A 57,671-nucleotide genomic window follows, 5' to 3' on the forward strand; every position below is an offset into this window, starting at 1 on the left:
GCCAGACGCTGGGACGCGCCATGGAGCAGCACTGCGCGCCTGGCAGTGCCCGCCCGGTAATCCGCACGGACAACGGCCCTCAGTTCGTCAGCCACCTGTTTGGCGACATGTGTGAAAGCTGGGAGATGACCCATGAACGCATTCCGCCTCGAACGCCGGATTTAAACGCGTTTATTGAATCGTTCCACAGCAATATCGACCGGGATTTGTTCCGCAAAGAGGCCTTCGACACGTTCGAAGAGGCTTATGAAGCGGTGGACCGGTACATGGACTTTTACAACAACCGCAGAATGCATACGAGTCTACGCAACATGCCGCCAGCTACCTTTGCGGAGTGGGTGCTGACTCTAGAAGACCGCTCCCGCTTCTTCTGGCCGAGAGAAAAAGCGAAATAAAGAGCAAGGTTACGGCAAGTACCGATTGTATACGGAGGACTCCGGGATAAGGGGGTCGCACCGAATGTATGTGGAAAACAACATACAATGTGCAGTTACGAGGGTGAGCGGGGCGAATGTATGTGGAAAACAACATACAATGTGCAGCTGCGAGGGTGGGCAGGTAAATTGTAACTCTATATTACTACCTTTATCTTGCATTCGTTGCCCAAAAGTGGGACACTAATTTTAGGTACAAATTAACGCGGCAAAGAATGCCCCGCTCCCTTCCATTGAGAAGGAGGCGGGGTTTTGTGCGTTCTGAGATTAATTTCAATGCTAAGTGGGGGGACTGACATGGGCTTTGCTGGAGAGCATGAACAATGGTTAAGCAATCATCTCAAACGAAGAAAGGGGGAGCGGCTAGATGCGCTGAAGCGGGGGCATGGCTACGGGAACCGCTTATTCGTCGAAAGCGTATGGTGGCCGCTTGCCGGACATTTTCACGGACTGCATCCAGAATACGAAGTAAAGGACTGGCGCGGCAGATCCTATTTTGTCGATTTACTATGGAAGGTTGGATCATCGCGCATTGCGTTTGAGATTATGGATTATGGGTCGCATGGCACGGACCGGAGCAAATACCGGATGGACCTGAATCGGGGTCTATTCCTGCAATCACAAGATTGCATGGTGCTCTACATCTCTCTAGACGAGATGAAAGATAATCCGTCTTTTATCCTATCCGCATTACGGAACCTTTTGTTTCCTTATTTGTCGGCCGAACCTGCAAATCTGAGTACAGAAAAAGCTTATTCCAGAATTGAACGGGATTTAATGCGGTTAGCTATCCGTTACAATCGTGTTCTTCGTCCGGGGAATGCTGCGAGAGAGCTTGAACTCCAAACCGCGACAGTCATTAAGTACAGCCGTATATTGGTGGATAAAGGTAAATTCCGCCCTGTAGCTCGTGGAGTATCTAAACGGATTAATTACTATGAGTATATAGGTTCGCTGCAAAGTCCCGATCTGATTTAAGGTCAGTTTCCACCAGCGTGGAGCGAATGTATGCCGAAAACAACATACAATGTGCAGCTGCGAGGGGAGCGGGGAGAATGTATGTGGAAAACAACATACAATATGCAATTGCAGGGGTGAACAGGGAGAATGTATGTGGAAAACAACATACAATGTGCAGCTGCGAGGGTGAGCGGGGCGAATGTATGTGGAAAACAACATACAATGTGCAGCTGCGGGGGTGAGCGGGCCAAATGTATGCCGTATCTGCGGGGCGTGCGGATCAACTGTGTGCAAAATGGATGCAGCCTCAGCAGCTTATTGCAAACAAAAAGCCTTAAGTCCACAGCACAGAGTGCTTCGTGTGACTTAAGGCTTCTTACGATAGTTACTTTAAGTTTAGCAGACGCCGGGAGGGTGAGGATGATCACCGGAATAGGTCCACAGTTGTTCCAGCTAACCCTTTAACCAGCTAACCTGCTTAACCCTCGCCGCTCGTCCTACTTCCGCGGAGGCAGCGGGCCCAGGTACTGATAGTACTGGCATTCGATCCGGCCGTTGTAGAGCTTGCGGCGCTTGTCCGCCTTGCGGCCGTAGTATTGCTCGAATTCTTTGTACGGACTGATGGCGAAGAAGGACCAGGTTGGCAGGTAGAGCATCATCTCGCCGAATTGGCGGGTCAGCTTCTCCACTTCCTTGTCATTGCTGATGCGCTCGCCGTAAGGCGGATTAGTAATGATGCAGCCGTATTCGCCTTCCGGCCGGGCCTTGGCAGCGGCCATGTGCTTGAAGGTGATCTCGCCGGACAGTCCGGCGCTCTTCGCCGCCGCTTCCGCGATCTCAATCGCCGCCGGATCGATATCCGTTCCGGTCAGCTGCAACGGGTAATCATCGCGCACGGCGTCGAAGGCTTCCTCGCGGGCTTCCTCCCACAGACGCTGGGGAATCTCCGGCCAGTGCTCGGACGGGAAGGAGCGGCGCAGACCCGGCGCGATATTCCAGGCAATCATAGCAGCCTCGATCAGAATCGTGCCCGACCCGCAGCACGGATCGAACAGTGGGCGTTGGCCGTTCCAGCGGCTGAGCTGGATCAGCGCCGCCGCCATCGTCTCCTTCAGCGGCGCTTCGGTGGCGTGGCGGCGGTAGCCGCGCTTGTGCAGCGCCGGGCCGGTCGTATCCAGTGTGATCAGCGCGATATCATTCAGCAGAATGACTTCAATGACATACCGGGGTCCGTTCTCCGGGAACCATTCGGTACGGTACGACTGCTTCAGCTTCTCGACAATCGCTTTCTTGACAATGCCCTGGCAGGCCGGGACGCTGGTTAATTGTGATTTGTGCGAGCGGCCCTCAACCGGGAATTCGCCGTTCTCCGGAATCCAGTCCTCCCAGCTGATGGCTTTGACGCCTTCAAACAGCTCATCGAAGGTCTTGGCCGGGAACTGGCCCATCTTGACCAGGACCCGGTCCGAGGTGCGCAGCCATAGATTGCAACGGCAGATATCGATATAATCCCCGCTGAACAGGACTCTTCCGTTCTCAATGGTGGTCTCATAACCCAGCCCGTTTAATTCTCTGGCGACTACAGCCTCCAGCCCCATAGGGGCGGTGGCGATCAATTGCAATTTACCCAAATGCGCTCAACTCCGTTTAACTTGTGGTTACAACCTTATAGCCAGTACAATGGGAGAAGCCTGTTCCCGCCATGCACCGCTGAATCGTTGGAATGTTCAGTTCTCAGTATAGGGGAATGCAGGGCTCTGCACAATGCCCGTCCGCAAGACACACGATGATATCTGAAGGAGAATCAAGAATGCAGAACCAGGAAGACTACAGCGAACAGCTATATATGGAAGATGAATTATTATTACAGGTAAAAGCCGCTATCACCGAGGGCGGAATGCCTGAGGTGTCGATTGCCCCGGGCTACGGCAGGCTGCTGACGATGCTGGTGACCCTCTCCCGCTCGGCCCGCCTGCTGGAGATCGGAGCCCTTGGCGGGTATAGCGGAATCTGCCTGTGCCGGGGCTTGACGCAGGAGGGCAGCCTCACTTCGCTGGAGCTACGCGCCGAATATGCAGCATTGGCAGAGCGGCATCTGCAGCAGGCCGGCTTCGGTGACCGGGTGGAATACAAGATTGGCCCCGCGCTGGACAGCCTGAAGCTGCTGGAAGCACAGGGCCAAAGGTATGATTTCTTCTTCATCGACGCCGACAAGGAGAACTATCCGAATTATCTGGACTATGCGATCCGGCTGGCTTCGCCGGGAGCAATCATTGCCGGGGATAACATCTTCCTGCGCGGCCGTACCCTGAATCCGGAGAAAAACGGTCCGGCAGTCCAGGCGATGCGCCGCTTCAATGAGTTGATCGCAAGCGACCCCCGCCTGACCAGCACCCTGCTGCCTGCCTACGACGGTCTGGCGCTGGCGATGGTGAAATAGCATTGCCCGCATTTGCACCCGCACTCGCCCGTTAACGGAAGAGCCGGGGCTCGGTCTTCTTAAATAATTTGACCCGCACCCAGACTGTGTTGATCAGCAGGAAGGCTCCGGAGATAATGAACAGTCCTTCGATTCCGATATACCCGGAGAGGAATCCCCCGATCAGAGCGCCAAGCATATTGCCGAGCGCAAGCGTGCTGCTGTTGAAGCCGAAGGCCCGGCTCTCCTTGCCGTCCGGCGTATAAGAACGGATCAGGGCGTTGACGCTGGGCAGCAGGCCGCCCATGAAGACGCCCATCATGAAGCGGACCAGGATCAGCTGCCAGACGCTGGTGACGAAGGCCTGGGGAATCAGGAACAGCGCAGCACCGATTAGCGCATAGGTCAAAATCCGGTGCGCCCCGACCTTATCGCTGAGCTTGCCGAGCAGCGGCGAGGCCAGCATATTCGACATACCGGTCACGGCGCTGACCATTCCGGCCCAGAAGGCCAGGTCTACTGTTGTGCCGTGCAACTTTTCTACATAGAGCGGCAGCAGCGACATGGGGCTGACCATGGCGAACTGCAGCAGGAAGGTCACACCGAACAAGGCGGGAAGCTGCGGCACCTTCGCCAGCTCCTTGAGGCCTTCAAGCACGGATACCTGGGGTACCTGTGCTGCCTCTACCCGGTCGAATTTCTCTTTGACCAGGAATAAGGCCAGCAGGGAGGCAAGGAACAGAAGCGCGCCGACTACATAGAAAATAGGACGGAAACCGATCCAGTCCGCCAGTAAGCCGCCCAGGAGCGGCCCGAGAATCGTTCCGGCTACCGCGCCGGACTGCATCAGGCCCATTGCGAAGCCCATCTTCGGTTTCGGGGTGGTGCCCGAGACCAGTGCGACAGAGGCGGGATTGAAGCCGGAGATGGTTCCGTTCAGTAGCCGGAGCAGCAGGAGCTGCATCGGGGACTGCGCGAAGCCCATCAGCACAATAACGACCGCCATGCCGAAGCTGGAGCGCAGCAGCATAATTTTGCGTCCGTATTTGTCGGCCAGCTTGCCCCACAGCGGCTGAAAGATAAACGAGGTCAGGAAATTAGCGGCAAAAATGAGTCCGGCCCACATCCCGATGGCGCGGTCGCCGGTCACGCCAAGATCCTTTGCGAGATAGAGGGACAGGAACGGGGTAATCATAGTCATCCCGGCATTTACCAGGAATTGGCCAAACCAAAGCACCATGAGGTTGATTTTCCAGGTCTCCCAGTTTTTCAAAGTGCTTTCACTTCCTTTCTGAAATTTCTTGCAACATCATTCACGAAAAGTCGACATTATATCAGTATATCATAGTTTTTCATTGGGTTAATACAACACTTGTCATAGTTATGTCATTGGATTGTCATTCCCTGAGGGGGCGGGGAGTTGTTAGCCGCTTTCAAAAGGGGCATAATAATGATATGTGTTTAATCACAGCATTCTATTAAATCTAATGGAGATCTTATCATGACCTACAACGACACTTTTATCCGTGCCTGCAGACGTCAGGACACGGCGTACACCCCTGTATGGTACATGCGGCAGGCCGGCCGGTATGATCCCGACTACCGTACCATCAAAGAGAAATACTCGCTGCTGGAAATTTGCCGACAGCCGGAGCTTGCTGCCGAAGTAACCCTGATGCCTGTGCGCAAGCTGGGCGTGGATGCGGCGATTTTGTATTCTGATATTATGAATCCGGTGGCTTCACTGGGCGTAGAGTTCGACATCGTGAAGAACATCGGGCCGGTGATCGAGAATCCGATCCGTTCCGCTAGGGATGTAGACCTGCTGAAGCCCATTGATGTGGAGGGCGACCTGAGCCACATTCTGGAGACCATCGCCATCCTGGACAAGGAGCTGGACGTTCCGCTGATCACTTTTGCCGGAGCCCCGTTCACGATTGCCAGCTATCTGATTGAAGGCCGTCCGTCCAAGAACTATCACCGCACCAAAGAGATGATGTTCAGCCAGCCGCAGGTGTGGGAGAAGCTGATGGACAAGCTGGGCGATATGGTGATTGCCTATTTGCGCGCCCATGTCCGCAGCGGAGGCAAGGCCTTCCAATTATTCGACAGCTGGGTCGGTGCACTCGCGCCGCGTGATTTCGAGCAGTATGTGCTGCCGACAATTACCCGGATTTTCGCCGAGCTGGCTGATCTGGACGTTCCGAAGATTTATTTCCCGGGGGTCAGCTCCGGGGAGCTGCTCCCCTGCCTGACCAGGCTGCAGGCCGATGTCATCGGGCTGGACTGGCGGGTAAGCATCACCGAAGGCCGGCGCAGAACCGGCGGCAGCTTTGCGGTCCAGGGCAATCTGGACCCTTATCTTCTGACTGCACCGGCGGATGTACTGCAGGCACGGGCCAAGGAGATTATCGATGAGGGCATTCAGCAGCCGGGGTATATTTTCAATCTGGGCCATGGATTATTCCCGGAGGCTTCATTGGATACGTTAAAGGAATTAACCGATTATGTGCATGAATATTCAGCAGCCGCCATCAAACAGGCCACAGCGCCGCTGACTTAGTCCAAACAGTGAAAAGGGGGATGGAAACGTGACCACCAAAATCGGAGTACTTGTGATGTCGTACGGCACGCCTGAGAGTCTTGAGGATATCGAGGCTTATTATACGCATATCCGGCGGGGACATGCGCCCTCACCGGAGCAGCTCAAGGAGCTGACGGACCGCTACAAGGCGATTGTCGGCGGGGTGTTCCCGCTGAGAGAGAATACAGACCGGCAAGTGGAAGCTCTGCAGGCCAAGCTGAACAGCGGGCAGATCCGCTATGTCTGTTACCAGGGGCTGAAGCATGCCAGACCGTTCATTGAGGATGGGGTGGAGGCGATGGTCCGTGACGGAATTACGCAGGCGGTCGGCATTGTGCTGGCCCCGCATTACTCGGTCATGAGCGTAGGCACCTATATTAAGCGTGCCAAGGAGAAGGCTGAGGCCTGCGGCATCCAAATGGAATTCGTGGAGAGCTATCACCTGCATCCTGAATTGATCGATGTGCTTAGCCGGAGAGTGACAGCCAAGCTTGATGAATTCGAGGAGACAGGTGCTGTGCGCGATGAGGTGCGGGTGCTGTTCAGTGCGCACAGCCTGCCTGAGCGCATTCTGTCTATGGGTGATCCGTACCGGGACCAGCTGCTGGAGACTTCAAAAGCGATTGCCGCTCAGACCGGCGTGGAGTCCTGGCAGTTCACCTGGCAGAGTGCCGGCCGTACGGCGGAGCCGTGGCTCGGTCCCGACATTCTGGATACGCTGCGGGAGCTGGCCGAGAGCCAGGTGAAGTATGTGCTGTCCGCTCCGATCGGCTTCGTCTCCGATCATCTGGAGGTGCTGTACGATCTGGATATTGAAGCCCAGGCGCTGGCCTCAGAGCTGGATATGCGGCTCCTGCGGATTGATTCACTGAACAGTGATCCGGCTTATATGTCGGTGCTCGCCGATGTGGTCCGCAAGAAGGCCCAGGAGCTGAAGGTGAATCAGCCATGACGGGTTCCCCCCGCAGAATAGCCGTGATCGGCGGCGGCCTCAGCGGTCTCACCGCGGCGCACTATGTCCGTAAATTGTACGGTGAAGCCGGCCTTCAGCCTGAGATTACCCTGATCGAGAAGGACAAGGTGCTTGGCGGCAAGATTGAGACGCTGCGCAAGGAAGGCTTCGTTATCGAGAAGGGGCCCGATTCCTTCCTGGCCCGCAAGACAGCGATGAGCGATCTGGCCAGGGAATTGGGACTTGGCGATGAGCTGGTGACAACGAATCCGAATGCCAAGAAAACCTACATTCTGCAGCGCGGCAAGCTCCACCCGATGCCAGCCGGCCTGGTGCTCGGCATTCCTACGGAGCTGAAGCCGTTCCTGCAGAGCGGACTCGTGTCCTTCAGCGGCAAGCTGCGGGCGATGATGGATTTCATGATTCCGCCGCGCCGCAGTAAGGAGGATGAATCGCTTGGTGATCTGATTGAGCGCCGGCTGGGCACTGAAGTGCTGGAGAATATGACGGAGCCGCTGCTTGCCGGTATCTATGCAGGCGATATGCGCAAAATCAGCCTTCAGGCGACCTTTCCGCAGTTCGGTGAAGTTGAGCGCAAATATGGCAGCCTGATCCGCGGAATGACGACAGGCCGGAAGCCGGCGGAGACCCATACGGGGACGAAGAAGAGTGCCTTCTTAACTCTCCGGGGCGGCCTGCAGAGTCTGATAGAGGCTCTGATTGAAGAGCTGCAGGATATCCGCCAGATTACCGGAACAGGAGCGGCATCCATCCGTGTCAGGGAAAAAGTCTCCTCCACCGCTGCCCGCTATGAGATTGAGCTGGAGAACGGGGAGCGGCTGGAGGCGGATGACATCTATATCACCGTTCAGAATTTCGCTGCCGCCGGACTGCTTCGTCCCCATGTCGATGTATTGGCGCTGGACGCGGTGAACTATGTATCCGTGGCTAATGTGGTCATGGCTTTCGACAAGAAGGATATCGATACCGAGTATGACGGTTCAGGCTTCCTGGTCCCGCGTAAGGAGGGGCGCAACATCACCGCCTGCACCTGGACCTCAACGAAGTGGCTGCACACCAGCCCTGAGGATAAGGTCCTTCTGCGCTGCTATGTCGGACGCTCAGGCGATGAGCAGAATGTGGACCTGCCGGATGAAGCGCTGGCCGGCCTGGTGCGCAAAGACCTGAAGGAGATCATGGGAATCGGTGCTGCACCGCTGTTCACCGAGATTACCCGGCTGCGGTCGTCCATGCCGCAATATCCGGTAGGACATCCGGCCCGGATCGCCGCTCTGCGCAGCGAGCTGGCACAGAGGCTGCCCGGGGTCTATGCCTTTGGCGCAGGCTATGACGGCATCGGAATGCCGGACTGCATCAGGCAGGCGAAGCTTACCGTAGAGGCTGCTGCGTCCGCGCTGAAGCAGCAGCCGGAAGCGGCGGCGGCAACGGTATAATCCGAACGGCAAACGGTGAAGCGGAGCAGGAGCGCTTCGCCGTTTTGGTATACCCGGAGGTCATACGGGTACCTTGGAGCCGCACATGACAGATATGCTATAATAGAAACACTTTATGGGTAAAGGAGATTACTTGGACTCATGTATCCGCCGAGATCAGGCAGTAGACAAGGCAAGAAACATAGCAGCAGGCGGCGGCGCAGAAGGGCATGGGCATGGCTTAACGCAGCCTTACTGCTGATGATTACCGCAGCACTCGCCTATTCGTTTATGGATGATAGAGATCAGAAGAACGCGGCTCCTCCGCCCGCAGCGACCGAAGCTCCGCCTTCGCCGGAAGCGGATGCCGGCGCTGTACCAGATGCGGAGCAATCGCCCGGAGCAGAGGCTTCGGAAGCGCCGGAGCCGGCGACACCAGAGCCTGCTCCAGCTGAGACTCCGGCGGCCCAGCCTACACCGGAAGCAACAATGGAAGCCGCTGCTGCTCCGGCTTCAACGGAACAGGCAACAGTAACGCCTGCAGCAGAGGCTACAGCCACACCGGCCGCAGCGGGCAACACCGGCGGACTGGTCTCCGGCTTACCGGAGAACACCACCGGCAAGACGGTGAAGCTGAGCTTCGCCGGAGACATTATCTTCAGCGGCAAAGCAGGCGCGCTGCTGGAGCAGAAGGGCTATGATTATTCTTACAGCGCACTGGACGGAATGTTCAAGAAGGACGATCTGACGATTGTGAATCTGGAGACTCCGATTACTACACGCGGGGTAGGCGCCAAGAACAAGCAGTTCGTATTCAAGGGCCCGCCTAAGGCACTGGACGCGCTCAAGGCCGCCGGAATCGATGCGGTCAACCTGGCGAACAACCACACGCTCGACCAGGGGGAAGAAGGGCTGCTGGATACCCTGAAGCACCTGAACGACCGGGGCATTCCGCATGTAGGGGCCGGGAAGAACAGCCAGGAGGCATATTCTGCGCAGTATTTTGAGCGTAAGGGAATGAAGATTGCCCTGCTGGGCTTCACCCGGGTGATGCCGGTGATTGAATGGAAGGCCGAAGCGGGTAAGCCGGGTCTGGCCTCGGTGTATGACAGTGCCGAAGCGCTCAAGGCGATTGCCGCAGCGAAGCAGAAGGCTGATCTTGTCGTCGTCGTCGTACATTGGGGACGGGAGCGGATGGAACAATATGACAAGACCCAGCAGGCGCTGGGCCGCAGCTTCATTGATGCCGGAGCCGATCTGGTGATGGGCGGCCATCCGCATGTCCTGCAGGGCATTGAGCCGTACCGAGGCAAATGGATTGCCTACAGCACAGGCAATTTCATTTTCACGCGCGGTTCCGTCCCGGCAACCTGGGAGACTGCGGTATTCCAGGCAGAATGCAGCAAGCAGGGGCAATGCTCGCTGACCCTGAAGCCGATGGATGCTGAGCTGGCCCAGCCGGTGCCGATGAATGAAGCAGACGCTCAGCTCCTGCTGCACCGGATGCAGTCTATCTCTTCAGGCCTGGTCCGGGTCCGCAATGACGGAACGGTTGTTCAAGCTGTGAAATAGCTGAGATGAAGGGATACCGGAGGCCAGAACACCTGAACAGATTCTTTTCTGCCGGAGGTGCTAAGGATGATGAACAATTTGTGTGTCGCCCACCGGGGTTTTTCAGGCAAAGCGCCTGAGAATACACTGGCTGCCGTCCGGATGGCGCTGGCCCTGCCTTATGTAAGCTGGATGGAGATTGATGTCCAGTTGACGAAGGACGGCGTGCCGGTGGTCATCCATGACTTCTCGCTGGACCGTACCACGAACGGGCACGGCAAGGTGAAGAATATGGATTTCGAACACATACGGCGGCTGGATGCGGGGAGCTGGAAAGGGCGTGCTTTTCGCGGAGAGCGGGTGCCTTCCCTGGAAGAGGTCCTCGCCCTGGCCTCGGGCCGGCTGCGGCTGAACATTGAACTGAAGACCAGAGGGGATATGTATCCCGGCCTGGAGAAGGCAGTCATTGATCTTATAAATGCCATGGGGATGCGCGACGATGTGGTGCTCACCTCGTTCGATGACGGGGTCCTGCAGCGGATCAAGGAGCTGGACCCCCGGTTCCGCACAGGACTGATCTACGATTCCAGGTCCGGCGATCCCGCGAGGAAGCTGCATGAGCTGGGCTGTTCCCTGCTATCCATCAGCGCGGGCCGTCTCAGGCCGGTGCTGGCGAAGACGCTGGCGGAGCAGGGTGTGAAGATTATGGCCTGGACGGTGGATAAAGGCAAGGAGATGCGCCGCCTGTCCGCCATGCATTCCGATATTATGATTTGTACGAACCGGCCGGATATCTGGGGCGAACTCTTTTTGAAGGCCTGATTAGACTGACTAATTCATAGGAAGAAAGAGAGCTGAAGATCAATGAGTGGCACTGTCAGAAATGTATATTGTGTGGGCCGCAATTACCGGTTACATGCAGAGGAGCTGGGCAATCAGGTGCCGGCGGAGCCGCTGATCTTCCTGAAGCCGTCCCATGCGGCCGTAGCGCTGGATAAAGCGATTATTCACCTGCCGAAGGATGCCGGTCTGATCCACTATGAAGGGGAGCTGGTACTGCGCATCGCGCGTGACTATGTGCCGGGAATGAGTGTGCAGGAGCTGGTGGATGTCATGGCGCTGGGCCTGGACTTCACGCTCCGTGATGTGCATAATGACCTGCAGCGCAAGGGCCTGCCCTGGACGCCCGCCAAGGGCTTCAAGAATGCGGCTCCGCTGACGCCTTATATCGCTCTGCCGGAGCAGGAGGAGCTGGAGGCGACCGATTTCACCGTCCTTAAGAACGGGGTGGAGGTTCAGCGGGGGAACGTGAAGAACATGATCTTCTCCCTGCAAAAAATCGTCGATTTCATCGCCGCCCGCTACGGGCTCGGCAAGGACGATCTGATCTTCACCGGGACGCCGGCAGGCGTAGGTCCGGTGGCCACCGGCGATTCGTTCGAGCTGTTCTGGGGCGGGAAGCTGCTGGGCACCTGCCTGATCGGTTAGGGCGGTGCTCTCTGGTCTGGAAGTGCTGCAATGGCTGATCGGCGGCTGCGGCGCGCTGCTGGTGGCGGGAGCTGCGTATTGGAAGCAGTCGCTCAGCCTCTCCGGGATGCTGGCCGCTGTCTTGATGGGTACGATCTACTTCGGGGCGGGGAATCTGTTCTGGTTCGGCATCCTGCTGGTGTTCTTCATCTCATCCTCCTTATTGTCGAAGCTCCACCATGAGAATAAGGCAGAGCTGGAGGCAACCTATGACAAAACCGGACGCCGGGACGCCGGCCAGGTCTTCGCCAACGGCGGGCTTGGGATGCTGATGGTCCTGCTGAATGCGGTGTACCCGCTGGAAATGTGGAGCTTCCTGTTCATCGGGGTCATGGCGACCGTGACCTCGGACACGTGGGCGACAGAGATCGGGACGCTGGCCAAGCGCCCGCCCCGGTCAGTCCTGACCGGGAAGGTACTGCAGGCGGGTACCTCCGGCGGTGTATCTCTCCCGGGCACACTTGCAGCAGCGGCAGGAGGCGCGCTGATCGGTGCAGCCTCCTGGGGGCTGCGGCTGGGCACAGGCATGGCCTCCCATCCGCTGGTCCTGCTCGTTTCCGCCGGACTGCTGGGCGGGCTGGCGGGAGCTTTTGCCGACTCGGTTCTCGGGGCCACGGTTCAGCGGATGAACCGCTGTACGGTCTGCGGCCGCGAGGTTGAGGCTTCCTCTCACTGCGGCAAGCCTACGGTATTCGCCAGAGGCTGGCGCTGGATGGACAATGATGCGGTGAATGCGGTAAGTTCTATAACAGGCGGCGCTGTGGCTCTGCTGGTGAGTTACATAGGATAAAGTCAGAGCGGATTGCTTCCGCCTGCGTTATAATATGGGGTACATTGTTAATTATTTGCGGGGAGGTGAACCGTTGAGCAGCGCATCTATAGACAAACATGAAGCGATTCTGGATGCCGCCTATGACCTTTTCGGATCGGGCGGTTTCTATGAAACGAAGATGTCCGAAGTAGCAGAAGGTGCCGGCATTGCCAAGGGGACGGTCTATTTATATTTCAAAAGCAAGGAAGAGCTCTTCATGGCCGTCACCCGCCGTGATTGTGAAGGCTTCCTGGAGCAGCTTGCACAGAAGCTGGCCACCTGCTCCGCTTTGACCGAGAAGCTCTCCGTCATTGCCCGGCATCATCTGTTCTATTATTATGAACGCAAGCAGCATACGAAGCTGTTCTTCCGTGCACCCAACAATAATCCGGAGCTGGTAGCCTATATGGCCGAGTTCATGGAAGCCTACATGCAGGCAGTGGTGAAGGTGCTGCTGGAGGGCGGAGCGACCGAGCCGGAGCTGATGGCACAGTCCTACATCGGGATACTGGACCGCCTGAAGATGGATATCCTGTTCAACCCCGAGTTTGCGGAGGAGGATGCGGATAAGCGGGCGAAGTTCGCAGCCCGGCTCTTCATGACCGGGGCCCTGGACAGCCTTCATCCGGAGCCGGACGGCCTTTCGTTCGAACCCTGAGACAACACAGCCCATCCGGCTGTGAAATATATGGCAAGCGAGGACAACTGATGAATATTATGACGGTGGAACATCTCTCCAAAAGCTACGGGGAGAAGACCCTGTTCCAAGATGCCTCCTTCGGCATGGATGACAGGGATAAGATTGGTGTAATCGGGGTCAACGGGACAGGCAAATCAACCTTCCTGAAGATTATCGCGGGGATCGAGACCGCTGACGCAGGGCAGATTGCCATCGGCAACGATGTGCGGGTGCAGTATCTGGCGCAGAATCCGCCTTATGAACCTGATAATACCGTATTGCAGCAGGTGTTCGCCGGAGACGACCCCGGACTTGCCGCGATGCGCGAGTATATGGAGATTCTGTCGCTGCTGGAGCAACATCCGGGGGATGCGGAGCTGGAGCGCCGGATGGTTACAATCGGCCATGCCATTGACGCCGCAGGCGCCTGGCAGCTGGAGAGTGAAGCGAAGACGGTGCTGACGAAGCTGGGCATTACCCGGTTCGATGCGAAGATGGAGAGCCTCTCCGGCGGACAGCGTAAGCGTGTAGCCCTGGCGGCCGCGCTGATTACGCCGTCAGAGCTGCTGATCCTGGATGAGCCTACGAACCATATTGATACAGATTCCGTAGCCTGGCTGGAGCAGTATCTGCAGAAGCGGCGCGGGGCGCTGCTGATGGTTACGCATGACCGGTATTTCCTGGAACGGGTAGCCGGTGTCATGCTGGAGCTGGACGGCGGGAATCTGTACCGTTATGAAGCCAACTATTCCCGCTTCCTGGAGCTGAAGGCCGACCGTGAAGAACGTGAGGCCTCGGAGGAGCAGAAGCGCAAGAACCTGCTGCGCACCGAGCTGGCCTGGATTCGCCGCGGGGCGAAGGCCCGTTCGACCAAGCAGAAGGCGCGGATCGACCGCTTCGAGAAGCTGAAGGCAAGCACGGGCGGAACTTCGTCCTCCTCGCTGGATATCTCTGCGGCCTCCACCAGACTGGGCCGCAAAATCATCGAGATCCACAATCTTACGAAATCTATGGACGGCCGGACCTTAATCAAGGACCTGTCTTATATTGCCGTGCCGCAGGACCGGGTAGGGATTGTCGGCAAGAACGGCAGCGGCAAGTCGACGCTCCTGAACCTGATTGCAGGCAAGCTTACGCCTGACAGCGGCCAGGTGGAGCTGGGCACGACCGTCAAGCTCGGCTACTTCACCCAGGAGCATCAGGATATGGATCCCAGCCTGCGGGCGATTGAATATGTGAAGGAAGAGGCGGAGATCATCCGGACGGCGGATGGCAGTGTCATTACTGCGGCGCAAATGCTTGAGCGCTTCCTGTTCCCGCCGGCGATGCAGTGGACGCCTATCTCTAAGCTCTCCGGCGGGGAGAAAAGACGCCTGTACCTGCTGCGTGTCCTCATGGGAGCACCGAATGTGCTGCTGCTGGACGAGCCGACGAATGATCTGGACATCGGCACGCTAGCTGTGCTGGAGGATTATCTGGACGAATTCCCCGGGGTTGTCTTCACCGTATCCCATGACCGCTACTTCCTGGACCGGACGGTGGATAAGCTGATTGCCTTCGAGGATGGGAGGATCCGGCTCCATGTCGGGGACTATACGGAGTATGAAGAGTGGCTGGCGAAGAACGTACAGCCGGCCGTGAACGGGAACTCCGGTAAGGCAGACAGCGGCTCTGGACGCACCGGTTCCGGTACTGCTGAAGGCGGGCAGGCGCCTGCAGCGGCTCCGCCGCGCGAGAAGCTGAAGTTCACCTTCAAGGAACAGCGCGAATATGAAGGAATCGACGAGGCGATTGAACAGGCGGAGCAGCATCTTGCTGACATCTCGTCACAGATGGAAGCGGCCTTTGCAGACTCTGGAAGGCTGCAGGAGCTGGTGGAGAAGCAGCGGCAGGGAGAGGCAGAGCTGGAACGGCTGATGGAGCGCTGGACCTATCTGAACGAGCTGGCGGAGAAGATCGCCGGGAAGTAGCAGCAAGAGCGAGAGAGAAGGAGCCGGTGATCAGTGAATCATTCAATAGAAGCTGCTGTGGAGCTGCGGTCCTCAGGACGCGCGGAAGAGGCCAAGACGATGCTGCTTCAGCTGTTGCCTGCAGATGGGGATAATGCGGAGCTGCATTATCAGCTGGCCTGGACACATGACGTGCTGGGCCTGGAGCGCGAGGCGGTGCCCTATTATGAGCAGAGCCTTGCTCTAGGGCTGCCGGATGATGAGCAGACGGCAGGGGCGATGCTGGGCCTGGGCAGTACCTACCGGACGCTGGGGCAGTATGCCGAGTCCCGTGAACTGCTGGAGCAGGGGGTTGTGGAATTCCCGCAGCGTGCGGAATTCAAGGCTTTTCTGGCCATGACCCTGCATAATCTGGGGGAACATGCTGAGGCGATGGAGCTGCTGCTGAAGCTGCTGGCCGAGACCTCCGCTGCTCCCGGCATCCAGGAGTATCATAAGGCGATTCTGTTCTATGCGGATAAGCTTGAGCAGGTATGGTCTTAGCCGAAGAATCAGCGAAAAAAAGTGCTGCACCCGCTCATGTAAATGGCTGGTGCAGCACTTTTTGTTGTATCCATATTGCGGCCAGGCTATGGGCAGCCCTTAGTTCGTGCCTACATAAGCTACCAGCAGCTTGGCTGTGTTCAGCACAGCCTCCTTGTGGGTACGCTCCATGGAGTGGGAGGCATGAACGCCCGGGCCGATCAGCGCGGCACGGATGTTGTTCCCGCCGCGCAGGGCGGCCGAGGCATCGGAGCCGTATTGCGGATAGATGTCCACCGCGAACGGAATCGCCAGCGCATTTGCCAGCTCGATCATCCGGCTGGTCATCGCATAATCATAAGGGCCGGAGGAATCCTTGGCGCAGATCGAGACATCGGTCTCCTTGCAGCTCAGGTCATCACCCATCGCGCCCATATCGACGGCGATCATCTCCTGGATTCCGCCGGGAATCCAGGCAGCGCCGTGTCCGACTTCTTCATAGTTGGAGATGAGCAGGGACAGGTTATGCAGCGGCTTCCAGCCTTCACGGCGGATGCTCTCCAGCAGTCCGAACAAGGCGGCTACGCTGGCTTTGTCATCCAGATGGCGGGATTTGATATATCCGCTTGGCGTGATTACAGGACGGGCATCGAACGAGATGAAGTCGCCGACGGCAATTCCCAGCTTAAGCACATCGTCTTTGGAGGAGACCCGCTCATCAATGCGGATTTCCATATTCTCTTCGGAGCGTTTGAACTCACGCGCATCGGCATAGACATGCACTGAAGGATGGGCGGACAGAATCGTACCGGTATAGGTTAAGCCGCTGCGCGTGTGGATCACGCAGTATTCATTCTCAATACTGTTCATGGTGAACCCGCCTACTGAAGTCAGGCGCAGGGTGCCATTAGGCTTAATGGAGCGTACCATCGCGCCAAGTGTATCCACATGGGCGCTGATGCCGATGGTCCGGGACGGGTCCAGGCCGGGCACGGTAAGGATTGCGCCGCCTTTCTCGTTCCAGCTTAAGGGGATATCCAGCGCCGCCGCTTCTTCGGCTACCAGCGCCATTACCTGGGCGGTGAAGCCGCTGGGACTCGGGGTGTTAAGCAGTTTTTGGAGCAGGGTAAGAATGTATTCTTCATTGGGATGAATCGTAAGCAAGGGGAGTTCCTCCTGTTCGTATTAAGGGTTATAGCCGGGATGATTCCTCCGTAGAGAGAGAATCGCTCTGCAGCGCTGATGTATCCATAACATTACCGGCATCATGGAGCTTGGCAAGTTCTGCCTTCAGGCTCTTGATCTCCTTCTGCAGCTTGTACTGGCGGTAAATCCCGTAAGAGCCGACTACCACGCCGCCAATCAGCGCGCAGCCCAGGATCACCAGAATCAGCGGGATGCTGACCACATCGAAGCCGAAATTGACCGGAACCGGATCAACGTTCATTACTGCGAATATTGCAGTTAACAGGGCAAAGATTAAACCTAATATTAGCGACCACTGAAACTTCATAACCATTCCTCCTCGGTTCGGTGTGACAAATTAAATCCCCTGCCCGGATAGGGCAAGGGATTACTGTTATCCTAAGCGCTCCGGCTTACTTGGTCAACTGCTCCATCTGCTCAATCACATTCTCGAAGACGCTCATCGCTTCACGGATCGGTTCAGGCGAAGACATATCAACACCGGCTTTGGCCAGGATATTGATTGAATAATCACTGCCGCCGCTCTTCAGGAAGCCCAGGTAACGGTCCACCGCCGGCTTGCCCTCCTCCAGAATCTGTTTGGAGAAGCTAGTCGCCGCCGAGAAGCCCGTAGCATATTTGTAGACATAGAAGCTGTTATAGAAGTGCGGAATCCGCGCCCATTCCATCTCAATGTCCTGATCAACCACCATATCCTTGCCGTAATACTTGACGTTCAGGTCGTAATAGATGGCAGAGAGATCCTGAGGTGTCAGCGCCTCGCCGTCTTCGGCACGCTGGTGGATAATCTTCTCGAATTCGGCGAACATCGTCTGCCGGAACACGGTAGTGCGGAACTGGTCAGCGTAATAGGTGAGCAGGTACATTTTCTCCTTAGGGTCCGTAGACTTCTTCAGGAGATAATCCATCAGCAGCGCCTCGTTGGTCGTGGAAGCAACCTCTGCCAGGAAAATAGTATATTGCGCATCCCGGTACTTCAGCGCCGTGTCCGAATAATAGGAATGCAGGGCATGACCCATCTCGTGGGCCAGTGTGAACATGCTGTTCAGATTGTCGTTATGATTCAGCAGCACGTAAGGGTGAGTACCGTAGGCTCCCCAGCTGTAAGCACCGGTGCGTTTGTTCTCGTTCTCATACACATCGATCCAGCCGTTGTCGTATCCTTGCTGTAGAACACTCAGGTAATCTTCGCCCAGCGGTTTAAGGCCTTCCTTGGTAATCTTCTTGGCTTCGTCAAAAGTGATGTCCAGCTTATACTCATCTACAAGCGGAGCGAACAGGTCATACATATGTAGCTCATCCACACCCATCAGCTTCTGGCGCAGCTTCATATAACGGTGCATCAGCGGCAGGCTCTCATGGATGGTATCGATCAGGTTCGTGTAGACTTCCTTCGGAATATTGTCGCCGTACAGGGACATCTCCAGCACGGACGGGTACTTGCGGACACGGGAATAGAATACGTTCTTGTTCACATTCGCACTCAGTGTGGCAGCGATAGTGTTCTTCTGCTTGGCGTAAGTGTCATAGACTGCCTTGAAGGCGTTCTTGCGCACCTCGCGGTCAGGACTTTCGAGGAATTGAATATAACTTCCGTGAGTCAGCTCGACTTCCTTGCCTTCTTCATTCTTGATCTTCGGGAACTTCAGGTCCGCATTGTTCAGCATGCTGAATACCGTCTGCGGGGCCTGGGCCAGCGTACCTACCTGTGCGAGCAGCGCTTCCTCGGCCTTAGACAGGACATGGGCCTTCTCGCGCTTCATCTCGGTCAGTGTGAAGGTATAATCGGACAGGGAAGGGTCGGCGATGAACTGGTCCAGCGTGGCGTCAGGCAGAGCCAGAATCTCAGGTGTTACAAAAGAAAGGGCTTCTCCGGCTTCCACGCCCAGCTTCTTGGCCTTCTGGGAGAGCGCCTGATACTTCGGAGCGGCGGTATCCTCATCTTGGCGCATATGCGCATATACATAGAGACGTTCAGTCAGAAGCGACAGCTTGTCGTCCAGCTCGAAGCACTTCTTGAGGGCATCGGCCGAATCCAGCGTACCCTGGAAGGCGGCAGCGCTGGCGATCAGCTCCTTCACTTCCTTATATTCAGCATCCCACTGCTCCTCTGTGGCAAACATATCTTCAAGCTTCCAGCGGTTCTCGGCGGGCACTTCACTTCTCTTCGGTAATTGTTCCATGGATATCCTCCTCGGTTGTTGGGATGCGGCAGGCCGGATCACGGCCTGCGGAGCTGCCGGCGGCAGAGTCCCCTGCAGCAGGCTTAACGTTAGCAGGAGCGGGAGAGATTTGGCGATAACGGACATAACGGCAGCCTCCTGTATTCATAGGTCCGCTTAGTATGTCCAGCCCATTCCTCTTTATGAAATTGTTGTGCCTATTACCTGCTAGGTCAAGCAAGCAGACTGTAAATAATGAAGACAAAAGCCAGCGCAATCATAATCACTGCGGTCAACGCCAGCGCGCGTTTGAATCGCGGGTGAATTCTGTCCTTGCTCATAATCAGTACAGCGCCCAGACAGAGAACAGCGATTATATAGATAACAAGACTCTCATTATTCATATCTGCCTACACCTGTTTGAAGGCGGCGATAATATTATGGTATTCTTCCTCGTTGTCCTTGTAGGACTCTTTATTGAAACGGTTGTTCACCCACTGCATCATGGCCGGACGGCTCATGAAGGTATGTGTCTCCTCGCCCCACTGATCGGATATTTCACGGAGGATAATGTACCGTCCCTGAACCTCGACCGTCATCATGTTCCACTTGTCTGTTTTGTATATTTCATGTTTTTTGATCATTTTCATTACCACCCTGGCGATTTTTGGCTTTTGGCTCAATGATAACGCACCGGAGAAGGGAAAAGCAAATGAAATCACGAATTCAGGGAAATGATGGATTGCTTTACAGGTATAGATAGAGTATAATGTAGATATTCGCCATATATGGCGGTATTTTTAGGAGGTTGTTCATTTGAAAGGTACAGTAAAATGGTTTAACGCAGAAAAAGGTTATGGTTTCCTTCAAGTAGAAGGCGGCGAAGATGTATTCGTTCACTTCTCAGCTATTCAGGGCGACGGCTTCAAGACATTGGATGAAGGCCAAGCGGTAGAATTCGATGTAACTGAAGGCAATCGCGGTCCACAAGCAGCGAACGTAGTTAAATTATAAGATTCGGCGCAGGCAGAGCTTCTGTCAGCCGCAATATATATATTTGATGCAGCACGCACTGGCATGAGTAGCATCAGGCAACTTAAGCAGCACAGTTCCTTCGGGGGCTGTGTTTTTTTATGGCTGGCGGCGGTGCAGGTGCTGGGGCGGATGTATACAGAAAACGGATGTGGTTGCGGGGAGTTAAACCCGTTGAAGTGATGTATAGCCAGTTGCTGCTTGCCCGGCCGGGTGAAGACCCGGCCTGGAGCAAACATGAGTAACTATAATGAAGTGCTGGATTTCTTCCGCAGCGGCCGGGCGTTTCCGCCTCCGCTATCCAGCAGATGCCGGAGCAGGAAGCCGGCGAATGCGAGGATGGAGAAGCCGGTGGCGACCACATAGAAGACAGCCCGTCCGGCATCCTGGTAGACCAGGCCGCCGAAGGTACCGCTGAGCAGGCCTGCCCCGCTGGACCAGACCACTGTAAAGATTGCCATGCCTGTGGCCCGGAGATGATCAGGGATCATCCGTGTGATGTAGCGCACCGCAGTAACATAATAGATGCCGAAGGAGATGCTGTGCATGGCCTGGATGGCCACTACCATTCCCGGCTCCTGGACAAGCGCCATGAACAGGAAGCGCAGCGTGAACATCAGGCTGGCAAAGGCGAGCAGCGGCAGCTCCTTGAACCTGTCGCCGTATTTGCTGAGCAGGAAGAAGACCGGGATCTCACTGAGCGCGGAGGCCAGCAGTGCCCAGCCTACAATCTCATCCCCCGCGTTCATCCCTTTGAGGCTGATGGTCAGGAAGGCTTCGTTCATCCGGTAGCCGATAGCCAGCAGGAAGACGGAGCCGAAGAACCACAGCACCTCCTTTTGCAGCAGAATCTGTCGTAATCCCGCTCCCTTCAGCGGCGGCTGGTCTGCGTCTGAAGCTTCAGCGTGATCCTGGTTACCGGCCTCAGAGGGTTCGCTGCGTTTTACATCCTTGAGTCCCGCTGTAATAAGCAGTGCGGTGATGACGATTACGATACATATCGCAATGCTATACTCCGGCCCCATCGCTCTGAGCACATAACCGATAGTCAGTGCAAAGAACGAATATCCCAAAGAGCCGAATACACGGATCGCAATGAAGTTCCGGCCGTGCCGCTGGGCGATCCGGATCGCCATCGTATCTGCAAGCGGAAATACAGGGTAATAGAAGAAATAGAAAACGGACAAAATAAGCAGCACGCCGGAAAAACTGGTGGCCTGGTACAGAATAATGGCGGTCACGAGCTGACCCCCGAGCAGCAGAGCAATAATCTTGCGTACCGTACCGAGCCGGTCGCTCATCATGCTCCAGAAGAGATTGGAGAGAATGGATATCAGCGGGCCTACGGAATAGAGCAGACCCATCTGCGGACTGCTGAACCCCAAATGCGCATAGAATAACGGGAAATAAGATACAACCAGCACACTTGTGCCGTACAGCGTAAACATAAAGGACCGCAGCCAGTTCTGGTCACTGTACTGGCCGCTGTTCTGTCCGGTGTTCATGAATTGCACTCCTTCGGATACAGCAATAATTGAATTTTAACCTTTATCAGGCCGAATGGGTAATAGTATAGCACAAAGGAAGAGGGCCGTGGGCCTGGTTAAATATCAATTTTCTGAATCTTTCAAGCTTTTGCGAAAGTGATTTTGTTGTTTGTACAAATACGCTCTGCATATTATAATAATGATGATTTGGATAAGGAGACAACAATGTGGAGGCACTGTCATTGAATGAACTTGAGCAAGGCCGTTACCTTAGTCCGCGCGGTCCGATTGGGCTGATGAGCCGGGTCTACAAGTACGTGCTGCCGGAAGTGCGAACATGTCTTGATTTCTGGCGCAGGGATGCAGCCGGGATACCTGATCCCGAGCTCCGCAAGCAAGCGCTTGCCAGCATTGAAACGAAGCAGTTTCATTGTGAGGGCGGCGGGATATATGCTGCCGGCAATTTGTCGATGAGACATATACTGATTCCGCTAATTGTTGCTTATCAGACGATCAGTGATTATTTGGACAACCTGTGTGACCGCAGTACTTCGCTTGACCCTGCCGATTTCCGGCTGTTGCATCAATCGATGCTTGATGCAATTACCCCCGGGGCAGAGCTTGTGAACTATTATGCCCTGCGCACCGAGCAGAATGACGGCGGATATCTGCACAGGCTGGTGCTTACCTGCCAGGAGATGACCGCCAAGCTTCCGGGATACGCTGCGGCCGCTGAAGAGATTCGCCATCTGGCCGTATTGTACACTGATCTTCAGGTCTACAAGCATATCCACCCGGACCTCAGGGAAGCTGCCCTGAAGGAATGGTGGGAGAAGGAGGGCCATCTGGCACCTCACCTTGAGTGGAATGAGTTTGCTGCCGCAACCGGTTCAACCCTTGGTGTATTCATGCTTTTTCTTGCTTCCTGTGATCCTAAGCTGAGCACCTCTGCAGCGGCTTCGATTCGTGCTGCTTACTTCCCGCATGTGTGCGGACTGCACATTATGCTGGATTATCTGATTGACCAGGACGAAGACCGGGCCGGAGGAGATCTCAACTTCTGCAATTATTATGAAGATACGGATTCGATGCTGAACCGGATCGCTTCCATCGTGGAGTGGGCCCGCAGGGATGTGCAGAATCTTCCTGAGACCTCAATGCATCGTATGGTCATCGAAGGGCTTCTGGCACTTTATTTATCCGATCCGAAGGTCAGGGAACAGCGGGAGGTCCGCCTGGTATCCCGACGGCTGATGAGAAGAAGTCCGCTGACCCGGCTGTTCTTCTTCGTCAACAGCCGGTGGATTCGCAAACACATGTATTAATTGGACTCAGATGCAGCCGGAGCTTGCTTCCTTCAGGCAGAGATCCGGCGCAATTTTAAGGAGGAACTTACAGAATGTCAAACGTCAAAAAAATTGCAGTACTCACCAGCGGAGGCGACTCCCAGGGCATGAACGCCGCAGTGCGTGCAGTAGTCCGCAGCGCAATCTACTTCGGGATTGAGGTATTCGGCATCCAGCGCGGGTATCAGGGGCTGCTGAACCGTGACATTTTCCCGATGGATCTGCGCAGTGTAGGTGATATCATCCAGCGCGGCGGTACGATTCTGCAATCGGCACGCTGTCTGGAGTTCGTGAAGCCTGAAGGCCAGCAGAAGGGGGCTGACATCCTCAATGAGCTGGGCATCGACGGCCTGGTGGTTATCGGCGGTGACGGTTCTTATCAAGGGGCCAACAAGCTCAGTAAGCTGGGAATCAAGACTATGGCTCTGCCGGGTACGATTGATAATGATATTTCGTTCACGGATTATACAATCGGCTTCGATACCGCTGTAGGGGTTGTAGTTGATGCCATCAACAAACTGCGGGACACCATGTCTTCCCATGAGCGTTCCTCTATCGTTGAGGTTATGGGACGCCATTGTGGTGATATCGCGCTTCATGCCGGCCTGGCTTCCGGAGCGGAGACCATCCTGGTACCTGAGATGCCATATGACCTGAATGAAGTGGCTGACCGGATGAAGGATAATTTCGCCCGCGGCAAGCGTCACAGTATCGTCATTGTGGCTGAAGGTGTAGGCAAGGGAGAGGACGTTGCCCAGGCCCTTAAGGACCGCCATGCTTCTCTGGATGCCCGTGTCACTGTGCTAGGTCATATTCAGCGCGGCGGTACGCCAACACCGGGTGACCGCAACCTGGCCAGCCGTCTGGGCGATTTCGCAGTGCGCAAGCTGATCGAAGGCGAATCGGATAAGGCCTGCGGAATCATCAAAGGTGAGCTCGTGCTTACGGATATTGATAAAGTCGTCAATACCAAGAAAGATTTCGACCTGGAGCTGTACGAACTGGCGTCCCGGTTGTCCCAGTAAGATTAACGGTATCATAGCGCTTCGGCATCATTACGGCGGACCTTCTCTTTGAACAGAGAGGTCCGCTTTTTTTGTCTTGACATATACCCCCACCCGTATATAATAATACCCGTAGGGGTATACAAGACGAGGAGGATAATACAGATGGGCAGAACTATAGTCATTATCGGCGGCGTTGCCGGAGGAGCTTCGGCGGCTGCACGCTTAAGAAGATTAAATGAAGAGGACCGGATTATTATTGTTGAACGCGGCGGGCATGTATCTTTTGCCAACTGCGGGCTGCCGTATTATATCGGAGAGACCATTGATTCACGGGAAAAGCTTTTTTTGCAGACACCGGCGGGAATAGAGGCGCGTTTCAACATTGAAGTGAATGTCTTTACGGAAGCGACGCAAATCGACCGCGAACGCAAGGAAGTCCATTGCCGCAATGTTACTACCGGGGAGGTCATGCAGCTTCCGTATGATATCGTTATCCTCTCCCCGGGGGCGAAGCCGGTTGTGCCCCCGATTCCGGGCCTGGCAGCGGCGGAGAATCTGTTCACGCTGCGGAACATCCCGGATACGGACCGGATCAAAGCTTATGTTGATACCCGTCACCCCGCACATGCCACCGTGATCGGTGCCGGCTTCATCGGGCTTGAAATGGCCGAGAATCTGCGCGAGCGGGGGCTTGCCGTCACCGTAATTGACCGGGGAGAGCAGATCTTAAGTCCGCTGGACCTGGAAATGGTACGTCCCCTGGAAGCGCATATGCGTCTTCATGGCGTAGAGCTGCTGCTGAATGAAGGCGTGGAGGCTGTAGAAGAGCAGGGCAGACAGCTTCGCCTCTCCTCCGGTGCGGAGCTGGAGACGGATATGATTATTATGGCCATCGGCGTCAGCCCTGAGAATGATCTCGCCCGCAGCAGCGGCCTGGAGCTTGGCGTAAGGGGAGCTGTGAAGGTCAATGACTCGCTGCAGACCAGTGATCCGGCCATCTATGCGGTCGGGGATGTCATTGAGGTGAAGGACCGTGTCCAGGGCTTCGATACGATGGTGTCACTGGCCTGGGGCGCGAACCGGCAGGGACGTCTGGCTGCCGATCATATCAATGGGCGTGAAGCATCATACACAGGTGCGTTAGGAACCGCAATTATCAAAATCTTCGATCTGACCGCTGCCCTTACCGGCAATAACGAGAAAACTCTTAAGCGTCTGGGTGTTCCTTATGAAGCTGTGCATATCCACCCTAATTCCCATGCCGGATATTATCCGGGCGCTGCGCCCATCGCTTTGAAGCTTCTGTTCCATCCGCAGACGGGGGAGATCTATGGAGCACAGGCGGTAGGCAGCTCCGGTGCGGATAAAAGAATCGATGTCATTGCTACCGCCATCCGCAGCAGATTGAAGGCCGGAGAGCTTGCTGATCTGGAGCTGGCGTATGCGCCGCCGTATTCCTCTGCCAAGGACCCGGTGAATATGGCCGGATATGTAGCCTCTAATGTAATAGAAGGGCTCGTCCGCAATCTGCAGTGGCACGAAGTGGATGCTTTTGCAGGCGGCGGCGGACTTATTATTGATGTCAGGGATCCAGCGGAGCGGCTGACTGGCTATATTCCGGGTTCGCTCAATATTCCGCTGCCTGAACTGAGAGACCGGCTTGCAGAAATTCCGCGCGGCCGGGAGATCGCTGTATCCTGTCAGGTCGGGCTGCGCGGCTATATTGCAGCAAGAATGTTAAGCCAGCATGGTTACCAGGTACGCAATGTGGATGGAGGCTACAAGACCTATGCAGCCATGGCTGGTGAGAAACCGGAAGCTGCTGAACCGCCGGAAGGGCAAGAACGCCAGCCATTGCAGTCCGTACCGCCCTTACTGCCAGTGAAGAATGCGGAGTCCCCATCCGCCAGTAAGCCTCTGGTGCTTGATGCTTGCGGTTTACAGTGCCCGGGCCCTATACTCAAAGTGTATGAGACGCTGCAATCGATGGAAGAGGGGCAGCAGGTGGAGATTACCGCGACCGACTTCGGCTTTGCCGCAGACATCAGGCAGTGGTGCAGCAAGACGCATAATACGCTTGAAGCGGTGGATGTCACCGGCGGCAAGGTGAGAGCCAGAGTACGCAAGGGACAGTCCAGGGAAGAGGGAGCGCCCCTGCAGACCGCGCAGGCCACACAGGCTGCACCCCTGGAAGGCACCACCATGATCGTGTTCAGCGGTGATCTGGACAAAACAATTGCTTCCTTCATCATTGCTACAGGTGCTGCAGCGATGGGCAAGCAGGTGACGATGTTCTTCACCTTCTGGGGCCTGAATGTACTGCGCCGTGATCAGGCGCCGCGGGTCAAGAAGGGCGGCCTTGACAGGATGTTCAGCAGCATGATGCCGAAGGGAACGCGGAAGCTGCCTTTGTCCAGGATGAATATGGGCGGGCTGGGTGCGAAGCTGATCCGTTACACCATGCGCCGCAAGAATGTAGAATCTCTCGAGAATCTGATGCAAGGGGCACGGAATGCAGGAGTTAAGCTGATGGCCTGCACCATGAGCATGGATATTATGGGAATCCGGCAGGAAGAGTTGATTGAAGGCGTTGATTTTGGCGGTGTAGCCAGCTATCTGGGGGCCGCAGAGGATTCAGGCGTGAATTTGTTCATCTAGAGGAGGCGAAGGGCAGTGGAATATGACAAGGCCGTGCTCAACCGGCTGAAGCGGATAGAAGGACAGGTACGGGGTGTGCTCGGAATGCTGGAGGAAGGGAAGGATTGCCGGGAGATCGTCACCCAGCTGACGGCCATCCGCACTGCCGTAGACCGCACAGTCGGAGCAGTCATCGGCGACAATCTGGAGCAATGCATTCAGGAGGAGCTGGCCCAGGGGAATTCTCCTGAGCATGTCATTAAGGAAGCGGTCGCGCTGCTTGTGAAGAGCCGGTAACCGTAGAACAGCCACAGACGAAGGGGGAGAATCTCCCGGACGCCGGTGGCTGTTTTTGTTTTAAAGTTTTTGCGGCTGGAATCTTCTCTGGACTCTAACGAGCCGGGCCAAGAGCAGAATGGCGCCTATCCCGAGACCGGTGATCAGCCCGATCCAATAGCCGTAAGCACCCAGGCTGCTGTAAGTGGCGAGCAGATAGCCGACGGGCAGACCGATTACCCAATAGGCGATGAAGCAGATGACAAAAGCCGGATTCACATCCTTGTAACCTCTCAGCACACCTTGGGTTGGGGTAGCGATGGCGTCGGAGATCTGGAAGAAAATCGCATAGATCAGGAAATGTTGAATCAGCGAGATGACCTCAGGCTCATCCGAGTACAGTCCGGCGACATGATTGCCGGCAAACAGCAGCACCAGCGCTGTCAGGAGAGACAGGACTGCTGCTGTCCCAATTCCCATGATGCTGTATTGGCGCGCATCCTTCAGCCTGCCCGAGCCGCTCTCGAAGCCAACCAGAATGGTCAGGCTCATGCAGATGCTCAGCGGGATCATGTACAGGGTGGAGGCGAAGTTGATGGCCGCCTGGTGGGCAGCAATGGTTACCGTATCGAAGCGGCTCATCAGCAGGGTTACAGCCGAGAATACCGCCGTCTCAAAAAAGATGGAGAAGCCGATCGGCACGCCAATCTTCAGCAGCTCCTTAATGCTGGAGAGAGACAGAACATAGAATCTGCGGAAGATTCTCAGCCCTCTGAAGGGCTCAGTACGGTAGACCAGCAGCAGAGCAATCAGAAAAATTACCCAGTAGGTAATAGCCGAAGCTACACCCGCGCCCACTCCGCCGAGACGGGGAAAGCCGAATTTCCCGAAGATCAGCAGATAGTTCAGTCCTACATTGACCGGCAGCGCGATCAAGGTAATGAACATTGAGACACGGGTCTGCCCCAGCGCATCAATACAGCTGCGGACTACGGTGTAGCCGAATAACGGGATAATTCCGAAGGAGATGGCCTGCAGGAATCGCAGGGCGATATCGCGCACGGCAGGCTCCAGATTCATAAAGTTCAGGATGGGGGTGAGCGAGAGTCCGCCCAGCATCAGTACTAGCACGGATACGATCAGCGAGAGCCAGATGCCCTGCATGACCTGGTTGGCTACATCCTTGTCCTGCCGGCTGCCGATGAGATGGGAGACAATAGGGGTGATTCCCATGAGGATCCCGCTCAGGCCGGTCTGAATGGGGATCCACAAGCTCGTCCCGATCGCCACACCGGCGAGGTCGTTCGTGCCGAATTTGCCCGACATATTGGTATCGAAGAAGGTGATAGCGGACAAGGCAATCTGCGTGATCAGAATAGGAAGCAGGATATGCAGGAATTGCCCGGCCTTTTGTTTAATAGTTGAAGTCTGGTTCATTGTAATTTACGGCTCCGTTATCGTTGATTTGGGATGGAGTGGAACGCTATGGCGGATTCCAGCAAAAGAACCCGGCAGCTGCCGGGCTCAGTGTATAGCTAATGGATGCATCTGATAATTGCTGAGTATGGTAGTATTATTGTTCGTATTTCACGTCGGACGTATAGCGGTTATTGGCATTCCAGAGCAGGAACTCGTCAATATTCTGATCCTTCAAGGCCCGGATCTGGTCTTCAACCTGCTTCTTGCCGTATTTAACATAATGACCGCTGCCCAGCCAGCTCGCAGTGAAGTCCTGAATCCACGGGCGGATCACCGGCTTGTAGCTCCCCAGTGGGTCCAGCTTCTTCCGGGTATCGATCATAGATCCCTTGATGGTTGCATACGGGTCCTTATCCGGGTCCTTCACATCGAACCAGCCAGTTGAATAATGGCTTGGATAGACCATAGGACTGATGACATCGACGTTCTTCGAGATCTTCACGAAATCCTGGCCAATGCCCTCGGCGGCGGGTACAGAGGCGGCATAGCCGAAGATATCAACGGAGGTGCGGACTCCAAGCGGTGCCAGCTCAGCCTTGGCGTATTTGACAAAGTCTGCAATAATCTCCACGCGCGGTCTGTCGCTCTTCGTGTACTTCAGCTTGTCGGCGCGCTTCTCGAAGCCTTCCGGGAAGCGTACATAGTCAAACTGAATCTCCTTGAAGCCGAGCTTAACGGCTTCCTTGGCGATATCTACATTATACTTCCATACTGCTTCATTATAAGGATTGACGAAGCTGTCTCCGCCTTTGTTCGCCCAGACGGAGCCGTCCGGATTGACGAAGGACAATTCCTTATTCTTCTTGGCCAGCACGGAATCCTTGAATACTACGATCCGGGCAATCGGATAGACGTCATGCTCCTTCAGACGTGTCATCAGCTTGTTGATGTCGCCAATGAACGGCTGGGGATGGCCCATCCGCTGCAGCTCAGGGTTATCCGTCTTGTAGGTGATGTATCCGGCGTCATCCTTGATGTCGATGACCATGGAATTGAGCTCGGTCTTGTCGAGCAGTGCCAGTAGGGTTTCCATCCGCGCACCCCCTGCACTGTACGCGGTAACGTAGATGCCTTTGACCTTGGGAGCATCCGGCTGCGGGTCGGTATGTAGCGCTGTGTCAGGTGCGGCACTTGGCGAAGGAACCGGTGAGGCAACGCCTCCTCCGTTTGGTGTTACTGCCGTTCCATCCGGATTCGTGGTCTGCTCTGCGACGATGGGGGGATTCGCGGCGCTCTGCAGGACGGCTGCCACATCTGCCTCATGTCCCTGATTCGGGACACCGACGCCTCCCAGGGCCATCATCAGTAATGCCCAGGTGATATTCATGTTCTAATTCGCTCCCTTTATGTACATTCCCTATAAAGTATAAAGTAACGGATGCACGCAAAAAGAACAGACTTGTAACAATACCCGTATTTTTTTGACGTGTGAAACCGCTCTTGTTGTTAATAAACGGGAAGTACAGATTTTGAACCGCAAATGTAAAAAGTAATGCCGCCCGGACCGGCCCGAAGGCCCGCATCCCAGGCGGCAGCTATCACAACTTGCTCTTAAAGCAGCTTGCTCCAATGCTTAATGAAGATACGCAGAATTCTGGTGTTCGCAAATGCTGTAGTGGATGATATCCATGGCATCTGCAGGCTCCAGAATATTCAGGCCGTCACGCAGAACGATTACGGAATTGAGTTCGTCCTGCTTGAGAAACGGTATCATATCCGGATACCACTTCATGACGATTGCTGACAGTTTTACCGTTTCCATTTCCACAAAAATCACCCTTTCCTTTTTCGAATCGACTGAATGAGAATTCAGGGTCCACCCGGAAAAACGAAGTGCTTGGAAAAAAGAGGGTAAATCACAATCTTCATGAAATTGTTGAGGTCCTGCGTATTAATAATATACCACAAATTTGATGATTTAGCATTTCTGGCAGCTTATCTTTTGCGGAATGAGCCCATAACCCCGACGGTTTCAACAATATTTACAAAAGCCTGCGGGTCGCTTGTCTTAATGATGCGCTTCAGCTCGGCCAGCTCGTAACGTGTGGTTACAGTCATTAGCATGTCCCGTTCTACGTGAGAATAAGCACCTTCGGTCTTAAATTTGGTTACGCCGCGCTGAAGCCCCAGCAATTGCTGCAGCAGCTCATCGGTCTTGTTGGTGATAATGTAGACGGTGACCTTGATATGGCTGATATGAATCAGGTCCACAACCTTGCCGGTGACATAAATGGAGACCATCGAAGCCAACGCAAGATTCCAATTTTCATCAAAATAAGCAGCGGCCAGGATGACCAGCCCGTTGAGGCCGACCAGCACATTGCCCACCGGGAAATCGCGGTAGCGCGTGATAATGGAGCCCAGAATATCGAATCCGCCCGAAGAACCGCCTACACGGAAGGATATCCCTGCGCCCACCCCAACCAGCACGCCACCGAAGACGGAGGCCAGCAGCATATCTGAGGCCACCTGTTTGACCGGGACTACGGTCATCAGCCAGGTGGTAGCCCCGACAGAGACCATGCTGAATATAATAAATCTGCGGCCAAGCTGGAACCAGCCGGCAACCAGCAGCGGCACATTGAAGAGCAGGTACAGCAGACTGATGTTAAAGGGGGTGAAATAACCGACCAGCATGGCTAGCCCGGATACACCTCCGCTAAGCAGTCTGTGGGGGATCAGGAACAGATTGAAGCCGCACGCGATCATTGCTGACCCGAACAGAACCGTCATAACGCTCCCGAATAATCTTAGTTTTGCCAAGCAAATTCACCTCTGATTGTAATGTGAGTGTTGTGATTTAAATGTAAGTAATGAAAGTAAGGAATACACTGGTATTCCTAATGAGGTTTGTGATATAATGTATAGGATATTCTTGAGTAGGACGTTACAATGGTATTTTTGCATTGCTTAGAATGCGAAGTTACAATTGTCAGGTGTATGTAGTGGCCTGATCATAGGACATAATTATGTCCCAATACGCGACTAAACCATGCAGGAAATACGGCATGATTGGACAGCCTATAAATGTGTTTACCGCTACTTAAGAATACAGACAAGCATGTGGAATGTCCACTGTATAGAAGGAGCATGAATAATTTGAAAACATTCGCAGAATTCGGCTTGGAGCCAAAGGTGCTTCAAGCAATCACAGAGCTAGGATTTGAGGAAGCAACACCCATCCAGGAGCAGGCTATCCCGCTTGCGCTGACCGGATCAGACCTGATCGGACAGGCACAGACGGGAACAGGTAAGACTGCTGCCTTCGGGATTCCCCTCATCTCCAAGATTGCACGGGAAGACGAGAAAATCCTTGCCTTGGTAATGACCCCGACACGTGAGCTGGCCATTCAGGTTGCTGAAGAGATCGGCAAGCTGACCCGTTTCAAAGGACTTCGTTCACTGGCCATTTACGGCGGGCAGGATATCGGCCGCCAAATCCGCGGACTTAAGAAGAAACCTCAGATCATTATCGGTACTCCGGGACGTCTCCTGGACCACATCAACCGCAAGACCATCCGCCTGGATGATGTTCAGACCGTTGTACTTGACGAAGCTGATGAAATGCTTGACATGGGCTTCATGGAGGATATCCAGACCATCCTCAAGCTTGTACCTGAAGAACGTCAGACCATGCTCTTCTCGGCTACTATGCCTCCTAACATTCAACGCCTTGCCCAGCAGTTCCTGAAGAACCCGCAGCATGTATCCGTCATTCCTAAGCAGATCAGCGCACCGCTGATTGACCAGGCTTATATTGAAGTTCCTGAGCGCCAGAAGTTCGAAGCGCTGAGCCGCTTAATCGATATGGAATCTCCAGATCTGGCGATCGTCTTCGGCCGCACCAAGCGCCGGGTAGACGAGCTGTCCGAAGGCCTGCAGAAGCGCGGATATTCCGCAGACGGGCTGCATGGCGACCTGTCGCAGAACCAGCGCGATGCCGTAATGCGCAAATTCCGCGACGGAAGCATTGATGTCCTGGTAGCTACAGACGTAGCGGCACGCGGTCTGGACGTATCCGGTGTAACGCATGTTATCAACTTCGACCTTCCGCAGGACCCTGAGAGCTATGTACACCGCATCGGCCGTACCGGCCGTGCCGGTAAGGAAGGTACCGCATGGTCCTTCGTGACTCCGCGCGAGATCGATCATCTGCACCTGATCGAACGTGTGACGCGTCACCGCATTACCCGCAAGCCGCTTCCTACCATGGCTGAGGCGATTGAAGGGAAGCAGCGCATTACAGCAGAACGCCTGCTCGGCATGGTTGAGGTCGGCGAGCTGAATGAATATAAAGGCATTGCGATTCAGTTGCTGGAGCAGTACGACTCTGTTCAACTGCTGTCTGCGGCTATGAAGCTGCTGACCGGCGACAACAAGGATACGCAGGTCGAGCTGACACCGGAAGATCCGATCCGTGCTAAGCGCCGCGGCGGCAAGTATGATATCCGCAGCGGACGCAAGCCTAACAGCGGCTATGGCGGCAACCGTACAGGCTCCGGCTCCGGCGGCGGCTACCGTGGTAACCGTGACGGGGGAAGCGGCGGCGGCTACCGCGGCAACCGTGACAATGCCAGCGGCGGCGGAAGCACCCGCGGCGGCTATAGCAGCGGCTACGGCGGCAACAGCGGAAGCAGCTATGGCGGCGGAAGCAGCTACGGTGGCGGTTATAAGGGCAACCGTGACGGGGGAAGCCGTAATTCCGAAGGCAGACCTTCCTCGCGTCCTGCAACAAGCACCCGTCCTGCCAAGCAGGACTACGATGCTTAAGCTAATCTCATGACACCCTGAAGAAGACGAGCAGCCTTTTGCGGTTGCCGTCTTCTTCTTTTTGTCTCTGAATTCACTTAGATGATAAAAGTACGGCAGATGATGACCAGCAGGATGAAGAGAACGAGAATTGTGCCGGTGGAAGTCCAGGGATGGCAGCAGCCAGGTGCAGACATGAGGTCAACCTCCTTTGTGCAATGGTGAGTAGTTGCGGTTACAATCCTAATATATGGATGGATAATAGTGCTTGCTTAGACACTTACCTAGAAGTTGTAAACTTGGGCGCTGGAAAAGTCCGGTTCAAACAGGTATAGTTAAGTTATGCATGATGCACCAGATAGACAGGAGGAAGGGAATTGGAGTTTAAAGGAGCAATGGGCGGTTTATACCGCATCACAGAATGGATCTCGCGCATCGCCTTCAGCAATATTTTGTGGGCGCTGTGTTCGATTCCGTTCCTGTTCGCGGGAATTATGAAGATTATTATGCTGGGGTCGGAAGCAGGCGGTCCGGATGAGCAGATCGTACTGAACTGGATTCTTGGCGTATTCGCACCCTTCACGGTATTTCCCGCAACATCGGCACTGTTTACCGTAGTCCGCAAATGGGTGATGGGCAATACCGATGTAAGCACGTTCCGCACTTTTTTTCAGGGGTACAAAGAGAATTATTTCAAAAGCATGATAGGAGGGCTGATCTACACCCTGCTATTTGTCGTTATGTACGTTGATGTGACCGTATACATGACACAAATGCCCAATTTCAAAATCGTCGGCATCCTGATGCTTGTGCTGATGATTATTCTGTTTGTGTCCATGTTTAATTTCTTCTCCATCGTGGTTCACTACCAGATGACCTTTAAGGAAGTGATGACCAACTCCATTCTGCTCACGATCGCCCGGCCGATTCGTGTGTTCTCCACTTTGATTGGAGCAGGCGTTCTTCTCTATATAGGCCTGCGGTATCCGGTACTCTATGTCATTTGTATTCCTACGCTGATAGCGATGCTCGCCTTCTTCAACTTCTTCGCAACCTACAACAAGCTGCAGCTGCAGGTCGAGAAGAAGAAGCTGGCGGAGGAGCAGGCGGCTCTGGAGGCGGCTGGGCAGGACGATGATTATGACGATGACGACGACGATGAGGAAGAAGAAGAGAAAAAGAAGGTTAATTTGGACAAGCAAGCGGATACAGACCCGAAACGGATTTAACACCGCCCTGATGTAACAGTCCAAAGAAGAAGGATTAGAACACGGAGTGTTAATTAAAGCGCATACAGGTTTACTTTTTCGTCAAAACGCAATATAATGTTAATAAATCCTGCGATGTACGTTATGGTTGCTCGTTGTTTTGAACCAATGATAATGTCTTGGGAGATCTACATGAAGCGCAGCTGAACAGCCCTGTCTATACGACTTGGGGAATTCAAAAACGACTTCTGCGGTCACCCACCTGCTATAGCAGGTTCAGAAGACACTGCAGCCGGACGGCATAGGCGGGTTTTCCACTGTTATCGACAAGGCACCCTGTATACTGCTTAGCGGCAGGCACAGGGTGCCTTTTTGAATAGAGCCTTAAATGGAGTAATTGCCCGGTGAAAGTGAGCAATGCCCTTTTGTTCCGGGGACAAGAGTGTTACACTTAAGGTAGTGAACTAGGGATTTGAAGAGGGGGAAGAATTTTGTCGTTGAAAAGAACCTTGGTCGGTTTATTCCGCAGCCATGACGGGACAAGCGACCGCGCAAAAGATCCGGCACTGAAAACGCGTTATTACAATCTATCCAAAGATAAGGCGTGGGATGAAGTCTCGGCAACGCTGAAGAAAATTCCTGGGTACAAGGTCTTGCACGAGGTGCAGTCTGTGGGAGAGATTACCCTGGAGAAGCGGACCGGGCTTGGACGGACGCTGGATATCACCGTATCTGTGCTGAGCACCACGCCTGTACGCTGTGCTGTAGACATATATTCAGCATCCAGAGGATCGCTTGGTGATCTGGGCGCCAATTACCGCGTCATTCAGCGCCTGTACCAGTCCCTGGACAAGAAGCTGGGCAAATATAAGGTGGATTAGCATACAGCAAAAAGCGGAGAAGGCTGGCCTTCTGCCGCTTTTTTCAAAATATAAGCCGGGATGATTCCCTTTACAGCAATGCCTTCACTGCTGCGATGGCAGCATCATAATCCGGGTGCTCGGCCATTTCGCTGAGATATTCCACATAGGCCAGCTTGTCGTTCTTGTCCACTACGAAGATGGAACGCATGTCGAGGCGGAATTCCTTGATCAGCACGCCATAGGCTTGTCCGAAAGAAGCAGTCTTATAATCGGACAATGTAATGACACTGTCAATGCCGGCCGCGCCGCACCAGCGTGACTGTGCGAAGGGCAGGTCCATGCTGACCGTAAGGATAACTACATCGTCGCCGAGCCCGGCGGCTTCTGTGTTGAAGCGGCGGGTCTGGGCATCACACACACCGGTGTCCAGGGAAGGTACAACGCTAATCAGCTTGATTTTGCCGGCATAGTCGGCGAGGGTGGCTTCTTCCAGCAGATTCTTGCTTACTGTGAATGCTGGTGCGGTATCCCCGGCCTTAAGTTCCGGTCCTAAGAGAGTAATAGGGTTGCCCTTGAATGTAGCTGCGCCTGTTCGTTCTTGCGTCATGTCCTTGTATCCTCCTTGAATTGCAATATTGGTGATTTGGTGCCAGAATAAATTATAAGCTTTTTGCAAGCCGCATGTCCAACTGGACAACATACATAAAAGGATGGGTGTTATGATTTTCATACGATATGAGAAGTGGAGAAGCTACCTGCGGTATTATCCGGTGACCTGTGCTCTGATCCTGGCCAACGTGGTGATGTTCATTGTACTGACGCTGAATGGCGGCTCTACGAACCTGTACACGCTTGTTGAATACGGGGCAACGGTTAATGTCGGTCCGGAGAAAGAAGAGCTCTGGCGTTACGCCACCGCTATGTTCCTGCATAACGGCTTCGCGCACCTGTTCTTCAACAGCTTCGCCCTGCTGGTATTTGCCCCGCCGCTGGAGCGGCTGATGGGCTGGTGGCGTTATGCGCTGCTGTATCTGGCCGGGGGCTTCCTGGCGAACCTGCTGGGTGTAGCGGTCAGCAGCCGCGGGGACCTTGGCATTGTCTCTGTAGGGGCTTCAGGAGCGATCTACGCTGTATATGGAGCCTTCCTCTACATTGCCGTGCTGCAAAGGGCGCTGATGGATGAGAACTCGCGCAAGACGCTTTACGGGTTGCTGGTGATGGGGATTATAATGTCCTTTGCAACGCCGCGTGTAGATTATACTGTCCATATTGGCGGCCTGATCGCCGGATTCTTCCTGTATGGACTGATGATCCGTGTATTCAAAAGAAACAGACGATAAGGAAGGGTGTAGACGTGGAGCTTAGACAGCTGCAGTATTTTCTCAAGGTTGCCCAGAAGGAGCATGTCACCAAAGCCGCAGAGGAGCTGCATGTTGCCCAATCTGCTGTCAGCCGCCAGATCCATCAGCTTGAGCAGGAGCTGGGGGTGGAGCTGTTCATGCAGAAAGGAAGGAATCTGCAGCTTACCCCGGTCGGGCAGCTGTTCTGCAAAAGAGTGGAATCGGTGCTGAATGAGCTGGACCGTTCGGTAGCGGAGGTGCATGAATTCCTTGATCCGGAGCGCGGCGAGATTCGTATCGGCTTCCCGCACAGCCTGGGGACGCATCTTATTCCTTCGATTGTGGCGGAATTCCGCAGCCATTATCCCCATGTAAGATTCCGGTTCAAGCAGGGGACCTACCCGTCCTTGATTAAGGATGTGATCTCGGGGGAAGTGGATCTGGCGTTCATCTCCCCGTTCCCGGAGAATGTTGGACATGTAGCCGGAGATATTGTGATGACGGAAGAGCTGTTCGCGATTCTGCCGCAGCATCATCCGCTGGCGGGCGAGAAGGTGATCCGCCTGGCACAGCTGCGGGATGAGAAATTCGTGTTGTTCAGCCAAGGATATTCGCTGCGGCCGATTGTGTGGCAGGCCTGCCAGCAGGCCGGATTCAAGCCGCAGATAGCTTTTGAGGGCGGCGAGACGGATACAATCCGCGGTCTGGTTGCCGCCGGAATGGGGGTAAGCCTGCTGCCGGAGATGGCGCTCTACCAGACCAATCCGATGCAGCCCGCCCAGGTAAGGGTGGTAGAGCCTGCAGTTACCCGGACCGTAGGGCTGATTCACCGGGCGGAGGGGAAGCTTCCGCTGGTGGCCCAGTCGTTCCGCAACTTCCTGCTTACCTATTTCAAAGACAGACACACAGAGAATACCCCGGTCGGCTCGTAGCCGACCGGGGTATTCTCTGTAGTGACATATTCTGTTTAGTCCCGGTTGCCCAGGAACATCAGGATCAGACGGATCAGCTCAAGCAGCGAGACGAGTGCGGCTGCCACATAGGTGAGGGCGGCGGCATTCAGTACCTTGGCGACCCCGCGTTCTTCTTCGTGGCGGATGAAGCCCTGCTGAAGCATGATCTTGCGTGCACGGCTGCTGGCATTGAACTCGACCGGCAGAGTGACCAGCTGGAAGGCCACGGCAGCGGAGAAGAAGATAATGCCCAGCCCGATCAGGTTAAATGAGCTGAAGATGAAGCCGGCCAGCAGCATGAAGGGGGCGACCCCGGAAGCGAAGTTCACCGCCGGGAACATCCGGTGGCGGAGCGTCAGCATCGGGTAATGCTCCTTGTGCTGAATGGCGTGGCCGATCTCATGGCAAGCCACAGATACTGCGGCAATCGAGCTGTCGTAATACACCGGCTCGGACAGCCGGACAACCCGGTGAATCGGGTCGTAGTGGTCGGTCAGGGTGCCCTGCACCGGTTCGATCGGGACATCGTAGAGCCCGTTCGCATCCAGCATCCGGCGGGCAGCTTCATAACCGGTCAGCCCGTTCAGGTTCGGCACCTTCGACCATTTCTTGAAGTTGCCTTTGACCCTGAACTGGGCCCATATAGATAAGATAAAAGCGGCAGCTAGCAGTACATACATTAAGGCCATCATATACTCTCATTCCTCCATAATTAGATATAAGCTCTTACATTGGCGGCCCCTGCATCAGCAGAAGACGAATCGCTTCCATACAGGCAACGCCCTGGGGAAGCAGCGCGGCCAGCGCCCGGTTGGCCTGTCCCGGCTTCAGCCCGTGGATCACGGGCTCCAGCGCCCGGACCTCCCGTTCAAGCTGCTGCATCTGCATCTCCAGCTGGACCAGCTTGCCGGAGACTTCGGCTTCGGGTGTGGCGGAATTCCATTTGCCCATCAGGGATTTGATCTCTTCCAATGTATATTTCTCTTGCTTAAGCTGATTAATACGTTCCAGATTGGCTAAGGTTTCATGACTGTACAGACGGTAATTCTTCATGCTTCTGGATTCGGGCGAAATCAGCCCGAGCTTCGTATAATAATCAATCGTGCGCTCACTGATGCCGGCCGCCTTGGCCAGCTCTCCAATCCGGTATAGGGTCATATCTCCAAGTTCCTCACCTCGCTACATAAGTCTGGCTGAACTACTGCCGCTTACTATTATTAAGGATATAACTAATCATATCAAATCGGAAACCGTACAGTCAAACGTCACACTTACTTAAAGTATATGCCGGGATTCTGAAAAGATTCGGTTGGTCTTTTATTTATAAATATCACACAATGTGTCATATATAACTTCTTTAAATTCATAATTAGTTACATAATGCAGTGCTTAAAGATTATTGTTCGAGGAGGCATGTTTACTAAGCTCAATTAATAAAAATACATTAAACTACGAGAAAGCAGGCTAAAATGCTGTATGCGCTTGCATATGCGGGGCCGAAAACCGCAGGGAAGCGTACACAGAATATAAAATAAAGTTTTCGAAAAAATAGTCTTGTCAATTTACCTGACTTCTGATTATAATGACATTAAGAGTTTCACGCTTTGTTAGAAAATATAACATTGGGGAGTGGGGTACAATATGAAAAAAAAGATGTTGATGATGTTCCTGGCCATGGTTACGCTCATGATCTATCCGGTCAGCGCCTTCGCAGCTGAAGGTCCGGCTGCACCGGATCTGCAGATCGGTCTGGACACCGCATTTACGTTCCTGGCATTTATCCTTGTTTTCTTCATGCAATCCGGCTTCGCATTACTGGAAGCAGGTTCGGTCCGGATGAAGAATGCCGGCCACGTGGCCGGTAAGACGGTACTGACACTGGCGATTGCCAGCTTGTGCTTCTGGGCACTGGGCTTCGGTCTCGGCTTCGGGAACGGCAACGGCTTCATCGGAACAACAGGCTTCTTCTACGGCGGCGATTCAACAGCCTCCGCCTTTGAATCCCTGGCCTTCTCCGATGTCACGCTGAATACGAAATTCCTGTTCCAAATGGCATTTGCCGCTGTATCCCTGGCGATTGTCTCCGGCGGTATGGCTGAACGTGCTAAACTAAGTGTGTATATTATCTTCGGCATTCTCTTCTCGGTTGTGATCTATCCGGTTGTAGCTCACTGGGTATGGGGCGGCGGCTGGCTGGCAGAGCTGAGCATGCAGGATTACGCAGGTTCGACCGTAGTCCATCTCACAGGTGCGACGGCGGCGGTTGTGGCGACGATCCTATTGAAGCCCCGTCTCGGCAAGTTCAACAAAGAAGGCAAGCCGGTCATTATTCCTGGTCATAACCAGGTATTCACCGTACTCGGTGTTATCATTCTCTGGTTCGGCTGGTTTGGCTTCAACCCGGGCAGTGCGCTCTCTCCTATGGGCGGATTCTTCGGACACGTTGCACTCACTACGAACATTGCGGCAGCAGCGGGCGGTCTGGCTGCGCTGGTAGCTTCCTGGCTGTACTTTGGCAAATCGGATATTCCGGCTATGCTGAACGGCGTACTGGCAGCACTCGTAGCTATTACCGGTGCCTGTGCCTTCGTAGAGCCTTGGGCGGCCATCATTATCGGTCTGGTTGCCGGTGCGTTCACCTTCATGACTTCCCAGTGGCTGGAGCGTGCAGGACTGGATGATCCGATCTATGCCTTCTCCGTACATGGTATCGCCGGAATGTGGGGCGCATTGTCCACAGGTCTCTTCGCAGCACCGGATCTGATTGAGCAAGGCGGACTTGTGGGTAAAGCCGGCCTGTTCTACGGCGGCGGCTTGCACCAGCTCGGCGTTCAGGCGCTTGGTGTAGTCGGAACCTTTGTCTTCGTGGCAGTAGCATCCTTCATCATCCTGTATGTCATGAAGCTGGTCATGGGTATCCGTGTTACCGAGGAAGAAGAATTGATGGGGCTGGATATCAGTGAGCACGGTACCTACGGTTATCCTGAGCAGATGAAGCTGATCACAGATTCCGAATCCAAAACCCTTAAACAATAATAATCGTTCATACAGGTTGGGAGGCGGACCGAGTGGCTTCGTTGGCGGCAGCAGATTGGAACGAAGAAGAAACATATCTATCCATCGTAACAGCCGGTTCGCCTGAGGAGCTAAGAGCAAGGCGCACTGCCTGCCAGCAGGTTCTCCTGCAGCAGTTGAATGTAATTCCGGTCGAGGAATGGATGTACCGGGTCAACGCAATGCATGATCAGCTGGCAAGAACAGCGGTACGCATATGTGAGGCGCAGATGAAGGAGGCAGGCTACGGCCTGCCTCCCTGCGCTTATTCCTTCATCGTATTCGGCAGCGCAGGCCGGCAGGAGGCGACGCTGTGGAGCGATCAGGATAACGGGCTGATTGTAGCGGAGGAGCTGGAGGGGGACCGGCAGGCTTATTTCGAAGCATTCGGCATCAGGCTCTCCGGGATGCTCGAAGTCATCGGGTACGAGAAATGTGACGGCAGGGTGATGTGCTCTGAGCCCCTGTGGCGGAAGTCGCTGGCTGAGTGGAAGCGGCAGCTGGCAGATTGGGGTGAGCAGCTGGAATGGGAGCCTGTGCGTTACCTGATTATTGCTTCGGACATGCGCCATGTGGCTGGCAGTGCTGAATTGTCAGCCCAGTGGAGAGAGGCGCTGCACGCCGGGTTTGCGGACAATAGCGCGCTGATGACGGCGGTGCTGCGCAACACTGTCCGCCATAAGGCGACGCTGAACCTGCTCGGGCAGGTTCTTACGGAGCGGTTCGGCGATAATGCCGGCGGTTTCGATGTCAAATACGGGCTCTATATTCCGCTCGTGAATATTGTCCGGCATTGGTCGCTGCTCCACGGAATCGGTGATACTTCAACTTTGAAGCGGCTTGGGCAGCTTGAGCGGCTGGCAGAGCCGGGCCAATACAAGCATCTCCCGGAGATCCGGCAGGCTTGCCTGACCGCCTTGAGGATGCGCGTGAATACGCCGTACACCTGGACGGACGGGCTGCTTGCGAGCAGCGATTATTATGCCGAGCAAGACCTGAAGAACAAGCAGCTCAGAGCCGAGCTGCGGGAGAGTCTGCTGCTGATCAGACGTCTGCACAAGGCGCTGCAGCGTCAGCTCCGGTCAGCGGAAAGGAGACAGCCATGAAGGAGCCGAACAAGGGCGGAGGATTCTGGAACAATCTGAGACAAGGCGGAATGCCGTCGGCCATTGCCTCGATAAGGGGCGGGGAATCGGCGCAGCAGACTGCCCAGCAGATGGCCTTCATCCGTTCGCTGATGCGCGAGAAGCGCCGGCCGGAAGTGCTGCATACTCCGCTCTCGGAGCTTGAGACGGTGATCTTTGATCTGGAGACCACCGGCTTCTCCCATCAGGGCGGCGACGAGATTATGTCCTTCGGTGCAATCCGGGTCGTTGGGGAAGAGATTAAGGAAGAGGAATGCTTCTATACCCTGGTGAAGTGCGGGGCTGTCATTCCTGAGCATATTACCCGGCTGACGGGGATTTCAGCAGAGATGACCTCGGCCGCGCCGCCGCTCATGGACGGGCTGCATAATTTCATGTCCTTTGTCGGCCAACGGGTGCTGGTGGCCCACGGGAGCGCCCATGACAAGGCCTTCCTGAATGCGGCCTTATGGAAGACCTCTAAGGTCCAGCTCACCCACCGCGTGCTGGATACGATGATGCTGGCCCGCTGGCTGGAGCCGCACCGGAGTAATTACACGCTGGATGAGCTGCTGGCTATCCACGAGATCCCTATTGTCGGCCGTCACCATGCGCTTGAGGATGCCAGAATGACCGCGAAGCTGTGGACTAAGTATATCCGCCAGATCCTGCAGAAGGGTCAGGTGGATACACTTGGAGACTTGTACGCGTATCTGAGCAGAACTTAAGGAAGGGAGGGCAGGCAGCGGGTCAGGCGCTACGTTATGCATTGTCCTTAGGGGCATTGCAATGCCGCCCGCTGCGGCAGCGCCAGCAGTTATCCGCGGGGTTCCCCTGCGTGTACTGGTGGGCAGATGCTTCCCCAGCGTCTGCTGTATGGAGCTCTCCGGGCTTACCGGCCGGGGGATTTCCCTGGTATGCTGTCAGCTTTACCCCTCTCTCTTCATGGGATTTCGTCTATGACGGAATCCTCTTTTTTTTGTTTCATGCTGAATGTCTGTAAATAGAACGTTTGAAACTGGAGGCGGCGGGGGTACAATAGAGAGAAATCCCCCAAGTAAAGGAACTGACTCCAATGAAAGCAGTCCGTATACGAAATATAGCGGTCCTGGTTCTGATTGCCGGTCTGGCCGCCTTCACCATAGCCTATAAAGTGAAATCTGAGCCGCAGGCTGTCCCTGCCATGCAGCAGGCCGCAGAGCAGGAGAGCGGCGCTTATGCAGGCCGGAAGGCTCCATCCTTCATGCTGGAGGAAGGCGGCAAGCAGTATAAGGTGGATGGGCCGAGGGAGAAGGCGGTCATTCTGAACTTCTGGGCCTCCTGGTGCGACCCCTGCAAGCAGGAAGCGCCTGAGCTGAACAAGCTGGCGATGAAATACAGCGAAGTGCTGGATGTCTACGGAATTAACGTAACCAGCCAGGATTACAAGCCTAACGCCGAACGGTTCGTGAAGAAGTATATGCTGACTTTTCCGGTGATGTATGACCTGAAGGGGCAAATCTTCGATAAGTATAACGGGGCTGTGTTCCCGACCAATGTCCTGATTGACAAGAATGGCGTGGTCAGCGAGGTGATTCTGGGTGTTCTAAGCAGCGAGGAGCTGGAAAAAAAGATCATCGCACTCACCGGCTCCTAAGACTCACAAGCCGCCATGAACGGCAAGAAGCCCTCCAAAGGCGGATTCACTCCCGCTTCCGGAGGGCTTTGTGTTATGTGATGATAAGGAAAATGAAACGCTTAGTGATTCACCAGTCCTCTAGGCTCGCTGGTGTCACTCTCCTGATCCAGTGAGATCTGCCCGAGCAGGGCATAACGCATGGAATCGACCAGGGCCTCCCAGCTCGCTTCAATCACATTGCTGGATACGCCTACCGTATTCCAGGTGTCGCCGTAGTCCTTGGATTCGATCAGCACACGGACCTTCGCTGCGGTCTGATCCTGCTCGTCGAGGACGCGCACCTTATAGTCAGAGAGGTGCATGTCCTTGAGCTGCGGGAAATAGGTCTGCAGCGCCTTGCGCAGTGCGTTATCCAGCGCGTTGACCGGCCCGTTGCCTTCTGCGGCGGTGTACAGGCTCTGTCCGCCGACCTTCAGCTTGACGAAGGCTTCGGAGACTACCGACCGGCCGGCGGTCTTCTCCACCAGCATCTTGAAGGACTCGAAGGTGAACAATTCGTTCATCTCGCCGGTCGCTTCCCGCAGCAGCAGTTCAAGCGAAGCGTCAGCGCCTTCGAACTGGTATCCCTGATGCTCCAGATCCTTGATCTTATCGATCACCTTGCGGGCCTGCTCGCTGCTCGGATCAAGGTTCAGCCCCATTTCCTGGGCCTTGGACAGCACATTGCTCTGTCCTGCCAGCTCAGAGACCAGCACCCGCTGCTTGTTGCCGACCAGCTCAGGGACGATGTGCTCATAGGTGCGCGAATCACGCAGAATCGCTGAGACATGGATACCGCCCTTGTGGGCGAATGCGGCCGCTCCGACATACGGCTGGTTCACCGGCATGTTCACATTGGCAACCTCACTGATGTACCGGGCCGTGTTGGTGAGCTGCGGCAAGGAGTCTCCCGGGATACAGTGGTAGCCCATCTTGAGCTGCAGCGTCGGGATGATGGAGCACAGGTTAGCATTGCCGCAGCGCTCGCCGTAGCCATTGATCGTCCCCTGAACCTGGCGGGCACCGGCCCCGATGGCGCTTAAGGTATTGGCAACCGCAAGCTCGCAGTCGTTATGGGTGTGAATGCCGAGCGCAGCTCCAGGCAGGGCGATGCCAACGGCCGATACAATGTCATGGATCTCCTGCGGCAGGGTTCCGCCGTTCGTGTCGCACATGACGAGCCAGTCAGCCCCCGCTTCACGGGCGCGGGTGAGCACGGCTGCCGCATAATCGGGATTGTTCTTGAAGCCGTCGAAGAAATGCTCCGCATCGAAGATGACCTCAAGTCCCTTTCGCTTCAGGAAGGCGATGGAATCGCCGATCATGGCGAGATTCTCCTCCAGCGTGGTTTGCAGTGCGGTATGCACATGGAAGTCCCACGACTTGCCGACCAGCGTGGCTGCCGGAACGCCGGCAGCGATGAGCCGCTGCAGTCCCTCGTCCTGCTCAGTCACCGTGTTCTTGCGCCGGGTGCTGCCGAAGGCGGTAATTTTGGCGTTCAGATGAAGCTCCTTGACTCTTGCGAAGAATTCGATGTCCTTGTTATTGCTTCCCGGATTGCCGCCTTCAATATAATGGACACCCAGATCATCCAGTTTCCTGGCAATCTTCAGCTTGTCATCCGCCGACAGACTGATCCCTTCGCCTTGAGTGCCGTCGCGCAGGGTAGTATCGAAGATAGAGATAGACTTAGACATGAGTGTCCTCCTAAAAAAGTTTGTGGTTACACGTATATGAAATTAATTTTTATATTATAGCATTTTTGCGCGGGAAAGTAACAAAGAACTTTTCGGCCGGCTCCCGGCTTGTGCCCGGGGGCTCTGTTGACCGTCCTGCCGGGTAGAGGTATGCTGAACATAATCATGGATGAAACCGGGGGATGAGCCCTGAAGATAAGAAGGTAGATACCATGCAGAATGTGGATCAATATTATCCGGCAAGCGGCAGGGTAATCCTGCATGTGGACATGAACGCGTTCTATTGTTCGGTGCACGAAGCGGAAGACCCGGAGCATTATAAAGGCAAGGCTACAGCCGTGGCCGGCAGCGTAGAGGCCAGGCGGGGAATCATTGTTACCTGCTCCTATGCAGCGCGGAGGTTGGGCATCTCTACCGGTATGCAGGTGCAGAGGGCGCTGCGGATCTGCCCGGATTTAATTCTGATTAAGCCGGACTTCCATTTGTACCGCAAGTACTCGAAGGCCTTCATGCAGATTGCCTACAGCTATACACCGCTGCTTGAAGCAGTCTCGATTGATGAGTGTTACCTCGATATTACCGGTTCCCGCCAGTTCGGGACTCCGCTTGAGATCGCTGAAGCGATACAGAGGCGGATCTTGGAAGAGCTGGGTCTGCCCTGCTCCGTCGGCATTGCCCCGAACAAGCTGCTGGCGAAGATCGCTTCCGATCTGAAGAAGCCGAGCGGCATCTCGGTGCTGCGGCTGCGCGATGTGCCGTCCGTGCTATGGGAGAAGCCCTGTAACGACATGTTCGGCATCGGGGCCAAGACGGCGGAGAAGCTGCGGAAGCTGGGGATCTACAGCATCGGACAGCTCGCAGCAGCGGATGAGGCCATGCTGACCGGGCATTTCGGCGTGCTGGGCTCCTGGCTGAAGCGGGCGGGCAACGGGATCGATCACGGGGCAGTGAACCCGGAACGTGAACAGAGCAAATCCATCGGGCACACGACCACCCTGCCGCATGATGTAATAGGACTGGCGGAGGCGCGTCCGATCCTGCTGAATCTCAGCGATCAGGTGGCCCGGAGGCTGCGGAAGCAGGGACTGGTTGCAGCGGGCGTACAGCTGACCATCCGTACCCCGGACATGAAGACGATCACCCGCTCACGGCAGCTTGAAGCACCCACAGAGAGTGCGGAGGATATCTACAAAGCCGCCTGCGACCAGTTCGCGCGGCATTGGAAGGGCGAGAAGCCGGTGCGGCTGCTGGGGGTGACGCTGCAGGGCCTGACACCGAAAGAGGAATCTGCCATCCAGCTCGACCTGTTCGACTATGAGCGGCAGCCGAAGAAGGAGTCACTGAATAAAGCGATGGACATGCTCCGCAACAAGTTCGGCGAGAATGCGGTGCTGACCGCAGGGATGCTCAGCGACAGCCATTCGGCGCGGCTGCGGAACCATAAGGAGCGCGGAACCTCGCTGCAAAAGGACAATCTCGGCGGCGCCGGACAGGATGCCAAAGAATAAGGCAATAATGTCAACACATTCAAAATGCATTGAAATTGTATTCTATTTATATTAATATGAGACAAATAACAGGCTGCTGCTGCAGGCTGTATTGTTCAAGCGGGAGGCAAAGATAATAATGGCTAAGTACACCTGGGTCGAGAAGGACACTTGCATCGCATGTGGTGCCTGTGGCGCGACGGCCCCTGATATTTTTGATTACGATGATGAAGGTTTGGCAGAAGTGATCTACGAGAATGACTGCAACCACGGCAATGTAGCGATCCCGGACGACCTGTTCGATGACCTGCAGGATTCGGCTGACGGCTGCCCTACAGACTCGATTAAGATTGCAGATACGCCGTTCAACAAAGAAGGGTAACACCAGCTTCCAATCATCCGAACCGGAATGTCAGGACCGTGCACAGGCTCGTTTCAAGCTCTGCAGGTTCCTGGCATCTACATAAAGACATCTCTTGACCGCAAAATTGCGGCTTGAGATGTCTTTTTTTGCCGCTTGTGCCGATATAGAATAGGAAATGATGAATACATAGTTTACCTATGGAGGCCAACGTGAAAAATTCTCAGCATCTCAAAGCCTATGTACAGATGCATCCGGATAATAAGATGGCATGGTACTTGCTGGGCAAGGAATATTATAAGAACGGCCAGTTCGGAAAAGCGAATTACTGTTTTAACCAGGCCGGTGAAGTGTATGAGGCCTTCGAGCGCAGCAAGGTGCCTGCGGAGATGCTGCGCGAGTATGAGAATGGGCTGCTGGAATCGGCCCGGGAACGGCAGCAGACCGGACTTAGGCGGCGGCGCGTGCTGCTAGCCCTTATGGTGCTTCTGCTGATGCTGATTCCCGCTGCCGTAGCACCGGGCTTCGGGCAGGGCGGAACGGCGGGGCCTGCCACTGAGGAAGCGGCTGTGCAGGCGGGAGGAGAGCCGCAGGCTGCCGGAGAGCAGCAGGAGCATCCGGAAGAACCGGCAAGTCTGGCCTTCACAGCGGTGGGGGCGGATGCAGCGGCCGGGGGGCAGGGGCTGGCAGCGCTGCTGCGCGGAGAGAAGACTCCTTCGGCCACCGCGCTGCTTGGCATGAAGCGCTCAGGCCAATGGCTGCTCTGGAAGAAGGGGCTTCCTCTGGCAGCCACTGTAGCCAGGCAGGGCAACGGGCGGGCGCTCTACCAGTCCTATGATCCCGCAGCCTGTGAATGTCAGCCGCCGGATGCGGCAGTCATTCAGAAGGAAGCCGGCAGGTGGCAGGATCGGCAGGAGGAGCTGGCGGTGCTCTGGAGCGCACTCCGTGCGTTCAAGAGCGCCAAGGGTTCACTTCCGGGCTCGCCGGCAGACCTTGTGAAGCCGTTCCCGGCGAATGTGCTGGGCGGGGTGACGCCGCGGATGAAGGAGGCATTCCCCGCGCTGCGTGCAGCCGCAGCCGCTTTGGAGGGAACGGCACCGCCCGCTGCGTCCCCGCCGCCGTCTGCGGCTCCGGGAAGCGCTGCCCCCGGTCAAGGCCAGGGCAGCGGAGCAGAGACGGCTGAGGGGGCGGAGCTGCCTTTTTTCCGGGAGCCGCTTAGGATTATGGTGGATAAACAAAAACACCGCCTGGCATTGGCCAGCGGCAATATCATCCTGCGGAACTATCCAGTAGGGCTTGGCGGAGATAAGACTCCTGAGGGTGAATTCGCGATTAGTGACAAGGTGGTGAACCCGAACGGGCGCGATAACGGAGAGTTCGGCAGCCGCGGGATGCAGCTCTCGGACAGCAATTATGCGATTCACGGGACGAATGAACCCGAAAGTATAGGCAAGGATGAGTCGCTGGGGTGCATACGGATGAGCCGGAAGGATATCGAGGAGCTGTTCGCTATGGTGCCGATGGGCACGAAGGTGACGATTACCGGGAAAGGGAGTCTGCCTGAGGAGCTGATCGTACCGGAGGAACGTTATCCTTCGGATTCACCCCGGAATCAGACCAACCCCCATAAAGTGTACCATTGGCTGAACTAATTCCCTGCGAAGATAAATAATACGACGATGAGCGCAATCAGCAGCACCAGACTGACACTGATCCACAGGATGGCTTTGCGGTTCACTTCTTCCTTCTTCTGCTGGAGTGTGGGAGGCTTGCGTTTCGTTGACATCTTGGTCACCCTACTTTCTCTCTTTATCTTCATTGCAGCACGCATCTCTATTTTAGTCTGGATGAAAAGACAAGTCTAGCAGCAATCTCCCGCCCGCCGGGCGAATGGAACACATGACATGGAAGGAAGTGATTCTTATGTCCAGGAAATCCAAAAATGCGGTTCCTGTGCTTCGCTACAAGTATGAGGGACCGCAGCGGAATATCGGGTTCACCGTCTCGCCGCTTATATTGAACGCAGCAAAGGATGTGCTTAAGCCGGAACAGATGCTGTTTATTTATGATGAGGACTTTGCGTACCTCCGGCCTGCCATCAGCAGGGCCTTTCCGTTCACCGATCCTGTCACTGGTGAAGAGCTGAACGCTCTGGACCCGTGCTGGGACAACCCGATTCCCAAGGACCGCTGGAGTGCGGTTCTGGCTGAACTCGACCAGGCCGGGGGAGCAGATCCTGAGCTGCGGAGGTTCGTACAGCAATTCACAGTCTGGGTAAGACATCAGCTGAAGCAGGCGGACGGCATCGAAATTACGGGCAATCTGTAATTGCCCAAAAAACTTTTCTTTTCCCCCGGAAACGGATAAAATTAAAAAGAAACCTATAGCTACGGGAGTCGTTATGTGAATTGTGCTTCCCTTGAAGGAGTGAGAATGGTGCTGTATCGGCATTTAGGCAAACCAATTTTCTTTAAAATGGACCCGGAGACAGCGCACCATCTCGTCATTAGCGGACTAAACAAGGCGGACCTGGTTCCCGGCGGAAGCGCGGCCATGCGGCTGATGTACGGTGTGCCGGAGACGGCGGACCTTGCGGTTGACCTGTTCGGGGTGCATTTCCCTACACCGGTTGGCCTGGCGGCCGGACTGGATAAGAACGCCGAAGCGGTAGGGGGCTTCTCGTCCATCGGCTTCGGATTTATGGAAGTGGGCACGGTGACCCCGGTAGGCCAGCCTGGCAATGACAGCCCCCGATTGTTCCGGCTGCTGCCGGATAAGGCACTCATCAACCGGATGGGCTTCAATAATGAAGGCGCCGAGGCGATGGCTCAGCGGCTGAGGAAGCTGAAGAAGCGCAGAATTCCGGTTGCGGTCAATATCGGGCGCAATAAGGTGACTCCAAATGAGTTGGCGCATGAGGATTACCGCCAGTGTATCCGTACGCTATATCCGTACGGTGATTTTTTTGTGGTCAATATCAGCTCGCCGAATACTCCGGATCTCCGCAGCCTTCAGCATGGCAGTGAGCTTGCCCATCTGCTGGCCCAGGTGAAGGAGGAAATGGCGCTGCAGCGTGAGAAGACCGGCGAGGCGAAGGGGCTGCTGGTCAAGATCGCCCCTGATGTCAGTGACGCCGAGCTGGAATATATGGTACATACCATCACGGAAGCCGGGATGGATGGCATTATTGCGACGAACACGACTCTCTCCCGCGAAGGGCTGCAGAGCGATAAGGCCGGTGAGACGGGCGGACTGAGCGGCCAGCCGCTGCGCGAGCGTTCGACGGAGATTATCCGCAGCATCTACAGACAGACGGGCGGCAAGCTGCCGATTATCGGGTCCGGCGGTATTTTTACAGCCCGGGAGGCTTATGACAAAATACGGGCCGGGGCCAGCCTGGTCGAAATTTATACAGCACTCATCTATGAAGGGCCGGAGGTTAACCGCAGAATTCATGCCGGATTGCGGCAGCTGCTGCGGCGGGACGGCTTCCGTCATCTCCTGGAAGCGGTGGGCGCTGATCATCATTGAAGGATGAATGGACAGGAGGACAAGGCGATGGACGTGAGAGATTGGGGAACTTTTCTGCTTCCTTATGAACAAACGGTGGAGGAACTGAAGGTCAAATTTAAAACGATGCGCTCGGAACTGAAGAAAAGGGAAGAATATACTCCGATTGAGTTCGTCACCGGACGTGTCAAGCGGCTGTCGAGCATACTCGAAAAGGCCAAACGCCTGAACGTCAAGATGGAGGATCTGGAAACGGGCATTGAGGATATTGCCGGCATCCGCATCATGTGCCAGTTCGTGGAGGATATCCGCAGAGTGGCGGAATATATCCGCGCCCGCAAGGACCTTGAGGTGCTGTATGAGAAGGACTATATTACCAATTATAAGGAAAGCGGCTACCGCAGCTTCCATATGATTATCAGATATCCGGTGCAGACTGCGCTCGGCCAAAAGATTGTACTGGCTGAAATTCAGATCCGTACCCTGGCAATGAATTTCTGGGCGACCATTGAGCATTCGCTGAACTATAAATACCGCGAGAGCCTGCCGGATGAAATGCGGCTGCGCCTGAAGACGGCGGCGGAAGCGGCAGCGATACTGGACAGTGAGATGTCGAGCATCCGCGATGAGATTCTGGATGCCCAGAAGACCTTCGAGGAGAACTCGAATATGACGACACAGCTGCTGAAGGCGATTCACCAGCTGTATTTCTACCATCTGGTGAATGAGGCTATCGAAAGCCAGGAACGGTTCAATGCAATCTGGCAGGCGCAGGATATGGATGCGATGAAGGAACTGCTGGACCATGTGCGGGAGCTGCTGTCCAAGGCCAAGAAGGGCAGCGAGCCGGATGGCTTATGAGCCGCTGTATGTGGCGTATCTCATCTACTTCAACCGGGACCGGGATTATTTCGAGTGCCACGAAGTGCTTGAGGAATTATGGCTGAAGCGGGACCGCGATCCGCTCTACAAAGCGCTGCTGCAGGTGGCAGTGGGGCTGTATCATTTCCGTGATGGTAATGTACGCGGAGGCCGGATTATGCTGAAGCAGTCCAGTGAAGTGCTGCTGCGGTATCCGGCGGATACGCTGGGCATCGATCTAAGGAAGCTGGCTCAGGAGGCAGCGGACTACGCAGAACGTCTTGAAGACTATGACCGTCAGCCGTTCGCCTATTATGATCTGAGTATCCGCATCGCGGATCCCGGGCTGGAGCAGGAGATGCTTGCAGCGGCGCAGTCGCTTCCGCCGAATGTTCCCCAGCGGCGCGGCCCGCAACGGCCGGACCGGGCCAGACATTAGAGGGAATGGAATCTATTAGCAGAACAACAGGAGCACCCGCAGGGGTGTTCCTTCATTTGAGCAGGGGGACGATATATGGCGGCACAACTGCCCGGAGTATTCATGGAACGCATGAAGGAACTGCTGGGACCCGAATATGAGCAATTTGTTGAGACTTACAAGCAGCACCCTTACGGCGGCATCCGTGCCAATACGTTAAAAATTACGGTGGACGAGCTTCAGCGGCGTATCCCGTTTGAGCTTGAACCGATTCCCTGGTGCCCGTCCGGGTTCTACACCAGAGAAGGAGTGCGGCCCGGTAAGCATCCGTATTATCATGCCGGGCTGTACTATATCCAGGAGCCGAGTGCCATGGCTCCGGTTGAGCTGCTGGAGGTTCAGCCCGGGGACCGTGTGCTTGATCTGTGCGCAGCCCCGGGCGGCAAGTCTACACAGATCGCCGCCAAGCTGCAGGGGGAGGGCCTGCTGGTGACCAATGACCTGCATCCCGAGCGGACGAAGGCGCTGGCCAAGAATCTGGAGCTGTACGGCGTGCGTAACGGCATCGTCCTGAATGAGAGCCCGGAGCGGATTGCAGCGGCCTTCCCCCGGTTCTTCGACCGGATTCTAATCGATGCCCCATGTTCAGGCGAAGGCATGTTCCGCAAGGACGAGGATATGGTCAGACAGTGGGAGCCGGGAACTCCCAGCAAATATGCGGAGATGCAGCGGGAGATTCTGCAGGAGGCAGCCGCGGCGCTGAAGCCGGGCGGAACGATGGTCTACTCGACGTGCACCTTCGCTCCTGAAGAGGATGAGGAGCTGGTAGCCGGATTCCTGGCCGGTCATCCGCAGTTCTCCCTTATTCCTGTGGGCGGAACCGGTCCGTTCGCCGCCGGGCAAGCCCCGCTTAAGGGCGCTGCCCGCCTGTGGCCGCATAAGGTCAAGGGGGAAGGGCATTTCATGGCGGTGCTGCGCCATGACGGCAGTGAAGGAGCGGAGAGAGAGACTGAGAGGGTTGAGACTGGCACAGCAGAGAATGTAAAGGCACGAAAGGCTCTGAGAGAGAGAAGTCTGTCTGCCTCGCCCCGCAGCAAGGCTGCAAGAACAGACGCTTCCGGCAGAGCAGATCATGGCCGCGGCGGTAAGGAAGGACGCGGATCTGGACACGGCTCCGGCTCTGGTAGAGCCGGAACGGGTCCAGGTTCGCCGTCACAGCGAACCGGCGGGAGCGGGGAAGCAATCACGTTCGCGGTCTATGCGGACTTCATTCAGGAGCTGTTGGGGAGTCAGCCGCCCGGACATGCCATATGGTTCGGGGATCATCTGTATATCTCCCCGTTGCCGCGTGAAGCGCTGGACGGTCTGAAGACTGTTCGGCCAGGCTGGTACGTGGGGCAGATCAACCGCGGGCGATTCATTCCCGGTCATCCTCTTGCTACAGCGCTGCATCCTGAGGAATGCAGCCGCTCGGTATCGCTATCCAGCGCCAGCGGGGAAGCGGTGTCCTATCTGAAGGGGGAGACTTTGTCGATCCCCGCAGAGCGCCTGTCCATTAAGGACGGACATTCCGCCAAGGGGTATACGCTCGTCTGCATAGACGGCTTCAGCGCGGGCTGGGGCAAATGGCAGGACGGGATGCTGAAGAATGAATATCCCGCAGGCTGGAGGTGGACTTAAGTATGAGTGGAGCAGGGCAAGCGAATAAGAAGCAGCGGATCGATAAGGTGCTGTCCCATATGGGAATCGGCTCCCGCAGCGAGATCCGTAAACAGGCCAAGCAGGGATTGATTACGGTGAACGGCGCTGTCGTCAAGGACAGCGGGGCTCATGTTGATCCTGTGCAAGACAGGATTGAAGTGGGCGGTGAGCCGGTGCTCTACCAGGAGCATATCTATCTGATGATGAATAAGCCGCCGGGCGTTCTGTCGGCAACAGAGGATAAGAGGGACCGGACGGTGCTGGACCTGCTGAAGCCTGAGCACGCGCTGTTCGAGCCGTTCCCGGTGGGACGGCTGGATAAGGATACGGTCGGCCTCCTGCTGCTGACGAATGACGGCCAGCTGGCTCATGAGCTGTTGTCCCCGCGCAAGCATGTGCCCAAGACCTACGAGGCAACCGTTGAAGGTGAGGTTGATGCGGCGGATGTGGCTGCTTTTGCCGCAGGGGTGGAGCTGGAAGACGGTTATGTCACGCTGCCTGCCGAGCTGCGCATCCTGAACCGGGAGCGGGGCCGCCAGGTGTTGTCGTACATCTCGCTCACGATTACCGAAGGGAAGTTCCATCAGGTGAAGCGGATGTTCATCGCTGTCGGGAAGAAGGTCGTGTTCCTGAAGCGGGTGTCTATGGGCAGCCTTACGCTGGACGAGAGCCTGCCGCAGGGAGCCTGCCGCGAGCTGACAGCCGGGGAGCTGGAGCTGCTGAAGAGCGGTGCCGGAGAGTAGACAGATAGGGCTGATTATGGGGGATCATCTAAGAGTACGATACAGAGAGAAGGATGGTGGGGTATGAAATTCAGACTAATAGCACTGGATGTAGACGGTACGTTACTGAATGACGATCATCAATTAAGCGAAGAGAACAAAGCGGCGGTGGCCGAGGTTACGCGCCAGGGCGGGCAGATCGTACTGTGTACGGGACGCAGCCCGCAGAACTCGATTCCGTTCATGGAAGAGATGGGGTTGTCCGGGTATGTGCTGGGGCACAACGGGGCGGCAACGGTCAGTGTCGAGGACCGCAAGGTATTGCATCAGTACGGGCTGGACGCCAGAGGCCTCGACCCTTATATCGACTATTGCCGCAAGCACGGGATTCATTTCGATGTGAATACGGCATTTGATATGTATGTGGACAATGTGGAGAACCTGACGCAGGAAGCGCACTATATGTATGAGCATTTCCGGATTATGCCGGCGACGCTGCCGGCGTGGGAGGATTTCCGCGAGCCGATTGTGAAATTCACGGTGTTCACTAAGGCCGACATTCTGGATGAAGCCCAGCGTGAGTGGGCGACTTGGGGAGAGCAATACAATATTCTGCGCAGCGGGGAGTTCTTCGTGGACTTCATGCACCCGGAAGCCTCCAAGGGCAATGCCCTGAAGCATCTGGCGGCTGAGCTGGGCATCCCGCAGGAGCAGGTGCTGGCAATCGGCAATTATTATAATGATATTTCCATGCTCGCTTATGCCGGCTTAGGGGTAGCCATGGACAATTCCCCGGTTGAGGTCAAGGCTGCGGCGGATGCCGTCACCGGCACTAATAACGGGAATGGTGTGCGCGATGCGCTGGTGAAGTATTGCTTGTCCTGATTGCGGGATGAACAGAGTATAAAGTATAAGTATACTTAGCATAGAGTGGAACATGGAGATAGGGGTAGAGGTATGAAGCATAGTTCGGGGCCTTTGGGTTCCGGGCTATGTTTTTTTTGTGCTGTTGCAGGTGAAGAGCGGCTCTGAATGTGATCGGTTTTTCGATTACATTAGGCCAACATGCCTTCGCAGCGCCGAATGTGGTCGGATTTCGCTTTTCGCGTACATGTGGTATGTAACTTCTGCGCAGGCGAGGCATCCGGAATGGCGAAAAAGCGGCCTGCCCCCGGATGGGAGCAGACCGCCAGATGCCCGCGCGAATGCGTATTCTGCTTAAGCGGAATTAGACAAACAACGAACGGGAAATGATGACGAGCAATATGAAGAGTACCAAGATCGCACCGGTCGAAGTGAAGCCTACACCTGCACCCATGTCTGATTCCTCCCTCGATTCATGTCTGTTCCCACCTACGCCGTCTAAGTCCGGCGAACCTCCATGGGATAATGACATCATATGCATGTGAAGGATTCGTGAACTGGTCAGCAGCCTAAACCTCGTCAATATGGGCTGCCCTGATCCGCAGACCTTTGGGCAGATGGTTCTTAAGCTGGCCGTTGCTGGCTTTGCCCCAGCCTACGGGCAAGCCGTCCACGGTGACCAGGGTCCAGCCATGCAGGCTGGCCGGAACAGGCAGGCTCCCGCCGCGCAGCCAGGTCTGAATGTCCGGTCCGTCCGCGGGCATGTCATAGGTGCGCGCGGCCTGGTCCGGCCGGAGCGCCATGGCGAGGGCGTGGGCGGGTTCGATCCGGTTTTTTTTGAGCTGGGCAATATGGAGTCCGGCCCGGGGAACCCGGAGGCCGTCCAGTAATCCGGTATGCAGCCGTTCCTGGAAGGTCTCGGGCAGCAGATACAGGGAATCCCCGAAGAGCAGCGGTACGCCATGTGCCGCGAACCCGGGAATCTCCGCCGCCGCCCAGCTCGTAAACTGCTGTAAGGCCTCGCGGAGCTGGGCGCTTGCCTTCAGGCTGCTGCTGCGGCCCCGCTTGCTAGAGCTCCTGCGCCGGTCAGAACCGGCCGCATCTCCGGATGCCTTCTTGTGCAGGAGGGCCACGAAGTGCCCTTCACCCTTCTCCACATGCGGCCATAGCCGCTTTGTAGCGATCAGCTCCATATCGGGATACTCCAGGGTAAAGCGCTGGACTGTGTCCTCGTTCTCCCGGCGGTTGAAGGTGCAGGTCGAATAGACCATTCTGCCGCCCGGCTTCAGCATCAGGTAGGCATCCTGGAGAATATCCCGCTGTCTGGCTGCGCACATCTCTACATGCTTCGGTGACCACTCCTCAATTGCAGCAGGATCTTTGCGGAACATACCTTCACCGGAGCAAGGTGCGTCCAGCATAATGCAGTCGAAAGCCTCAGGAAATCTGGCGGAGAGCTCCCCCGGGCCAGCCGAAGTGACCAGGGTGTTGGCGAGACCAAGGCGCTCTACATTTTCGGCCAGGATTTTGGCCCGCTCCGGGTGGATTTCGTTGGAGACCAGCAGTCCCTGACCCTGCATCAGCGCGGCTATATGGGTAGTCTTGCCGCCGGGGGCGGCAGCAAGGTCAAGCACCGTCTCCCCGGGAAGCGGCTGAAGCAGCCCGGCTGCGGACATTGCGGAGGGTTCCTGAATATAATATAGTCCGGCGGCATGATAAGGATGTCTTCCCGGCCTGGCAGGCTCTTCATAATAGAAGCCGTCCGGACACCAAGGTACCGGTGACAGACTGAATTGTGCGATGGATTGATCTGCAGCGCTGCGTCCCGGCTCCGGGAGGCTTTTCAAAGTATTAAACCGCAGACCCTGGGTCCGCCGTGCCTTATAGCTGTGCAGAAAAGCGTCCGCCGTCTCCCCCAGCATCTCTCTGATCTGTGCGGTGTAAGCGGCAGGCAGCCGTTCTTCATTCATACAACATTCTCCTCTGGCTTGAAATTCAAGATAAGTAAAGCTGTCATGCCGGTTGCTGTTTCTGGCGGATACCGATAAAATTAAAGGTAGGAAACCTTAGCGTACCTGTACCCGAATCTGAAATTGTACATATATACAACTATATCATAATTGCCGGACTTCACCGTAAACGGGGCAATTGTAAAGGGAGATGTACCTTATGAACTTGCTGCAAGCGCTATTCTTTCCGCCGGAGCAGCCCGGTGGTGTATCTTCTATGGTCCCCTATCTGCAGGAACGCTTCCGGTCCAGCCGCTGGGAGATGGACTTGTTCTGGCTGCCTAAGCGCATCCGGGGAAAGGGCCGGGAGGACATCGTCTTCAAGACCTTCGACTGGACACAGTACGGCGAAAGTCCGGTTGTGCAAAAATATATCCAGACCTACCGTGATTATCTCTGGTGGACCCGCCTGCGGATGAGCAAGGAGTACGACCTGATTCATGCCCATCATCCGATTGCCGGGCTGGCGATGAAGAGTATCTATCCGGACATTCCATTAATTCAGACGCTGCACTCCAGCTATGAACGCGAATTAATTCTGAACGGGGTGATCCGCGAAGGGGGGCCGGAGCATCAGTTCCTGGTCTCCATCTACCGCGAGCTGGAGCAGGTGAGCGACCGGCTGATGACGGTGTCGCGG

58 protein-coding genes and 1 other RNA gene (1 of these 59 running past the window's edge) are annotated in these 57,671 nt (G+C 55.4%); 39 read left to right on the top strand and 20 right to left on the bottom strand.

Annotation, left to right across the window (positions count from 1 at the left end; genetic code table 11):
• Together K1558_RS00005 and K1558_RS00010 are read left to right on the top strand one after the other, a co-directional pair.
• On the top strand, positions 1-395 hold a 395-nt coding region (locus K1558_RS00005; RefSeq protein WP_238649330.1), incomplete at its 5' end, for an integrase core domain-containing protein.
• Between the two features lie 336 nt (positions 396-731).
• Positions 732-1,412: a hypothetical protein gene (locus tag K1558_RS00010; RefSeq protein WP_238649331.1), complete on the top strand. Its 681-nt coding sequence runs from the start codon at positions 732-734 to the stop codon at positions 1,410-1,412.
• Between the two features lie 479 nt (positions 1,413-1,891).
• On the opposite strand, the gene K1558_RS00015 is transcribed toward K1558_RS00010, so the two are convergent.
• Complete coding sequence (locus tag K1558_RS00015) at positions 1,892-3,025, bottom strand: THUMP domain-containing class I SAM-dependent RNA methyltransferase (protein WP_238649332.1); 1,134 nt, start codon at positions 3,023-3,025, stop codon at positions 1,892-1,894.
• A 179-nt stretch (positions 3,026-3,204) separates the two neighbouring features.
• Here K1558_RS00015 and K1558_RS00020 point away from each other — a divergent pair, with 179 nt between their 5' ends.
• On the top strand, positions 3,205-3,834 hold the full coding sequence (locus tag K1558_RS00020; protein ID WP_238649333.1) for an O-methyltransferase: 630 nt from the start codon (positions 3,205-3,207) through the stop codon (positions 3,832-3,834).
• Positions 3,835-3,865: 31 nt separating this feature from the next.
• Here K1558_RS00020 and K1558_RS00025 read toward each other — a convergent pair whose 3' ends face one another.
• Positions 3,866-5,086, bottom strand: a complete 1,221-nt coding sequence (locus tag K1558_RS00025) for an MFS transporter (protein WP_238649334.1) — start codon at positions 5,084-5,086, stop codon at positions 3,866-3,868.
• Positions 5,087-5,314: 228 nt separating this feature from the next.
• Here K1558_RS00025 and hemE point away from each other — a divergent pair, with 228 nt between their 5' ends.
• From hemE to K1558_RS00075, 10 genes are all read left to right on the top strand, one after another.
• On the top strand, positions 5,315-6,376 hold the full coding sequence (gene hemE, locus K1558_RS00030) for a uroporphyrinogen decarboxylase (protein WP_238649335.1): 1,062 nt from the start codon (positions 5,315-5,317) through the stop codon (positions 6,374-6,376).
• A 28-nt stretch (positions 6,377-6,404) separates the two neighbouring features.
• The gene (gene hemH / locus K1558_RS00035) at positions 6,405-7,349 is read left to right on the top strand and encodes a ferrochelatase (RefSeq protein WP_238649336.1); all 945 of its coding nucleotides are present in this window, start codon (positions 6,405-6,407) and stop codon (positions 7,347-7,349) included.
• Positions 7,346-8,803, top strand: a complete 1,458-nt coding sequence (hemG, locus tag K1558_RS00040; RefSeq protein WP_238649337.1) for a protoporphyrinogen oxidase — start codon at positions 7,346-7,348, stop codon at positions 8,801-8,803. The genes hemH and hemG overlap by 4 nt, the downstream gene beginning before the upstream one ends.
• A 141-nt stretch (positions 8,804-8,944) precedes the next feature.
• Positions 8,945-10,354, top strand: a complete 1,410-nt coding sequence (locus K1558_RS00045; RefSeq protein WP_238649338.1) for a CapA family protein — start codon at positions 8,945-8,947, stop codon at positions 10,352-10,354.
• A gap of 69 nt (positions 10,355-10,423) precedes the next feature.
• Positions 10,424-11,155, top strand: coding sequence for a glycerophosphodiester phosphodiesterase (locus K1558_RS00050; protein WP_238649977.1), 732 nt, complete (start codon positions 10,424-10,426; stop codon positions 11,153-11,155).
• Between the two features lie 42 nt (positions 11,156-11,197).
• Positions 11,198-11,821 carry a fumarylacetoacetate hydrolase family protein gene (locus tag K1558_RS00055; RefSeq protein ID WP_238649339.1) on the top strand — a complete coding sequence of 208 codons (624 nt, stop codon included), beginning with the start codon at positions 11,198-11,200 and terminating at the stop codon, positions 11,819-11,821.
• Between the two features lie 25 nt (positions 11,822-11,846).
• Positions 11,847-12,650 (top strand): DUF92 domain-containing protein, encoded by an 804-nt coding sequence (locus K1558_RS00060; protein WP_238649978.1) that lies wholly within the window; start codon positions 11,847-11,849, stop codon positions 12,648-12,650.
• Positions 12,651-12,723: 73 nt separating this feature from the next.
• On the top strand, positions 12,724-13,329 hold the full coding sequence (locus tag K1558_RS00065) for a TetR/AcrR family transcriptional regulator (RefSeq protein ID WP_238649340.1): 606 nt from the start codon (positions 12,724-12,726) through the stop codon (positions 13,327-13,329).
• Positions 13,330-13,379: 50 nt separating this feature from the next.
• Complete coding sequence (locus K1558_RS00070) at positions 13,380-15,320, top strand: ABC-F family ATP-binding cassette domain-containing protein (protein ID WP_238649341.1); 1,941 nt, start codon at positions 13,380-13,382, stop codon at positions 15,318-15,320.
• A 33-nt stretch (positions 15,321-15,353) separates the two neighbouring features.
• Positions 15,354-15,842: a tetratricopeptide repeat protein gene (locus tag K1558_RS00075; protein WP_238649342.1), complete on the top strand. Its 489-nt coding sequence runs from the start codon at positions 15,354-15,356 to the stop codon at positions 15,840-15,842.
• 99 nt (positions 15,843-15,941) lie between these two features.
• Here K1558_RS00075 and K1558_RS00080 read toward each other — a convergent pair whose 3' ends face one another.
• The 5 genes from K1558_RS00080 to K1558_RS00100 all read right to left on the bottom strand — a co-directional run bounded on the left by K1558_RS00080 (position 15,942) and on the right by K1558_RS00100 (position 19,833).
• Complete coding sequence (locus K1558_RS00080; protein ID WP_238649343.1) at positions 15,942-16,985, bottom strand: M42 family metallopeptidase; 1,044 nt, start codon at positions 16,983-16,985, stop codon at positions 15,942-15,944.
• Positions 16,986-17,013: 28 nt separating this feature from the next.
• Entirely contained in the window at positions 17,014-17,334 is a 321-nt protein-coding gene (locus K1558_RS00085) for a LapA family protein (protein ID WP_238649344.1), read from the bottom strand.
• An 85-nt stretch (positions 17,335-17,419) separates the two neighbouring features.
• Positions 17,420-19,210, bottom strand: coding sequence for an oligoendopeptidase F (gene pepF, locus K1558_RS00090; protein WP_238649345.1), 1,791 nt, complete (start codon positions 19,208-19,210; stop codon positions 17,420-17,422).
• Between the two features lie 212 nt (positions 19,211-19,422).
• The gene (locus K1558_RS00095) at positions 19,423-19,593 is read right to left on the bottom strand and encodes a hypothetical protein (RefSeq protein WP_238649346.1); all 171 of its coding nucleotides are present in this window, start codon (positions 19,591-19,593) and stop codon (positions 19,423-19,425) included.
• Positions 19,594-19,599: 6 nt separating this feature from the next.
• Positions 19,600-19,833, bottom strand: coding sequence for a hypothetical protein (locus K1558_RS00100; protein ID WP_238649347.1), 234 nt, complete (start codon positions 19,831-19,833; stop codon positions 19,600-19,602).
• 172 nt (positions 19,834-20,005) lie between these two features.
• Between K1558_RS00100 and K1558_RS00105 the strand changes: the two genes are divergently transcribed.
• A complete protein-coding gene (locus K1558_RS00105; protein ID WP_238649348.1) occupies positions 20,006-20,203 on the top strand; it encodes a cold shock domain-containing protein in 198 nt (65 codons plus the stop codon).
• Between the two features lie 263 nt (positions 20,204-20,466).
• Here K1558_RS00105 and K1558_RS00110 read toward each other — a convergent pair whose 3' ends face one another.
• Positions 20,467-21,726, bottom strand: a complete 1,260-nt coding sequence (locus K1558_RS00110; RefSeq protein WP_238649349.1) for an MFS transporter — start codon at positions 21,724-21,726, stop codon at positions 20,467-20,469.
• 224 nt (positions 21,727-21,950) lie between these two features.
• On the opposite strand from K1558_RS00110, the gene K1558_RS00115 reads away from it, so the two are divergent.
• From K1558_RS00115 to K1558_RS00130, 4 genes are all read left to right on the top strand, one after another.
• Complete coding sequence (locus tag K1558_RS00115) at positions 21,951-23,033, top strand: tetraprenyl-beta-curcumene synthase family protein (RefSeq protein ID WP_238649350.1); 1,083 nt, start codon at positions 21,951-21,953, stop codon at positions 23,031-23,033.
• Positions 23,034-23,107: 74 nt separating this feature from the next.
• Positions 23,108-24,079 carry a 6-phosphofructokinase gene (pfkA, locus tag K1558_RS00120; protein WP_238649351.1) on the top strand — a complete coding sequence of 324 codons (972 nt, stop codon included), beginning with the start codon at positions 23,108-23,110 and terminating at the stop codon, positions 24,077-24,079.
• A 144-nt stretch (positions 24,080-24,223) separates the two neighbouring features.
• A complete protein-coding gene (locus tag K1558_RS00125; RefSeq protein WP_238649352.1) occupies positions 24,224-26,719 on the top strand; it encodes a CoA-disulfide reductase in 2,496 nt (831 codons plus the stop codon).
• A gap of 15 nt (positions 26,720-26,734) precedes the next feature.
• Complete coding sequence (locus tag K1558_RS00130; protein WP_238649353.1) at positions 26,735-26,995, top strand: metal-sensitive transcriptional regulator; 261 nt, start codon at positions 26,735-26,737, stop codon at positions 26,993-26,995.
• Positions 26,996-27,055: 60 nt separating this feature from the next.
• Here the strand turns inward: K1558_RS00130 and K1558_RS00135 are convergent, their stop codons facing one another.
• The 4 genes from K1558_RS00135 to K1558_RS00150 all read right to left on the bottom strand — a co-directional run bounded on the left by K1558_RS00135 (position 27,056) and on the right by K1558_RS00150 (position 31,186).
• Positions 27,056-28,411, bottom strand: coding sequence for an MATE family efflux transporter (locus K1558_RS00135; protein WP_238649354.1), 1,356 nt, complete (start codon positions 28,409-28,411; stop codon positions 27,056-27,058).
• A gap of 136 nt (positions 28,412-28,547) precedes the next feature.
• Positions 28,548-29,780, bottom strand: coding sequence for a putative glycoside hydrolase (locus K1558_RS00140; RefSeq protein ID WP_238649355.1), 1,233 nt, complete (start codon positions 29,778-29,780; stop codon positions 28,548-28,550).
• 246 nt (positions 29,781-30,026) lie between these two features.
• Positions 30,027-30,215, bottom strand: coding sequence for a hypothetical protein (locus K1558_RS00145; protein WP_238649356.1), 189 nt, complete (start codon positions 30,213-30,215; stop codon positions 30,027-30,029).
• Positions 30,216-30,388: 173 nt separating this feature from the next.
• Complete coding sequence (locus K1558_RS00150) at positions 30,389-31,186, bottom strand: YitT family protein (RefSeq protein ID WP_238649979.1); 798 nt, start codon at positions 31,184-31,186, stop codon at positions 30,389-30,391.
• A gap of 366 nt (positions 31,187-31,552) precedes the next feature.
• Between K1558_RS00150 and cshA the strand changes: the two genes are divergently transcribed.
• Positions 31,553-33,223, top strand: a complete 1,671-nt coding sequence (gene cshA / locus K1558_RS00155) for a degradosome RNA helicase CshA (protein WP_274528319.1) — start codon at positions 31,553-31,555, stop codon at positions 33,221-33,223.
• Between the two features lie 77 nt (positions 33,224-33,300).
• Here cshA and K1558_RS00160 read toward each other — a convergent pair whose 3' ends face one another.
• Positions 33,301-33,399, bottom strand: a complete 99-nt coding sequence (locus tag K1558_RS00160; RefSeq protein ID WP_238649358.1) for a YjcZ family sporulation protein — start codon at positions 33,397-33,399, stop codon at positions 33,301-33,303.
• Positions 33,400-33,579: 180 nt separating this feature from the next.
• Between K1558_RS00160 and K1558_RS00165 the strand changes: the two genes are divergently transcribed.
• The 3 genes from K1558_RS00165 to K1558_RS00175 all read left to right on the top strand — a co-directional run bounded on the left by K1558_RS00165 (position 33,580) and on the right by K1558_RS00175 (position 35,291).
• Positions 33,580-34,431, top strand: a complete 852-nt coding sequence (locus K1558_RS00165; RefSeq protein WP_238649359.1) for a YesL family protein — start codon at positions 33,580-33,582, stop codon at positions 34,429-34,431.
• A gap of 103 nt (positions 34,432-34,534) precedes the next feature.
• A non-coding RNA gene (gene ssrS, locus K1558_RS00170) (6S RNA) lies at positions 34,535-34,726 on the top strand.
• A 175-nt stretch (positions 34,727-34,901) separates the two neighbouring features.
• A complete protein-coding gene (locus tag K1558_RS00175; RefSeq protein WP_238649360.1) occupies positions 34,902-35,291 on the top strand; it encodes a DUF1499 domain-containing protein in 390 nt (129 codons plus the stop codon).
• A 70-nt stretch (positions 35,292-35,361) separates the two neighbouring features.
• Here the strand turns inward: K1558_RS00175 and tpx are convergent, their stop codons facing one another.
• On the bottom strand, positions 35,362-35,880 hold the full coding sequence (gene tpx, locus K1558_RS00180; RefSeq protein WP_238649361.1) for a thiol peroxidase: 519 nt from the start codon (positions 35,878-35,880) through the stop codon (positions 35,362-35,364).
• A 112-nt stretch (positions 35,881-35,992) separates the two neighbouring features.
• Here tpx and K1558_RS00185 point away from each other — a divergent pair, with 112 nt between their 5' ends.
• Together K1558_RS00185 and gltC are read left to right on the top strand one after the other, a co-directional pair.
• Positions 35,993-36,613 carry a rhomboid family intramembrane serine protease gene (locus K1558_RS00185; protein ID WP_238649362.1) on the top strand — a complete coding sequence of 207 codons (621 nt, stop codon included), beginning with the start codon at positions 35,993-35,995 and terminating at the stop codon, positions 36,611-36,613.
• 14 nt (positions 36,614-36,627) lie between these two features.
• Positions 36,628-37,545: a glutamate biosynthesis transcriptional regulator GltC gene (gene gltC / locus K1558_RS00190; protein WP_238649363.1), complete on the top strand. Its 918-nt coding sequence runs from the start codon at positions 36,628-36,630 to the stop codon at positions 37,543-37,545.
• Positions 37,546-37,580: 35 nt separating this feature from the next.
• Here gltC and K1558_RS00195 read toward each other — a convergent pair whose 3' ends face one another.
• Complete coding sequence (locus K1558_RS00195) at positions 37,581-38,255, bottom strand: zinc metallopeptidase (protein WP_238649980.1); 675 nt, start codon at positions 38,253-38,255, stop codon at positions 37,581-37,583.
• A gap of 37 nt (positions 38,256-38,292) precedes the next feature.
• The gene (locus K1558_RS00200) at positions 38,293-38,724 is read right to left on the bottom strand and encodes a MerR family transcriptional regulator (RefSeq protein WP_238649364.1); all 432 of its coding nucleotides are present in this window, start codon (positions 38,722-38,724) and stop codon (positions 38,293-38,295) included.
• Positions 38,725-39,207: 483 nt separating this feature from the next.
• Between K1558_RS00200 and K1558_RS00205 the strand changes: the two genes are divergently transcribed.
• The 4 genes from K1558_RS00205 (at position 39,208) to K1558_RS00220 (ending at position 43,380) form a co-directional block, all read left to right on the top strand.
• Positions 39,208-40,602, top strand: a complete 1,395-nt coding sequence (locus tag K1558_RS00205; protein WP_238649365.1) for an ammonium transporter — start codon at positions 39,208-39,210, stop codon at positions 40,600-40,602.
• A 32-nt stretch (positions 40,603-40,634) separates the two neighbouring features.
• Positions 40,635-41,726 (top strand): DUF294 nucleotidyltransferase-like domain-containing protein, encoded by a 1,092-nt coding sequence (locus K1558_RS00210; protein WP_238649366.1) that lies wholly within the window; start codon positions 40,635-40,637, stop codon positions 41,724-41,726.
• Complete coding sequence (locus tag K1558_RS00215) at positions 41,723-42,472, top strand: 3'-5' exonuclease (protein ID WP_238649367.1); 750 nt, start codon at positions 41,723-41,725, stop codon at positions 42,470-42,472. Before K1558_RS00210 ends, K1558_RS00215 begins: the two co-directional genes overlap by 4 nt.
• Before the next feature lie 347 nt (positions 42,473-42,819).
• Positions 42,820-43,380 (top strand): TlpA family protein disulfide reductase, encoded by a 561-nt coding sequence (locus tag K1558_RS00220; protein WP_238649368.1) that lies wholly within the window; start codon positions 42,820-42,822, stop codon positions 43,378-43,380.
• Between the two features lie 101 nt (positions 43,381-43,481).
• On the opposite strand, the gene cimA is transcribed toward K1558_RS00220, so the two are convergent.
• The gene (gene cimA, locus K1558_RS00225; protein WP_238649369.1) at positions 43,482-45,098 is read right to left on the bottom strand and encodes a citramalate synthase; all 1,617 of its coding nucleotides are present in this window, start codon (positions 45,096-45,098) and stop codon (positions 43,482-43,484) included.
• Positions 45,099-45,310: 212 nt separating this feature from the next.
• Between cimA and K1558_RS00230 the strand changes: the two genes are divergently transcribed.
• The 3 genes from K1558_RS00230 (at position 45,311) to K1558_RS00240 (ending at position 48,598) form a co-directional block, all read left to right on the top strand.
• On the top strand, positions 45,311-46,606 hold the full coding sequence (locus tag K1558_RS00230; RefSeq protein WP_238649981.1) for a DNA polymerase IV: 1,296 nt from the start codon (positions 45,311-45,313) through the stop codon (positions 46,604-46,606).
• 118 nt (positions 46,607-46,724) lie between these two features.
• On the top strand, positions 46,725-46,967 hold the full coding sequence (locus tag K1558_RS00235) for a ferredoxin (protein ID WP_238649370.1): 243 nt from the start codon (positions 46,725-46,727) through the stop codon (positions 46,965-46,967).
• Positions 46,968-47,158: 191 nt separating this feature from the next.
• Positions 47,159-48,598 (top strand): L,D-transpeptidase family protein, encoded by a 1,440-nt coding sequence (locus tag K1558_RS00240; protein ID WP_238649371.1) that lies wholly within the window; start codon positions 47,159-47,161, stop codon positions 48,596-48,598.
• On the opposite strand, the gene K1558_RS00245 is transcribed toward K1558_RS00240, so the two are convergent.
• Positions 48,595-48,732 (bottom strand): hypothetical protein, encoded by a 138-nt coding sequence (locus K1558_RS00245; RefSeq protein ID WP_238649372.1) that lies wholly within the window; start codon positions 48,730-48,732, stop codon positions 48,595-48,597. The genes K1558_RS00240 and K1558_RS00245 overlap by 4 nt on opposite strands.
• A 137-nt stretch (positions 48,733-48,869) precedes the next feature.
• Here K1558_RS00245 and K1558_RS00250 point away from each other — a divergent pair, with 137 nt between their 5' ends.
• The 7 genes from K1558_RS00250 (at position 48,870) to K1558_RS00280 (ending at position 55,043) form a co-directional block, all read left to right on the top strand.
• Positions 48,870-49,274 (top strand): hypothetical protein, encoded by a 405-nt coding sequence (locus K1558_RS00250; protein ID WP_238649373.1) that lies wholly within the window; start codon positions 48,870-48,872, stop codon positions 49,272-49,274.
• A gap of 108 nt (positions 49,275-49,382) precedes the next feature.
• Positions 49,383-50,477 carry a quinone-dependent dihydroorotate dehydrogenase gene (locus tag K1558_RS00255; RefSeq protein WP_238649982.1) on the top strand — a complete coding sequence of 365 codons (1,095 nt, stop codon included), beginning with the start codon at positions 49,383-49,385 and terminating at the stop codon, positions 50,475-50,477.
• 27 nt (positions 50,478-50,504) lie between these two features.
• Complete coding sequence (gene yjbM / locus K1558_RS00260; RefSeq protein ID WP_238649374.1) at positions 50,505-51,317, top strand: GTP diphosphokinase; 813 nt, start codon at positions 50,505-50,507, stop codon at positions 51,315-51,317.
• Positions 51,307-51,756: a DUF309 domain-containing protein gene (locus K1558_RS00265; protein WP_238649375.1), complete on the top strand. Its 450-nt coding sequence runs from the start codon at positions 51,307-51,309 to the stop codon at positions 51,754-51,756. The genes yjbM and K1558_RS00265 overlap by 11 nt, the downstream gene beginning before the upstream one ends.
• Before the next feature lie 75 nt (positions 51,757-51,831).
• Positions 51,832-53,415 (top strand): RsmB/NOP family class I SAM-dependent RNA methyltransferase, encoded by a 1,584-nt coding sequence (locus tag K1558_RS00270; RefSeq protein WP_238649376.1) that lies wholly within the window; start codon positions 51,832-51,834, stop codon positions 53,413-53,415.
• Positions 53,416-53,417: 2 nt separating this feature from the next.
• Positions 53,418-54,179, top strand: a complete 762-nt coding sequence (locus tag K1558_RS00275) for a pseudouridine synthase (protein WP_238649377.1) — start codon at positions 53,418-53,420, stop codon at positions 54,177-54,179.
• A 63-nt stretch (positions 54,180-54,242) separates the two neighbouring features.
• On the top strand, positions 54,243-55,043 hold the full coding sequence (locus K1558_RS00280) for a Cof-type HAD-IIB family hydrolase (protein WP_238649378.1): 801 nt from the start codon (positions 54,243-54,245) through the stop codon (positions 55,041-55,043).
• Positions 55,044-55,386: 343 nt separating this feature from the next.
• Here the strand turns inward: K1558_RS00280 and K1558_RS00285 are convergent, their stop codons facing one another.
• Positions 55,387-55,476 (bottom strand): sporulation protein YjcZ, encoded by a 90-nt coding sequence (locus tag K1558_RS00285; RefSeq protein ID WP_143803672.1) that lies wholly within the window; start codon positions 55,474-55,476, stop codon positions 55,387-55,389.
• 115 nt (positions 55,477-55,591) lie between these two features.
• Entirely contained in the window at positions 55,592-56,992 is a 1,401-nt protein-coding gene (locus K1558_RS00290) for an RsmB/NOP family class I SAM-dependent RNA methyltransferase (RefSeq protein WP_238649379.1), read from the bottom strand.
• Between the two features lie 199 nt (positions 56,993-57,191).
• On the opposite strand from K1558_RS00290, the gene K1558_RS00295 reads away from it, so the two are divergent.
• On the top strand, positions 57,192-57,671 hold the 5' end (the start) of the coding sequence (locus K1558_RS00295) for a glycosyltransferase family 4 protein (protein WP_238649380.1). The gene runs 657 nt beyond the window's last position; only the first 480 of its 1,137 coding nucleotides appear in the window; it begins with the start codon at positions 57,192-57,194; its stop codon lies off the right edge, out of view.

Source organism: Paenibacillus piscarius (genome assembly GCF_022234545.1).
Classification (GTDB): Bacteria; Bacillota; Bacilli; order Paenibacillales; family Paenibacillaceae; genus Paenibacillus_AQ; species Paenibacillus_AQ piscarius.

Bases quoted from the DNA above. Each gene is read 5' to 3' on its own strand.
- K1558_RS00200 (WP_238649364.1), bottom strand. From the start codon at position 38,724: ATGACCCTATACCGGATTGGAGAGCTGGCCAAGGCGGCCGGCATCAGT.
- K1558_RS00085 (WP_238649344.1), bottom strand. From the start codon at position 17,334: ATGAAGTTTCAGTGGTCGCTAATATTAGGTTTAATCTTTGCCCTGTTA.
- K1558_RS00220 (WP_238649368.1), top strand. From the start codon at position 42,820: ATGAAAGCAGTCCGTATACGAAATATAGCGGTCCTGGTTCTGATTGCC.
- cimA (WP_238649369.1), bottom strand. From the start codon at position 45,098: ATGTCTAAGTCTATCTCTATCTTCGATACTACCCTGCGCGACGGCACT.
- K1558_RS00055 (WP_238649339.1), top strand. From the start codon at position 11,198: ATGAGTGGCACTGTCAGAAATGTATATTGTGTGGGCCGCAATTACCGG.
- K1558_RS00265 (WP_238649375.1), top strand. From the start codon at position 51,307: ATGGCTTATGAGCCGCTGTATGTGGCGTATCTCATCTACTTCAACCGG.
- K1558_RS00070 (WP_238649341.1), top strand. From the start codon at position 13,380: ATGAATATTATGACGGTGGAACATCTCTCCAAAAGCTACGGGGAGAAG.
- K1558_RS00125 (WP_238649352.1), top strand. From the start codon at position 24,224: ATGGGCAGAACTATAGTCATTATCGGCGGCGTTGCCGGAGGAGCTTCG.
- K1558_RS00205 (WP_238649365.1), top strand. From the start codon at position 39,208: ATGAAAAAAAAGATGTTGATGATGTTCCTGGCCATGGTTACGCTCATG.
- K1558_RS00185 (WP_238649362.1), top strand. From the start codon at position 35,993: ATGATTTTCATACGATATGAGAAGTGGAGAAGCTACCTGCGGTATTAT.
- yjbM (WP_238649374.1), top strand. From the start codon at position 50,505: ATGGACGTGAGAGATTGGGGAACTTTTCTGCTTCCTTATGAACAAACG.
- K1558_RS00290 (WP_238649379.1), bottom strand. From the start codon at position 56,992: ATGAATGAAGAACGGCTGCCTGCCGCTTACACCGCACAGATCAGAGAG.
- K1558_RS00230 (WP_238649981.1), top strand. From the start codon at position 45,311: ATGCAGAATGTGGATCAATATTATCCGGCAAGCGGCAGGGTAATCCTG.
- K1558_RS00150 (WP_238649979.1), bottom strand. From the start codon at position 31,186: ATGACGGTTCTGTTCGGGTCAGCAATGATCGCGTGCGGCTTCAATCTG.
- K1558_RS00270 (WP_238649376.1), top strand. From the start codon at position 51,832: ATGGCGGCACAACTGCCCGGAGTATTCATGGAACGCATGAAGGAACTG.
- K1558_RS00160 (WP_238649358.1), bottom strand. From the start codon at position 33,399: ATGTCTGCACCTGGCTGCTGCCATCCCTGGACTTCCACCGGCACAATT.
- K1558_RS00280 (WP_238649378.1), top strand. From the start codon at position 54,243: ATGAAATTCAGACTAATAGCACTGGATGTAGACGGTACGTTACTGAAT.
- hemE (WP_238649335.1), top strand. From the start codon at position 5,315: ATGACCTACAACGACACTTTTATCCGTGCCTGCAGACGTCAGGACACG.
- K1558_RS00275 (WP_238649377.1), top strand. From the start codon at position 53,418: ATGAGTGGAGCAGGGCAAGCGAATAAGAAGCAGCGGATCGATAAGGTG.
- K1558_RS00140 (WP_238649355.1), bottom strand. From the start codon at position 29,780: ATGAATATCACCTGGGCATTACTGATGATGGCCCTGGGAGGCGTCGGT.
- pfkA (WP_238649351.1), top strand. From the start codon at position 23,108: ATGTCAAACGTCAAAAAAATTGCAGTACTCACCAGCGGAGGCGACTCC.
- K1558_RS00285 (WP_143803672.1), bottom strand. From the start codon at position 55,476: ATGGGTGCAGGTGTAGGCTTCACTTCGACCGGTGCGATCTTGGTACTC.
- tpx (WP_238649361.1), bottom strand. From the start codon at position 35,880: ATGACGCAAGAACGAACAGGCGCAGCTACATTCAAGGGCAACCCTATT.
- K1558_RS00250 (WP_238649373.1), top strand. From the start codon at position 48,870: ATGTCCAGGAAATCCAAAAATGCGGTTCCTGTGCTTCGCTACAAGTAT.
- K1558_RS00145 (WP_238649356.1), bottom strand. From the start codon at position 30,215: ATGGAAACGGTAAAACTGTCAGCAATCGTCATGAAGTGGTATCCGGAT.
- K1558_RS00195 (WP_238649980.1), bottom strand. From the start codon at position 38,255: ATGGCCTTAATGTATGTACTGCTAGCTGCCGCTTTTATCTTATCTATA.
- K1558_RS00245 (WP_238649372.1), bottom strand. From the start codon at position 48,732: ATGTCAACGAAACGCAAGCCTCCCACACTCCAGCAGAAGAAGGAAGAA.
- K1558_RS00110 (WP_238649349.1), bottom strand. From the start codon at position 21,726: ATGAACACCGGACAGAACAGCGGCCAGTACAGTGACCAGAACTGGCTG.
- K1558_RS00215 (WP_238649367.1), top strand. From the start codon at position 41,723: ATGAAGGAGCCGAACAAGGGCGGAGGATTCTGGAACAATCTGAGACAA.
- K1558_RS00095 (WP_238649346.1), bottom strand. From the start codon at position 19,593: ATGAATAATGAGAGTCTTGTTATCTATATAATCGCTGTTCTCTGTCTG.
- K1558_RS00050 (WP_238649977.1), top strand. From the start codon at position 10,424: ATGAACAATTTGTGTGTCGCCCACCGGGGTTTTTCAGGCAAAGCGCCT.
- K1558_RS00235 (WP_238649370.1), top strand. From the start codon at position 46,725: ATGGCTAAGTACACCTGGGTCGAGAAGGACACTTGCATCGCATGTGGT.
- K1558_RS00045 (WP_238649338.1), top strand. From the start codon at position 8,945: ATGTATCCGCCGAGATCAGGCAGTAGACAAGGCAAGAAACATAGCAGC.
- K1558_RS00010 (WP_238649331.1), top strand. From the start codon at position 732: ATGGGCTTTGCTGGAGAGCATGAACAATGGTTAAGCAATCATCTCAAA.
- K1558_RS00100 (WP_238649347.1), bottom strand. From the start codon at position 19,833: ATGATCAAAAAACATGAAATATACAAAACAGACAAGTGGAACATGATG.
- hemG (WP_238649337.1), top strand. From the start codon at position 7,346: ATGACGGGTTCCCCCCGCAGAATAGCCGTGATCGGCGGCGGCCTCAGC.
- K1558_RS00020 (WP_238649333.1), top strand. From the start codon at position 3,205: ATGCAGAACCAGGAAGACTACAGCGAACAGCTATATATGGAAGATGAA.
- pepF (WP_238649345.1), bottom strand. From the start codon at position 19,210: ATGGAACAATTACCGAAGAGAAGTGAAGTGCCCGCCGAGAACCGCTGG.
- K1558_RS00135 (WP_238649354.1), bottom strand. From the start codon at position 28,411: ATGAACCAGACTTCAACTATTAAACAAAAGGCCGGGCAATTCCTGCAT.